The sequence below is a fragment of the Methylomonas stagni genome, assembly GCF_050154735.1.
In the GTDB taxonomy this organism is placed as follows: Bacteria; Pseudomonadota; Gammaproteobacteria; order Methylococcales; family Methylomonadaceae; genus Methylomonas; species Methylomonas koyamae_A.
In genome coordinates this window covers 2,575,916-2,631,844 of record NZ_CP189557.1, presented here as the reverse complement: position 1 = coordinate 2,631,844, position 55,929 = coordinate 2,575,916, and the positions used below count along the sequence as shown (strand labels likewise).

The following is a 55,929-nucleotide window of genomic DNA, read 5'->3' as shown; positions in this document are numbered from 1 at the left end:
ACAGCGCATAGGCGGTCGAACCGGTCGGTGTCGCGACGATCAGGCCGTCGGAACGCTGGGTGTTCAGGAACACGCCGTCGATGCTGGTGACGATTTCGATCATGCTCGGCGTGACCCAGCGATGTACGACGACCTCGTTGACCGCGGTCTGGCGATGGATGAGTTCGCCGTCGCGGATGATGGCGGCCTGTAACAAATGACGCTGTTCGGTCTGGTAGCGGCCGTCGAGGATTTGCGCCAGGCGGCTCAGCAACTGGTCCGGAGAAATGTCCACCAGAAATCCCAGTCGGCCGAGGTTGACGCCGAGCAGCGGAGTGTCGAAATCGGCGGCGGCGCGGGCGGCGGTTAGAAACGTGCCGTCGCCGCCGACCGCGATCAGCAGATCGCAGCATTCCGGCAGCCGGTTGATGTGCATGCCGACGACGCCTTCGGCTTCGATTAGCTCGGCGCTTCGGCTATCGGTGGCCACCGAGTGACCGCGCTGCAGCAAAAAGCGGTAAAGCTCCTTGAGCGTGGCGGCGATACCCGGATCGCCGAATTTACCGATGATGCCGATGCGTTGAAAGGGTGAAGGCATGTCTGAGCCGGGATTCAAAAATGCTTGGGATTATACAAACAATTCGAGCAGGCACTAGCGAAGCTTCGCGCTCGGCGTCGCTAGTACGTCGGCCGGCGCGGCCGGAATATCGGCGTCGGCCAAATTCCGTGCGGTTCGGTGTCGTTAACACCCTGAATTTGTTGCCAGGTAATGGCCGTGCCGCGACCGGGCATTCCCGTAGGCGTCGGGCCAATGTCTGAAATCGGACGCTATCCATCGGCATTGCGAATGCCCGAGATCCCCGACAGGCTTGGGTTCGCACGGATTTTAGGCGGATTGACAAGGCTCCGGGCACCTGTTAGCTTTCCCCTCTGGCACTCGTTACGTTGGAGTGCTAACGAATTTTCTAGGGTGTCAATGTGGCTAGCGGACCGGATTTAAACGAAAGATCGGCGTATTTGCTGAAGGCCTTGGTTGAGCGTTATATACAAGACGGTCAGCCGGTCGGCTCGCGGGTATTGTCCAAGGATCCGCTGCTTAAGCTCAGTCCGGCCAGCATTCGCAACGTCATGGCCGATCTCGAGGAAATGGGCTTGATCCATTCGCCGCATACCTCGGCGGGCCGGGTGCCGACCGTGGCCGGCTATCGCTTGTTTGTCGATAGTCTGTTGACGGTCAAGCCGCTGGCGTCCAGTGACCTGGATCAATTGCAAAGCGGCTTGCTGGCCGATGCGGACAAAACCGGCGACGTGCTGAGCAAGGCCTCCAGGTTGCTGTCGGATATGACCCATATGGCTGGTGTCGTCACCCTGCCGCGCCGTGAGATGGTCACGTTGCGACACATCGAATTCCTGCCGATGTCCAGCATGCGCGTACTGGTGATTTTTGTCACCGACGGCGAGGAAGTTCATAACAAAATCATCCATACCCAGCGTCAATTTAGCCCGGCCGAACTGCAACAGGCCGCCAATTACTTGAATTCGGTTTACGCCGGCCTCAGTCTGGCCAAGATCCGCGAGCAAGTGTTGCGGGAGATGGAGCAAGATCAGCAGCGCGTCAATCAAGGCATGATAGACGCGGTTAGCATGGCGCAACTGACCTTCGCCCAACAACCCAACGACGATTACGTGTTGAGCGGCGAAACCAATCTGATGGGCTTTTCCGAATTGTCCGACATGGACCGTCTAAAACAGCTGTTCGAGGCGTTCAGCCAAAAGCGCGGCGTGATCCATTTGCTGGATCAATGCCTGTTGGCCGACGGCGTGCAGATTTTTATCGGCGAAGAGTCCGGCTATAGTGCATTCGACCATTGCAGCTTGGTCACGGCGCCTTATTCGGTCAACGACGAGGTGGTCGGCGTGTTGGGCGTGATCGGCCCAACCCGGATGGCGTACGAAAAAGTGATTCCGTTCGTCGACGTGACGGCAAAAATATTGGGCGCGGCCTTGAATCCCAAATAATCGCCCTTATCGTAAGGCCGACCTAATATTTTAAGAACCACGGAGTCCCAAATGAGCCATCAGCAATCGAGTCACGAACAGCAATCCGACGCCGAATTGATCGCCGAGGTGCTGGAGCAGACCAAAGAAGCCGGCGAAGACGTTGTTGCCGAGGCAACCGAGGCCGGCGAAGTCAGCATCGAAAGCCTGCGGCAACAACTGGAGCAAGCCCAACAACAAGCCGCCGCGAATCTGGACAAGGCTTTGCGCGTGCAGGCCGACATGGAAAATCTGAAAAAACGCGTACAAAAGGATTTGGACGACGAGCGTAAATACGGCTTGGCCAAGTTCGCCAAGGAATTGCTTAGCGTGTTGGACAGTCTCGAGCTTGGCGTGCAGGCGGCGACCGGCGATAGTCCGGAAGTGGCTAAATTGCGGGAAGGCAGCGTGCTGACCATTAAGCAATTCGAATCGGTGTTCGCCAAATTCAATATCGAAGTCCTCGATCCGACCGGGCAAGCTTTTAATCCCGAGTTGCATCAAGCCATGGCGATGCAGCCTAGCGCCAGCGCCGAACCCAATACGGTTTTGAACGTGTTTCAAAAAGGCTACATCTTAAACGGCCGTTTGCTACGCCCCGCGATGGTGGTGGTGGCCAAGGCCGAGGACAAACCCGCCGACAGCGCGAAAGTTGACGAACAGGCTTGAAATTTCATCGATCAACCGCATATCGCAAATAACTTTTTAACTAATACCTAATTCAAGTCTGGAGAATCTCAATGGCTAAAATCATCGGAATCGACCTAGGAACCACCAACTCCTGCGTCGCGGTCCTGGAAAACGGCACCGCGCGGGTTATCGAAAATAGCGAAGGCGCCCGCACCACGCCGTCCATCATCGCCTTCACCGGCGACAACGAAGTGCTGGTCGGTCAATCCGCCAAACGTCAGGCGGTGACCAACCCCGAAAATACCTTGTTCGCGATCAAGCGCTTGATCGGCCGCCGTTTCAAAGAAGACGCGGTACAGAAAGACATCAAGATGGTGCCTTACAAAATCATGGAAGCCAACAACGGCGACGCTTGGGTGGAATGCCACGGTAAAAAAATGGCGCCGCCGGAAGTGTCTTCCCGCGTGTTGATGAAGTTGAAAAAAGACGCCGAAGCCTTCCTGGGCGAAGAAGTCACAGAAGCGGTCATCACCGTACCGGCTTACTTCAACGATTCGCAACGCCAAGCGACTAAAGATGCGGGCCGGATCGCCGGTCTGGACGTGAAACGCATCATCAACGAGCCGACTGCGGCGGCGTTGGCGTTTGGCATGGACAAACCGAAAGGCGATACCACCATCGCGGTCTACGACTTGGGTGGCGGTACCTTCGATATTTCCATCATCGAAATCGCCGAAATCGAAGGCGAGCACCAGTTCGAAGTATTGGCCACCAACGGCGACACCTTCCTGGGCGGTGAAGACTTCGACTTGCGCATCATCGATTTCCTGGCCGGGGAATTTAAAAAAGACACCGGCATCGATTTGCACAACGATCCATTGGCGCTGCAACGTCTAAAAGAATCTGCGGAGAAAGCGAAAATCGAGTTGTCTTCCGCCGAGCAAACCGACATCAACCTGCCGTATATCACCGCAGATGCGTCCGGTCCGAAGCACTTGAACGTCAAACTGACCCGCGCCAAACTGGAATCGCTGGTTGACGAACTGATCGAGCGCACCAAAGGTCCTTGCTTGCAAGCGATTAAAGATGCCGGCATTTCGACCTCGAAAATCAACGACGTGATTTTGGTGGGTGGTCAAACTCGGATGCCGAAAGTGCAGGCCTTCGTTAAAGAATTGTTCGGCAAAGAGCCGCGCAAAGACGTCAACCCTGACGAAGCGGTAGCGCTGGGTGCGGCGATTCAAGCCGGCGTATTGGGCGGCGACGTCAAGGACGTGTTGCTGCTGGACGTCACGCCATTGTCGTTGGGTATCGAAACCCTGGGCGGGGTGATGACCAAACTGATCGAGAAAAACACCACGATCCCAACCAATGCTTCGCAAGTATTCTCGACCGCCGAGGACAGTCAAACCGCGGTCACCGTGCATGTGTTGCAGGGCGAGCGGGAAATGGCGTCAGGCAACAAATCGCTGGGCCGTTTCGATTTGCAGGACATTCCGCCCGCGCCGCGCGGTATTCCGCAAATCGAAGTGTCGTTCGACATCGACGCCAACGGTATCCTGAACGTGTCGGCCAAGGATAAAGCCACTGGCAAGAAGCAATCCATTGTGATCAAGGCGTCCAGCGGCTTGTCGGATGCCGAAGTCGAGCGCATGATCAAGGATGCCGAAGCGCACGCCGACGAAGACCGCAAGCTGAAAGAACTGGTTTCGGCGCGTAACTCGGCGGAAGGCATGATCCACGCGACCGAAAAGTCGTTGAAGGAATTGGGCGACCAAGTTACCGGCGACGAAAAATCGGCGATCGAAGCGGCCATCAGCGACTTGCAGGGCGTGTTGAAAGGCGACGACAAGGACGCTATCGAAGCCAAAACCGCCGCGCTGACCGAGCTTTCGGGTAAACTGGCCGAACGGGTTTACGCCCAAAAAGGCGGAGCGGACGCCGCTGCCGGCGAAGCCCATGCGGCTAGCGGTCAGCAAGCCGAAGACCACAATGTGGTCGATGCCGAGTTCGAGGAAGTGAAGGACGACAAAAAATAATCCTCACCGGGGAGCCTCTCGCCGTTAACGGAGAGAGTCAGGGTGAAAGGTGTTAATCACCCTCATCGTTCCATTCATTCAACACACTAAATAACCGCTGGTAAACGCCGGCGGTTTTCTACGTTATGGCAAAAGAAGATTTTTACAAACTGTTGGAAGTCGATCGTAACGCCAGCGAAGCCGAGATCAAAAAGAGCTATCGCAAAATGGCGATGAAGTATCATCCCGACCGCAACAAGGACAATCCGGAAGACGCCGAGAAGAAATTCAAGCAAATCAAGGAGGCCTACGAGATATTGTCCGATTCGAAAAAACGGGCGGCCTACGATCAGTTTGGTCATGCCGGCGTCGATCCGTCGATGGGCGGCGGCCGCGGCGGTTTCAGCGGGGCGGAAAGCTTTAGCGATATTTTCGGCGATGTGTTCGGCGACATATTCGGCGGTGGTGGCGGACGGCAGCGCAGTAGCGTCCAGCGCGGCGCGGATCTGCGTTATAACCTGGAGTTGACGCTGGAAGAAGCCGTCGGCGGTACCGAAGCGACCGTCAAGGTGCCGGTGCTGGTCGCCTGCGGCGAATGTAACGGCAGCGGCGCCAAGAAGGGCAGCAGCCCGGTCACCTGTTCGACTTGCCACGGTCATGGCCAAGTGCGGATGCAACAAGGCTTTTTCTCGGTGCAGCAAACCTGTCCGACCTGTCACGGTACCGGCAAGCAAATCAAGGACCCTTGTCCGAAATGCTACGGGCAAGGCCGTATTCAGGAAACCAAAACGCTGTCGGTCAAGGTGCCGGCCGGCGTCGATACCGGCGACCGGATTCGCTTGGCCGGCGAGGGCGAGGCCGGTATCAACGGCGGTCCGTCCGGCGATTTGTACGTTCAGGTTCAGGTTAAGGAGCATCCGATCTTTACCCGCGACGGTGCGAATCTCTATTGCGAAGTGCCCATCAGCTTTCCGACCGCGTGCTTGGGCGGCGAGTTGGAAGTGCCGACCCTGGACGGCAAGGTGATGCTGAAAATCCCGCCGGAAACCCAGACCGGCAAAATGTTTCGATTGCGCGGCAAGGGTGTCAAGCCTGTACGTGGCGGAGCCATCGGCGACTTGCTGTGCCGGGTACAGATCGAAACGCCGGTGCGCTTGACCAAGGATCAGCAGGCTCTGATCGAGCAACTGCAAGTCTCCCTCAGCGGTGGCGGTAAACAACATAGTCCCCAGGAACATAGCTGGATGGACGGTGTGAAAAGCTTTTTCGACAAGTTGACGGGATGATGGCGATGCGTATCGGCGTGGTGGGTGCTTCCGGGCGCATGGGATTGTGTTTGTTGAAAGCGGCGTTAGCCGCGCCGCAAGCCGAATTGACTGTCGCGATTTCGCGGCCGGACAGTTTGGCGATAGGCAAGGATGCCGGCGATTTGGCCGGCGTTTCGCCGGCCGGCGTGCCGGTCGGCGACGATTTGGCGGCGGTCGTGGATTGTTTCGACGCGCTGATCGATTTTACCCGGCCGGATGCGACTATGGCCTATCTGGACGTCTGCCGGCAAGCCGGGAAAAAACTCGTCATCGGTACCACCGGGTTCAGCGAGAGCCAAAAAGCGGCAATCGCAGAGGCCGCGCGGGACATCGCAATCGTGATGGCGCCCAATTTCAGTGTCGGCGTCAATCTGTCGTTGAAGTTGCTGGAAACGACCGCGAAAGTGATGGGCGATTACACCGACATCGAAGTCATCGAAGCCCACCACCGGCACAAGATCGATGCACCGTCCGGCACCGCATTACGGATGGGCGAAGTCGTCGCGGCGGCGCTGGGCCGGGACTTAAAGGACTGCGCCGTTTACGGACGGGAAGGCGAGACCGGTGCCCGCGATCGTAAAACCATTGGATTTTCGACGATACGGGCCGGCGATATCGTCGGCGAGCACACCGTGATGTTTGCCGACGAAGGTGAACGCGTCGAAATCACCCACAAAGCCAGCAGCCGGATGACCTTCGCCAACGGCGCGGTGCGCGCCGCTATTTGGCTGGCCGACAAATCCAGCGGTCTTTACGATATGCAGGACGTACTGAGTTTGAAAAACTGAGTGTTCTCGAACGCGCCCTGCGGGCCACGCACTCGAATCAGCGTCCACTTATATTCTTAGCGGCGCTATTTCTCCGGTCAGTTTATAATGACGGTAGTCGGCTATGACCAATGCGTGATCGAAGGCCAAAACCGGCGGCAAATTGTCAAAGGTAAACAAACCGCAATTCTTGGCGTCGTCGGCCGCTGTTGGCGAGCCGTGAGCTTCCGCGATGTAAACCGCCGTCGCGGTGTGGTTGCGTGGATCGCGCTGCGGATTGGAATAAATGCCCAGCAAAGAAGTCAGACGAACGTCAAGACCGGTTTCCTCCGCTGCTTCCCTAACCGCGGCATGTTCAACCGTTTCACCGACATCGACAAAGCCACCCGGCACAGCCCAGCCGTAAGGCGGATATTTGCGTTCGATCAACACGAAGGGACGCTGCGGGTGGTCGATCAGTTCGATCAGAATATCGGCTGCAATCAAAGGCGTAATCGGTTTGGGCATCACAGTGTCCTGTTTTCGAGTGAGGGGAGCGTGTTGGGCGGATTTAACCATGTTTTCCCCATTTTTCGGAAGCCGACGGAGTCGTTGGATCGATACCGATACCGGACGTAAAGTGGAAAGACCAGAGGCGATGGTCGTACGGTCGGCATAACAGACAGACAACTAAATCAATGAACGAATTTATTCCCGGCCAACGCTGGATTAGCAACACCGAATCTGAGCTCGGCTTAGGCATGGTATTGGAAGCCGAATACAATCGCGTCACGGTGCTTTTCCTGGCGACCGGCGATCGGCGGGTTTACGCGCGCGACAACGCTCCGCTGACGCGGGTCAGGTTCGCGGAAGGCGATACCGTCGAATCGGTGGAATACGTCAAGATCAGCGTACAGCAAGTGGACGAGCACGCCGGGCTGTTGACCTATATCGGTGTCGACGAAGACGGCGGATTGCAGCAAATTGACGAGATGGAACTCAACCACCATATTCAATTCAACAAGCCGCAAGATCGATTGTTCACCGGCCAGTTCGACCCGACCGCCTGGTATTTGCTGCGCTACGAAACCTGGCGGCGCCAGCAACGCCATCAACAATCGGCGGTCAAGGGGTTGCAAGGCGCGCGCGCCGCGCTGATTCCCCATCAATTGTATATCGCGCATCAGGCCGCTAACCGCGCCGCGCCGCGCATTATGCTGGCGGATGAAGTCGGTTTAGGGAAAACCATAGAAGCCGGCTTGATCATTCAACACCGTCTGATTAACGGTTTGAGCGAACGAGTTTTGATTTTGGTACCCGAAAGCCTGATGTACCAATGGTTGGTTGAAATGTTGCGGCGCTTCAATCTGCGTTTCAGCCTGTTCGACGAAACCCGTTGCATGTCGTTCAACGACGACGGCAATCCGTTTCAAAACGAGCAATTGATACTGTGCAGCCAACAGTTTTTCGCTGACTTTCCCGATCGCCAGCCACAAGCGTTGGCGGCCGGCTGGGATATGGTCGTCGTCGACGAGGCACATCATTTGGAATGGAGCGAGATCGCCCCCAGCGTCGAGTACCGTTTCGTCGAGCAGTTGGCGCAAGCGGTGCCGGGCTTGGTGTTGTTGACCGCCACGCCGGAGCAATTGGGCAAGGAGAGCCATTTCGCCCGCTTGAGATTGCTCGATCCCGATCGCTTCTACAGCTTTGCGCAATATCTGCAAGACGAAAAGCAATTCGAGCCGGTGGCGCAGTTGGCGAATCGGCTGATTTCCGGTGAGCCGTTAAACGAGGCAGAGCAAGTCGAGTTAGGCGAGTTGTTGAAACACGACAATGCCGAAGCATGGCTGAAGCAAGTCAACAACAGTAATGTCGGCGCGCGCGAGGAATTGATCAAGTTGCTGTTGGATCACCACGGCACGGGTCGGATCTTGTTCAGAAACTCCCGACATACGGTCAAAGGTTTTCCGGACCGGGAACGCCATGGTTATCCACTTTTCGGCGAGGAAACCGCCGAACTCGCCGATAGTCCCTATCTGTTTTGGCTGATTGACACCCTGAAGACTCTCGGCGACGAGAAGGCGTTGCTGATTTGCCGGCGAGCCGACACCGTGATCCAGCTGGAGCAAATACTGCGACATCACGTGGGACATACCGCGGCGGTATTTCACGAGGGCATGAGTATCGTCGAGCGGGACCGAGCGGCGGCATTCTTTGCCGATGAAGACAGTCGGGCGCAGGTTCTGTTGTGTTCGGAGATCGGTAGCGAGGGGCGCAACTTTCAATTCGTGCGGCATCTGTTTCTGTTCGATTTGCCTGAAAACCCCGATTTGCTGCAACAGCGTATCGGCCGACTGGATAGGATCGGCCAAAAGCATGTGATACAGATTCACATTCCCTACGTGGTCGGCAGTCCGCGCGAGGTGTTGTTTCGCTGGTACGACGAAGGTCTGGACGCGTTTCGACATAACGTTTCGGCGGCGTCGCAGGTGGCCAAAGCCTTGAGCGAGCCGTTGTCGGCAGCGTTGGCCAGTCGCGAGCGAGCGGCGGTTGAAGTGTTGATAGAAGAAACTCGCCAGCTGAATGCGCGCCTCGAAGCGGAATTGCATAAGGGCCGCGATTTGTTGCTGGAACTGAACTCCTGCCGTCCGGAGCCTGCTCGGCAATTGGTCGAAGCCATTCAGGCCAGCGAATCCGATGGCAGTTTGTGGCCTTATCTGGAGGATATTTTCGATTGCTACGGCGTCGACGTCGAGTATCACTCCAAGGCTTGCCATATCCTGCGGCCCAGCGAAAACCTGCGCATTTCGCATTTTCCGATGTTGCAGGACGACGGCTTGACCGTAACGGTGGCTCGGGATATTGCGTTGGCGCGCGAGGACATGTTGTTTCTGACCGCCGAACATCCGATGGTTTTGGCGGCGATGGATTTGGTGTTGTCCAGCGAGACGGGCAATGCCGCGGTCAGCGTGGTCAGGCATGCGCAATTGAAGGCCGGCCAATTTTTGTTGGAATTGCTGTTCGTACTCGAGTGTAGTGCGCCGGCCGAACTGCAAATTGGCCGGTTTTTGCCGCATACGCCGATTCGGGTGTTGATAGACCAAAACAAGATGGATCTAACGGCGTCGGTCAGCCATGACAGTCTGATCGAAACCGGCGATAAGTTCGAGAAGGCCCAAATCAGTCAGTTTTTGAATAGCCAACGCCAGCATATTCAGGAGATGATCAAAGTAGCGGAACAAGCCTCTGGCGGCAAGGCCCAGCAATTGATTGGCGAAGCCACCAATCGAATGGTGGCGGCATTGACCGGTGAAATCAAGCGGATGGTCAGGCTGAAAAAAGTCAATCCGGCGATCAAGGATGCCGAGATCGAACAACTCAAGGAAATGACGATGTTATCGCACGAGAGCATACAGGACGCGCAATTGCGTCTGGATGCGGTTCGTTTCGTGATTACCGCTTGAGCCGGATCGCGCCGGACGGTGTTTTAATTGGTTTTGATCAACACGGTACTTTCGTCAAGTTCGACGCACTCGAACATCAGATCGTCTATCGACCCTTCGACGTGGTCGATGTAATGCAGGCCGCATTCGGATTCGCTGTGCTGATGCTTGATAACGCCGTGCACGCTGAACGGCGTGCCGGATTCCGGCAATATCATCGTGATCTTGATTTTGCCGACTATATCGTCCGCCAGCGGCTTGCGAAGCCGGACGCGAATGCCGCTGTAGCTAATATCGAGGATATCGGCCTCGAACGCCAGCTCCTTGGCTGTCGTGGGGTTGAAAACGATACCTGCCTGCAGGCCTCTAGGTCTTACTCTAAGGTGATTGCGCTTCTCGGGTTTCATCGTTTGGCTCCTGCGGAATGATGAAGGGCGTCCTTCCTCGGGTCATAAAATTTCAGAATAAATATAGCCGTATTTTGGACACGGTTGTCATGTCCCGAATTTTTTCCAAATTTTCCCGAATTATATGACGGAAACAACATAAGGTTAATCCATGCTATTTTCAGAACTCGGTCTTTCCGAGCAAATTCTTAGAGCCGTTGCCGAACAAGGTTACGAAACGCCTACTCCGATTCAGGAGCAAGCGATCCCGGTGATATTGCAGGGGCGGGACGTGCTGGCCGGTGCTCAGACCGGCACCGGCAAAACCGCGGGCTTTACACTGCCTTTGTTGCAATTGCTGCAACAAGCGCCTGTGAGGAAAAAGCCCCGACCTATTCGGGTGTTGATCCTAACGCCGACCCGCGAACTGGCGCTGCAGGTCTACGAGAGCGTTTGCTCTTACGGTAAGCATCTGCCGTTTTTTGCGGAAGCGATTTTCGGGGGCGTCAGCAGCAAGCCGCAAATCCAAAAATTGCAGCGCGGAACCGATATCGTGGTTGCGACTCCCGGCCGCTTGTTGGATTTGATCCAGCAAGGCTATGCGGACCTGTCGCAAATCGAGTATTTCGTGCTCGACGAAGCCGACCGGATGCTGGATATGGGGTTTATCCGCGACATCCGCAAAATTATCCAATTATTGCCGGCACGGCGCCAGAATCTGTTGTTTTCGGCAACGTATTCGCCGGAGATCAGCACGCTGGCCGAACAATTGTTGAGCGACCCGGTCGAGATTGCCGTTGCCAAACGCAATTCGGCGGCGGAAACCGTGTCGCAGTTGGTCTACGGTATCAAGCGCGAGTCCAAGCGCGAATTGCTGGCGCATCTGATCGGCGACGGCCGGTGGCAGCAGGTGCTGGTTTTCGTGCGTACCAAGCACGGCGCGGATCGCTTGTGCAAGCAGCTGATCAAGGATGGCATACGCTGCGCGGCCTTGCACGGCGACAAGAGCCAGGGAGCCAGGACCCGCGCGCTGGACGATTTTAAAAGCGGTGCGATCACGGCACTGGTGGCGACCGACATCGCCGCACGCGGGCTTGATATCGACCAGTTGCCGCATGTTGTCAATTACGATCTACCGCAAGTCGCCGAGGACTATGTGCATCGCATCGGACGCACTGGCCGGGCCGGCGCGGAAGGGCAGGCAATCTCGTTGGTCGATGCTGAAGAAGCGCAATTGTTGGCGGCAATCGAAAAACTCCTGAAAAAGTCGATTCCGCGGGTTGCCGATACAGGCTACGAAAAAGTGTCGCTGGAACCGGTTTCCGCCAAGTCTCAGTCCAAGGCCAAGCCTAAGGCAGCGGCTAAACCTCGGTCGCAAGCTCGGCCCGGCGACCGTCCGGGCGAACGTGCTCGGGGCGGCCGGCCGCCTCGAGCCGCTGCTGGTGGCGCGCGCGCGCGATGAGTGGGCCCGTCGCTTAGTGGATAGGCTACAACAGATGTATAGGATTTAGTTGTGCTTAGGCCTGAATGATTCGCTCGGTTACTTGCTTGATTTCGACGGCGCTATTTGCGATAGCGTGGTGGAAGCCGTGGGCTGTGGGCGCGGTTTCAAGCAAGTGATAGTGATCCGGACCTACGCTAATCACGCGTTGGTATGACTGAGTTTGAAGTTCGCGCAGATAAGCGATCGAATGGGTCTTGATCAAGCAATAAACCGTATCGCCTTCCTGTAGAGCCATATCGCGGGCCGCGCCGTGGGTAATTTCGGCCAGCAACGCGCCGCCGCAATCGATTTGCACAATTAAGCTCTCTCCGCTGGGAATAAGCGCGCAGATGCGGCCCTTGATCTGGTTCTGGATCGAAATGCCGCTTAAGTAGCCGCGCGACAGCGCGATGTCGTTGGCGCGGATCGATACCTGGGTCCCGCTGCCCGGAGCCAATTGCGGCCTCAGCGGCAGCGCCAACGGCAGCCCGAAACTGTCTGCCTGGGTGTGGCCGGCGGAATGGTCGTGATGACGTATGGTGACTGGCAGCAAATTGTCGATCTGACGCATGCCCAGATAGCGAAGCATGCCTTGTCCCTTGGCGATTTCCGGTAATGAGCCGCTACGCGTCACCTTCCCCTGATCCAGCACGATCAATTGGTCGGTCAAGTCGAGGATTTCCCCTAAGGATTGACTGGCGTAGAGTGCGGGCAGGTTGAGTTCGATTTGAGCGCGCTTGAGCAGTGCCAATAGCAGCGGCCGGTAGTCGTGGCCTATCGTCGCAAAGGTGTCGTCCAGCAGGAGCAAGCGCGGCGACTTCACCAGCGACCGGGCCAAGGCCACCCGTTGCCTTTCCCCGGCTGAAAGCAGCGGTAAGGGTTGGTCGAGCAGACTGCCCAATTCGAGTAACTCGATCAAGAACGGTAGCTTGAAGTTTCTCCGATGCCTCAGCGTGCGCTCGCGGGTGGCGTTCAAGTTTTCGCGGACGGTTTCGGACGGATCGGCGCAATCCAGTTGTAGTACGGCGCCTACCGGACGTTGTTCGCGCGGCATGACGATACCCTTGCGACTGTCGAACAGGATTTTGCCGTCGACCAGAATGTAGCCGCTATGCGGCTGAATGGCGCCTGCGATCAAGCCCAGCAAGGTGCTTTTGCCGGCGCCGGATTTCCCGAGCAGGCCCATGCTGTTGTCATTGATCGCCAGCGATGTGGTCAGGTCGAAATGGCCTCTGCGCAATTTGACGTTCATTTCTAACAACATGGTGGCCTCGCTAGTTTGGTGGGTGATCGTTGCTCTCGAAGAGCCAGGGTTAACCGGCGAACGCTATCGTCAACGCCCCGACTTAAAGATCGCGCTTGTCGGCAGGTTTTCTTTGACAGCTTGGCCGGAACAGGTGTTTCAGTAACAAACGAAGCGGATATTCGGTATATCATATTATATATATCGAAAGACGTGATTGTTCGTGAAACGGTTCGGGACTAACGCTGATCGAGTGCGATAGTGGCGATTTGACTGAAAGTTGTCGCACTTTGCTTGATGGGCATAATCCACGTATTTACAAGCAGTTTTTGGGCCATGGCTCTGGCCGTGGACGAGCGCGGTAGGGCATTAGCGAATTGGGGCAGTGTGTTTGGCGAGGTAGTTCGTTAATTATATTTGAGTATATCGATTCGGTAGGGGCGCTGCAAAATAGTGTTAAAGCCTACAACGGCGAACCGAAAAATCGCGTGGAATTTGTAGTGTTTGCGACATTGTTGGCGGTCGCTGTCGGCAAATCGGGGTTTTCCGATAAGCCGGAATGACCCCAATTCGTGAATAGCCCCAGTTGCGATAAGGGTATGCTTGGCTGGCAAGGCTCTTGCTTAATTAAATTGAACCGAATTTTTTATCTATTAGGAGATGTTTCCGATGTTACTCGACAGTTACAACAGCCAAGGCCTATTGACCATTTCTACGGTATTGGGCAAAACCAGCACTGCGGGTCTGACTGCTTGGCGCGGCGACTTAGTGCTGATCGAAGGTGCCATGCGCGAAGGCGCGACCAATCCCAACGACCGTAACCCGCCCAAATTATTGATCCAGCAAGCGGCGATGCTGGCCGATAGCGACAAGATCTTGTTTTTAAACGGTATGGTCTATCAGTTGGAGTCCCTTGCACTATTCGTCGAGAAATATAAAGCCGGTTTGACCGCCGATACCTTGGCTTTGATTTACGTCGAAAACATCGCCGCTCCAATGGTTGTCGAATTGGAAGGTTATACATTCAAATTGTTGCCGTACAGTGAGGGCATGGTCTGGAACGAAACGATGGAATTTCTGTACATCGAGAAAGCAGACTTGAAAGGCCAGTCCGCCGAAGACAAAGTCATCACCGTGTACGAAGCGGCAAAAGGCTTTAAATTTAAAGGCGAGACGTTGAGCTACGAAGCGGCGTTGACTAAAACCATCGAAGTTAAACGCGAAGCAAGCTACGGTCCGGTGTAACGGGTCGGCGAAGCGAAACGGGGGTGAGGACTTATGAAAAACTTTAAGACGCTTACGGTGGCCGAATCCGAAGCCTTGATCGCCGAACAGCAGCCGATGATCTTGGATTGCCGGGACCTTAAGGACTATAAGGCAGGGCATATCGACAATGCGATGCACGTACACGAACAGTTGCGCGACACCTTGATCAGAAAAGCCGATAAGTCCAAGCCCATGCTGATTTATTGCTATTACGGCCATGCCAGCGAGCATATGGCGGAAATGTTCGGAGATTTCGGTTTTCAGCAGGTATACAGCATGGCCGGCGGTTACGCCGACTGGAAAGAACAGCACAAACTTTAGGGGTAACGCTATGGAATTATCAAGAGATATCGCGCTCCGCATTGCGTTGGCGTCAAGAGTGTTGCCCGGCGTGGATGTGGCGTCGCTGATTGGAATTCTGCACGAAAAAGTCGGTTCGCCGTTGACCGACGAACGCCTGAAAACCATTACCGTCACCAATTTGAAAACCGGGATTGGCAGCCACGACGGCGAGGAAGATGGCGAGGATATCGACATTGGATTGGCCAACATCAAATTGGCAGTGCGTTATCTATGGGGCGAGGAAGACGGTGACGAGGGCTTGCCGGAAATCCTCCCCTACAAGGAAGGCGACATGCCGGAATCGATCCGGGTCGCGATCGCATCCAACAGCGGGCAGTCGTTGAACGGGCATTTCGGCTCGTGCATCCGGTTTTTGGTGTATCAATTGTCCAAGGACGCCATGCGATTGGTGGATATCCGCTCTACGGTGGAAGCCGATACCGCCGACGATAAAAACCTGTTCCGCGCTGAATTGATCAAGGACTGTCATGTGTTATTCGTGCAGTCTATCGGTGGACCGGCCGCCGCGAAAGTGATTCGAGCCGATATTTATCCGATCAAGATCCCGGACGTGATCGAAGCTGAAGCACAGTTGCGCGAGTTTCAGAAAGTGTTTGACGCGCCGCCGCCGTGGATGGCCAAGGCATTGGGTAAGAGTGCCGAGGAGCGCAAGCGCTTCGCTCACCAAGATTGAATGAGGGCCGGAGTACACAATTTCGGTGTGCTCCGGTTGTTCGGTCTAACCGGACTTAGTCCGGAGTCTTCAAGACTTTTCCATGGTCGCGATAAAGCTATCCGCTTCGTTGATCGATTTTTCCATTTCAAGGACTAGCGCGGAAACATCCGATTTCACGCTATCGAGCTGGCCTTTTAGCGAAGCGATGGCCTGAGCATTTAAATTGTGCTTTAGAAACAAGACTTGGTCTTTGAAGACATTCAGTACCGGCTCCAGTTTGGACTCCGCTTTGCGCATTGCTGTCAGCAATTGCCGGTACTGGGTTTTCGTTACGGTCAGTTTTTTGCTGCTGGTTTGTCTGAGCGAGGCGTTGGTGTATTCCCTAAGTTCGGCTTCCCATTCGGCAAACAACGCTTCCGAAACGTCCTCGATATCGGCGATGCGTTTGTGAATTTCATCCGCCTTCCGCACGCTGGCATCATACTCGTCGTTTAGTTTCCGGTAGGTTGATTCCAGGTCGCCACCCTGAAAATTGGTCAATACGGTGAACTGTTCCAGTGCCGATTTGAATTGTTGCTTGGTTTCCTCCTGGGTCTCGCGGGCTTTTTCGACCCGATGTACCATGACTTCCCGCTTAGGAATGCCCAGTTTTTCCAGGCCGCCGTAATAGGCTTTCGAGCAAGCGGTAGCGGTCAGTGCAATCAGTACAAGGGCGCAATGTAAGCGACTTTTCATTGGGTCACCAGGAGAGGTTAAGGGGAAAATTGCCGCAGTGTAAAGCCAGTTTCCGGCTAAGGCTAGCCCGGAAATCGGCTTCGACAATACTGGCGGATTGCCAACCAGTCGCGAATTTTTCGACAAAGAGTGCGATATTCCTCCAATAGTCAGTCACTGAGGTTGGCATTTGATCAAGAACTGGCTTTTACTTAGTCCCGACGCCGCCAAGTCGAATAGCGATGACTTTGGTGGGTGGATTTATTAAAGCTGTTTCTTATCAAATGTCGCGGAGGTTGTCATGAACGAATTTAAAAAAGATTTAATGATAGGGGTTATTTCATTTACCGGTATTGTCGGATTTATTTCCGGCGAGTTTATTCTTTCGACTTTAATGTTCGGTGTAGCGGCTTTAATGAGTAATATCGCGGCCGAACCCACTTATCCGGTTAAGCAGTCTGTCTGATTCTCCATTGGCGGAGATTCGCAAACGAAGCATCCATCGTTCGTTTGTTTCCACGGCCTCGCAATCCCCAGGGTTGCGAGGCTTTTTTTACGCCTTCGAAATTTGAGCGCATCAGGTTTTTTGGCCGGTAAGCCGCGCAGGAAGTTAAGCTTTTCTTTAATTTTACTTTCCAACCCGCGTTCGACCGGAAAGTAATAACGGCGGTTTTGTAAGGCGTCGGGGAAATAATTTTCGCCAGCGGCGAATGCTTGATCTTCGTCGTGTGCGTAGCGATATTCGGCGCCATAGCCTAAATCCCGCATCAGACCGGTCGGTGCGTTTCGTAGATGCATTGGAACTTCCAGCGAGCCGCTTTTTTTGGCATCGATCATTGCCGCCTTGTAGGCCGTGTAGACGGCGTTGCTTTTAGGTGCGCACGCAAGATAGGTTACCGCTTGCGCCAAAGCCAGCTCGCCTTCAGGGCTGCCCAGTCTTTCGTAGGCCTCGGTGGCGTTTAGCGCGAGTTGTAGGCCGCGCGGATCGGCGTTGCCGATGTCTTCGGCGGCCATTCGAATCACGCGCCGGGCAATGTAAAGCGGGTCGCAACCACCGTCCAGCATCCGGGCAAACCAATACAATGCCGCATCAGGATCGGTGCCGCGCACTGATTTGTGCAAAGCGGAGATTTGATCGTAAAAAATATCGCCGCGCTTGTCGAAGCGGTTTGCGTGGCCTTGCAGGACTTCGTCGATCATTCCAGGCTTAACGACTTCTCGTCCGTCCACCGTCTCGGCTAGGTCGGCGGCAATTTGCAGAATATTCAAACTTCGTCGGGCGTCACCATCGGCGGCCTTGGCGATCATCGTCAGAGTTTCGCGGTCTATCTCGATCGGCCGCAGGCCCAAGCCGCGCTGTTTATCTCTTAGCGCACACTCCAGCAGTTCGATCAGCGCGTCGGTATCGAGGCTGCGCAGTACGTAGACTCGCAAGCGCGACAGCAGCGCGTTGTTCAGCTCGAACGACGGATTCTCGGTGGTGGCGCCGAACAGCACGATTGCGCCACTTTCGATGGGCGCCAGCAACGAGTCCTGCTGACTCTTCGAAAAACGGTGAATTTCGTCGATGAATACGATGGTATTCAAGCCCTGTCGAGCCTTGATTTCTTCAGCCTCGCCCACGGCGGCGCGAATCTCCTTGACACCGGCCATCACCGCCGACAACTCGATGATATGGCTATGGGTCATGCCGGCGATAATCTTGGCCAGCGTGGTTTTGCCGACTCCCGGCGGTCCCCAAAATACCAGCGAATGCAATACGCCGTTGTCGATAGCTGCCCGCAGCGATTTGCCTTTTGCCAGGAGGTGTTGTTGGCCGATAAATTCATCAAGGCTGCTTGGTCGCATTTTGGCGGCTAGCGGCATATAGGCGTCGCGAGGACCGGAGTATTTGCTATTCATGAATGACATAAGCGTGACGGTGACCATAGGGGAGCGGTCGCACGCTAAGCGAAACCGCGGCCGAAATAGATAGGCAATATCGGCTTTTTTAATAGAATTGCCGGCCATTTTAGAGATTCCGCTCCCGAAAGCCATGGATTTAAAATTTCTTGATTTTGAACAGCCGATTGCCGAACTGCAAGCCAAGATTGAAGAGCTGCGCAAAGTCGAGCTAGACAACAACTTCGATATTTCCGAGACGCTGAAGCAGTTGGAGCAGAAATGCGAGAGCCTGACCGAGAGTATTTTCAGCGACTTGTCCGACTGGCAGATTTCCCAATTGTCGCGCCATCCGGGACGGCCTTACACGCTGGATTATATCTCGTTAATTTTCACCGAATTCCATGAGTTGCATGGCGATCGCGCATTCGCGGACGACCCGGCCATCGTTTGCGGCTTAGCGCGCTTGGAGGGTCGGCCGGTCGTCGTGATCGGTCATCAAAAAGGTCGAGACACTAAGGAAAAAATTTACAGAAACTTCGGAATGCCGCGGCCGGAAGGTTATCGGAAGGCCTTGCGCGTCATGAAAATGGCCGAGCGCTTTCAGTTGCCGGTCATTTGTCTGATCGATACTCCCGGCGCCTATCCTGGCATTGGCGCGGAAGAGCGCGGTCAGAGCGAAGCGATTGCCCGTAACTTGTTCGAAATGTCCAAATTGCGGACACCGATTATCTGTACCGTGATCGGTGAAGGCGGCTCCGGTGGCGCGTTGGCTATTGGGGTGGGCGACCGTTTGCTAATGTTGGAATACAGTACTTACGCGGTGATTTCGCCGGAAGGTTGTGCGTCTATTTTATGGAAAAGCGCCGACAAGGCCCAGTTGGCTGCCGAGGCCATGGGCATAACCTCCGACCGCGTGCGCGAACAAGGCTTTTTGGACGAAGTCATCCGCGAGCCGGTCGGTGGCGGTCACCGCAATTTCGCCAAGATCGCCGCCAATTTGCAGGAAGCCTTGCTCAGGCATTTGGGTGAATTGCAGGCAGAAGCTGGCGACATGGACAAACTGTTGGAGAAACGTTATCAACGTATCATGCGTTTCGGCTCGTTCATTGAAGAGCCGGCCAAATAATTCCTTTGTCCGGAACATCAGCGTAGAAAAGGCCGATTTCTCTCGGCCTTTTTTTGGAGCGTTGCCTTATGCTGAGCTTTCAGGCAGTGAGTTCCGCGCTGCCGGAGCGGGTTGGGCGTTTGTATGTCGCATACAGTGGTGGCGTGGACTCGCACGTACTATTGCACCTGTGCGCACGGCAACCGGATTGGCAAGCCAAGCTGTGCGGGGTCTACGTCGACCACCGCTTGCAAGCGGAGTCGACGGCCTGGGGCACCCATTGTCGTCGGCAATGCGAAGCGTTGGGTGTCGAGTTCTTGCTGCTGACTGTCGACGCCTCGGCTGCGCCGGGTGAAAGTCCGGAGGCGGCTGCTCGTCGCGCTCGATACGCCGCGCTAGCCGATTTGCTGGACCGCGACGACGTGGTGCTGGCGGCTCAGCACCGCGAGGATCAACTGGAAACGGTGTTGCTGCAACTATTTCGCGGAGCTGGCGTGGCTGGATTGGCGGCGATGCCTCGGATATCGCCGCTGGGCCGAGGGTCTTTGGTCAGGCCGCTGTTGAAAGTGGGCAAGGCCGAGGTATTGGTCTACGCGCGCCAGCAAGGCTTGGTTTGGATAGAGGATCCGAGCAATGCCACGAATGATTTCGACCGGAATTTTCTGCGAAACCAAGTTCTACCGCTACTGAAACAACGCTGGCCTGGGCTGGATAAAACGGTGGCGCGGTCGGCCGAGCTGTGTGGAGAGGCTGCGGAATGCCTGGACGAGTGGGCCGAAGCACAATTGGCCGCCGTATCCGGTTTGGCCAGGGGCGAGCTGGCGATCGACCAACTGCCGGTTGCGGCAAGTCGCCGTCGCTTGCTGATTCGACAATGGTTAGCTCGCAACGGCCTCCGGCCGCCGAGTCGAGCCATAACCGAAGCGATTCTGGCGCAGGTCGTCGATGCGCGTGGCGATGCGAACCCGCAATTATGTTATCAGGGCGCGCTGATTCGAAGATACCGCAAGCGCTTAGTTTGCGTGCCGGCCTATCCGGCTGTTCGCACGCACGGCGAAGTGGTTTGGCCTGATAATGCCCAGCAGATCGAATTGGGCGGCGGTTACCGCTTGAGCAAGGAAGTTTCCGTTGACGGCATCGCTCAAGCGCTTTGGGATCGGGCTAGTGTCACGGTGAGGTTCCGGTGCGGCGGCGAAAAGTTGAAGTTGCCGGGGAGGGGCGGCCGGCATAGTTTGAAAAAGCTCTATCAGGCAGCCGGCACCCCTCCGTGGGAACGGGAGTGGAGGCCGTTGATATATCTGGATGGCCGCTTGGCGGCGGTGGCTGGCCTTTGGGTGGACGAGTGGGTCGGCGGTTCGAAAAACGAACCTTGCTACCGAGTGTCTTGGCAGTTTCGACAAAGCGTGTGATGATGAATGGATAAACCCTAGTCGGAGAAATGAGATGTTTGCAGAAGTTTTGCAGTCGGCGATCGTCGGCATGATGATCGCCATTCCCACTATCGTAATCTATAAAAAAGTGGGCTTGAATCCGCTTTGGGCTGGACTGGTTTTTATTCCGGTGTTCGGTTTATTAATCGTATTCATCCAGTTGGCCTTCGCGGAATGGCCAAACGCGCGGCGGGGAGGTTGAGATGGCGTTGTTTTTCATTTTGTTGCCCGTCTATATCTTGTTTTGTTTGTGGTTGGGATTTCGAATACTGCGGAAAGCCGGCCTTGATGGACGTTGGGTCGTCGCATTATTGGTGCCGGTCTTGAATATCATCATGATTTGGGTGTTCGCATTCAGTCGATGGCCTGGTTTGCGGGAGGATGTCGATCAGGGGTTTTAGGCGGTATTTTGCTCTGATTTTCTTTTTATTCCCGAGATATTGGGTTCTCTAAAATTAGGTTGTGAAATGTTATGAATCTGAGGCATATTTGGTGGAGAATTGCTGCAATTAAAACGCCCGGCCAAGCTTTCGATGCGGTAGCTTCAGAGCTGACGCCATATTTTTATCGGCATTTTCAACGGTTAAATCGAGGCGTTTTTGCAATTGAGATCGTGAATTCCAATTTAGGGTTTTTCGCGGTTCTGAATTGGGCGCTGTTTGTTTTGCATTTCTGTAAGAAGCAGGGTTTAGTACCCTATTTAGAATTTACTACGAAGAATTATTCGGATCCGGTTTTGGGGCGCGATTGGTTTAAGTATTATTTTTCTAATCGAGCAATGTCAGCGGCCGGTTTCGCAGCCGAGTATAGGCCTTGGTTGGTTACCAAGGTTCGACGTATCAGAGATTTACGGATGCCGGGTTGGTGTTTTCACGATTTGAGCTTGGAACAAGCCGGCGAGATTTTCCGTGAATATATTGAGTTCAATCCGGTGATTTCCGCCGAGGTGGAAGCGTTCGTTGCCGAGCATTTTGCAGGTAAGTATGTTTTGGGGGTTCATTTTCGAGGTACCGATAAAGTAGTCGAGGCGCCACAAGTCGCTTGGGCGTATTGTGAACAAACGATTCGAAATTTTTTAGCGGATCACCCCAGCGTCGATGTTCTATTTGTCGCTAGTGATGAAAGTCGTTTTATTCAATATATGCTGGAAAAATTTCCAGATATTGCTGTGGTGAGCCATCAGGACCATTTTCGCAGCGATGGCATTAAGGCAATTCATAGTCTCGATGGGGGCGGCGATAATTATTCGAAAGGATTCGATGCGTTAGTTAATTCTTTGTTGTTGTCGAAATGCGACGCACTAATCCGGTCGTCGTCATTTTTATCAGCTTGGGCGTCGATTTTTAATCCAAAAGTGCCGGTGGTTTTGTTGAACAAGCCTTTGGAAGATGCGCTATGGTTTCCTGAGGTAGAGATAATGAAGCGTTCCTTGGATCATTACTTGCCTGATTTCACTGAATAGGAAGCTTGTATGAGAGTCCTGCTAAGCCTATTGAAGAGGCTGGGAAAAAAGTCAGTCTGGATGTTGCGTATAATTTCGTTCAGTTAAATTATCCAATTTGGGTTTTTTACTTTAAGAAACTGACGTTGCCGAATTTTGGCGGTCGCCACGAGATTAAAATTTCTGGTAAGCCCGCTATCTACGATGTATTCGTTTCCGGCGATAAAAATTACGTGGTAGCTATTGGTAGATATGACCGCGTTGCAGACTGGAGTAGATTAATATGCGTATTCGACTCAGGTTGCGAAGTTATTGGGCAGGTCGTTGAGGATTTTGCCGATGAAAAGGAGGCTTATCAGGTTTCAATCATTAAATATTTGATTCCCTCTGGTTTTCGGAGTAAGCCCGTGGTTTTGATTACGTTAAAGTTGGACGGTAGTCAAATCGTTAACTCTCTCCAGCTTTCGAATCATTCGGTCGAATTGCCGCGGCATAAGCTAAGTGTGACGACGTTAATGAAGGATGAAGATAGGTTCATCCCTGAGTGGATCGCATATTATCGTATGATAGGCGTAAGTCATTTCTATATATACGATAATCGTAGTTTAAAAAGAAGGCGGATACGTAACTTGTTGGCGCCTCTAATTGCCCAGGGAATTGTGACGTTGATAGATTGGGATTATCCTTACGTGTCCGGTGCTCCCGATAATAGCTGGCGTTTTTGTCAGCGAGGACAGATGCACCATTGTTTATACAAATACGGTAGTTTTTCCGATTGGATGTTGTTTATCGATGTTGATGAGTTTATCTATCCTGTTAATGCCGAGCAAGATTTTTTGAAGTTTTTAGAGAGTCGAGAGCATCCAAATATAGCCGCGTTGCAGTTCAAGATGATCTGGTTTGGAAATTCAGGATTTGAACAGGTTCCTAAGGGTTTAATTATTAATAATTATATTCGACGTTCTCCGGAGGTTTTGTCCTTAGGTCGAGAGAAATGTGCTGTCCGGCCTCAGTTAACGAAGCTAATGTTTATTCATGGGGTTAAGGCGTGTGAGGAAAATTCATGGATGGATGTGGTGTCTCCCGAACTGTTTCGGATTAATCATTATTATGCGACTAGTTCCAAGCGTCAATTTAAGGGGTATTCGGACCATAACGACGTGGAAGATACAGGAATGAGAAAATACGTTGACTCCGTGGAAGAGTATATTGGGAAAATATAGTTGTGCTATAAATTGATATTTATCTTGTATAAGTACAGTTGGAAAAGGTTTTGTTAGAGCCCTTTCGAAGATGTTATACGTCTAGTAGTGAGCTATGTGCCCTCCAGCTGACAGAGGGATTCCATGTCATAACGTTGGGCGAAACGACGCAACGCTGACGAATCGAAAAATCTTTAGCGACTTTCCGGCGCCGCTTCCAATAGCGTTGGACTTTACGCCTTGTTGCTCGGCAATGGCCGCGATTGTTTGACTGTGGGTAACATTAAAAATAATAAAGGTGTGCGCGATCTTGTTTTGCCAGTCGTTGCCCGTCTTTTTCTCGAGATCAGGCGCTTCGTGCGACATTTCGTCGCATTCTTGGCGTTTTAACGCTTGCTAACTTGATGTACGGCAGTTGTTGTCGTGAGCTTACTGTGAGGAATGTGCCTGAGCTTTTAGTGGTTGCTGTGGGGGCGCAAGGGCTAGATTTGCCCGGCAGGCATGGGACAAAGCTGTTAAAATTCCGGTTTAGTGTTGACCCCATTGCCAGACGCTAGACAAGGCGCAAATTTTTCATGACAAAATTCATCTTTATCACCGGCGGTGTGGTCTCCTCGCTGGGGAAAGGCATCGCTGCTTCTTCCTTGGCCGCAATTTTGGAAGACCGCGGCCTCAAGGTCACCATCACCAAACTCGATCCCTACATCAACGTCGATCCGGGCACCATGAGTCCGTTCCAGCATGGCGAAGTGTTCGTCACCGAGGACGGCGCGGAAACCGACCTGGACTTAGGCCATTACGAGCGGTTTTTGAAAACCACGATGGCCAAAAAAACAACTTCACGACGGGGCAGGTATACGAACAAGTGCTTCGCAACGAGCGTAAGGGCGAATATCTCGGCGCGACGGTGCAAGTGATTCCGCATATCACCGATGAAATCAAGCGCCGGGTTTACGCCAGCGCGGAAGGCAAGGACGTGGCGCTGATCGAGGTCGGAGGTACGGTCGGCGACATAGAGTCGTTGCCGTTTCTGGAAACCATCCGCCAAATGGGCGTCGAATTGGGCCGCGACCGCGCGGTGTTCATCCATTTGACCCTAGTGCCCTATATCAAGTCAGCCGGCGAACTGAAAACCAAGCCGACCCAGCACTCGGTTAAGGAACTGCGCACCATCGGTATTCAACCCGATATTCTGATCTGCCGTTCCGAACAAACCATCCCGGCCAGCGAACGCCGCAAAATCGCGCTGTTCACCAACGTCAGCGAGAAGGCGGTCATCACCGCGATCGATGCCGATACCATCTACCGCATTCCGCTGCTGTTGCGCGAGCAGGGGCTGGACGACATCGTCGTCAACCAATTGCGTCTGGACGTGCCGCCCGCCGATTTGAGCGCGTGGGAAAAAGTCGTCGACGGCCTGACCCACCCAACCGACGAGGTGCAAATCGCCATCGTCGGCAAATACGTCGACCATACCGATGCCTACAAATCCTTGAACGAAGCCTTGTTGCACGCCGGCATTCATACCCGCCACAAGGTCGAGATCAAATACATCGATTCCGAAACCATCGAGCAGGAAGGCACCGCTCGGTTGAAGGATGTCGACGCCATTCTGGTGCCGGGCGGTTTCGGCGAGCGCGGCGTCGAAGGCAAGATTTCGACGGTGCGCTTCGCCCGCGAGAACAGAATCCCTTTTCTGGGCATTTGCCTGGGCATGCAATCGGCTGTGATCGAATTCGCCCGCAATGTGGTCGGCTTGGAAGGCGCCCACAGTACCGAATTTCTGCCGAAGAGCCCCCATCCCGTGATCGGCTTGATTACCGAATGGATGGACGAGGCCGGTGAACTGGTCACCCGCGACGAAGACTCCGACATCGGTGGCACCATGCGCCTAGGCGCGCAAAAATGCCGCTTGAAGGACGAATCGCTGGCCTTCGAGGTGTATCGAAAAGACGTGATTACCGAGCGCCACCGCCACCGTTACGAGTTCAACAACCAGTATCTGAAACAACTGGAAGCCGCCGGCATGCGTTTTTCCGGCAAATCCTTGGACGGCCGGCTGGTCGAAATCGTTGAGCTGCCCGATCATCCGTGGTTCCTGGCATGCCAGTTTCATCCCGAATTCACCTCGACGCCGCGCAATGGCCATCCCTTGTTTTCGGGTTTCGTCGAAGCCGCCGCCAAACACAAAAAAGCACTTTAACGAGCATAAACAACAAGGTTAAGCATGCAACTCTGCCATTTCGAAGCTGGTCTGGATCAACCGTTTTTCTTGATCGCCGGCACCTGCGTGATCGAAAGCGAACAAATGACGTTGGATACCGCCGGTAAACTGAAGGAAATCACCAGCGCACTCGGCATCCCGTTCATTTACAAATCCTCTTTCGACAAGGCCAACCGCTCGTCGATGTCTAGTTTTCGCGGCTTGGGACTGGAAACTGGCCTGCAAATTCTGGAAAAGGTCAAGCAACAATTGGACGTGCCGGTTTTGACCGACGTCCACGAAGACACGCCGCTGGCGGAAGTCGCTTCCGTGGTGGACGTCATGCAGACACCGGCTTTTCTGTGTCGTCAGACCAATTTCATCCAAAGCGTCGCCGCTCAAGGCAAGCCGGTCAACATCAAGAAAGGCCAGTTCATGGCGCCTTGGGACATGGGCAATGTGGTCGCCAAGGCCAAGGCTACCGGCAACCAGCAAATCATGGTCTGCGAGCGCGGCGTATCCTTCGGCTACAACAACCTGGTATCCGACATGCGCTCCTTGGCCGTGATGCGCGACACCCAATGTCCTGTGGTGTTCGACGCTACCCATTCGGTGCAATTGCCGGGCGGGCAGGGCAGTTGCTCGGGCGGCCAGCGCGAACACGTGCCGGTACTGGCGCGGGCGGCTATTGCGGTCGGTATTGCCGGATTATTCATGGAAACTCATCCTAAGCCAGAAGACGCTTTGAGTGACGGGCCAAATTCCTGGCCGCTGCATCGAATGCAGGAACTGCTGGAAACTTTGATGACCCTCGATCGCGCGGTAAAAGCGGCGGCCTTGATCGAAAACACCTTGAACCAACAAAACAACTAAACCTATCCATCACTCCCACGGAGCAATTGAAGATCATGAGAATCGTTGATGTAAAAGCTAGAGAAATTCTGGACTCTCGCGGCAACCCCAGCGTCGAGGCCGAAGTTTATTTGGATTCAGGTGTCGTCGGCAGCGCCATGGTGCCTTCCGGGGCCTCCACCGGCGAACGCGAAGCTATCGAATTGCGCGACGGCGATAAATCTCGTTACTTGGGCAAGGGCGTGTTGACTGCGGTTAACAACGTTAACACCGTGCTGAAAGATGCCGTGGTTGGTATGCAAGCCGATAACCAAGCCGCGCTGGATCAAAAAATGATCGATCTCGACGGTACTAATGCAAAAAGCAAACTGGGCGCCAACGCCATTTTGGGCGTATCGATGGCCGCTGCCCGTGCCGCCGCGCAAGAAGCCGGTAAACCGCTGTATCAGTTCATGAACAAATCCGGCGAATTCATTCTGCCGGTACCGATGATGAATATCATCAACGGCGGTTCGCACGCCGACAATAGCGTCGATTTGCAAGAATTCATGATCCTGCCGGTTGGCGCACCAACCTTCCGCGAAGCGATCCGTTACGGTGCCGAAGTATTCCACAACCTGGCAAAAGTCTTGAAAGGCAAAGGCTTGGCGACCACCGTCGGCGACGAAGGCGGTTTCGCACCTAATCTGCGCTCTAACGAAGAAGCCATCGAAGTGATTCTGGAAGCGATCGAAAAAGCCGGTTACAAAGCCGGTCAAGACATCTACCTGGGCATGGACGCGGCGGCTTCCGAGTATTTCGACGACGGCAAGTACGTGTTGTCCGCCGAAAACCGCAGCTTCAACTCAGTGGAAATGGTCGACTTCCTGACGGCTTGGGTCGATAAATATCCGATTATCTCGATCGAAGACGGTCTGGACGAAAACGATTGGGACGGCTGGAAATACCAAACCGAAAAGTTGGGTAACCGCATCCAATTGGTCGGCGACGACTTGTTCGTTACCAACCCCGCAATTCTGAAAGAAGGTATCGAGAAAGGCATCGCGAACTCCATCCTGATCAAGGTCAACCAAATCGGCACTTTGACCGAGACCCTGGAAGCGATCACTATGGCTGGAGCGGCAGGTTACAGCGCGGTGGTTTCTCACCGCTCCGGCGAGACCGAAGATACCACTATTGCCGACTTGGTGGTTGCTACCGGCACAGGCCAAATCAAAACCGGGTCATTGAGCCGCTCCGACCGCGTCGCCAAATACAACCGTCTGATGAAAATCGAAGACGAGTTGGGCGCGAAAGCTCGCTATGCCGGCCGTGGCGCGTTCAAAATGCTGAAATAAAAAGCGTTGGTTAGGTTGATCCTTTGCGAAAGCGGAGGATTGCCGCAACTTTAAGAGTCGTCGTGTTGGGTTACGCTCCGCGTTGCTTCGCTAACCCAACCTACTCTTTTCTAAAGAGACAACCGCCATCAAAACCCTGATCCTTGTCATCATCGCGTTGACGCTGCACTTCCAATACCGGTTGTGGTTCGGCGACGCCAGTTTGTCGCAGATTCGCGAGTACCGCGCGCGGCTGGAGGAATTGACCAAGGATGCCCAAGAGAAAAAAGAGCGTAACGACTCGCTGTACGCCGAAGTGCTGGACCTGCGCAAAGGTCTGGAAACCATCGAAGAACGCGCCCGCTACGAGCTGGGCATGATCAAGGAAAACGAAACCTTCTTTCAAGTGCTTGAGTAGCGCATGAATCAAATTCTCAAATGCTGGGCAGTAGTCCCGGCAGCTGGCGTCGGCAAACGCATGCAAGCCGACCGCCCCAAACAATATCTGCCGCTGGCCGGCAAGACCGTCATCGAACACACGCTTTCTAGGCTTTTGGGCTCGGGAGCTTTCGTAAAAGTCGCCGTGGCGATTTCTGTCGAAGACCCGTACTGGCCCGAGCTGGACATTTCCAAACACCCCGACGTGATTACCGCGCCCGGCGGCAAGGAACGCGCCGACTCGGTGCTGTCGGCGCTGAAATCCCTACAAGGCTTGGCCGGCGAAGACGACTGGGTGCTGGTCCACGACGCCGCGCGGCCATGTCTGACCGCCGCCGACATTCATTTGCAAATCGACAGTCTGAAGGATGACGCCGTCGGCGGCATTCTGGCATTGAGTTCGCATGACACTCTGAAGCATGTCGACGGCGACACCATCACCGCGACCATCGACCGCAAACACGTCTGGCGGGCGCTGACCCCGCAGATGTTCAAATACGGCATGCTGCGCGACGCCTTGCAGCAAACCGAAGGCAATCCAGCGGTGACAGACGAAGCCAGCGCGCTGGAAATCCTTGGCTTCAAGCCCAGAATCGTCGAAGGCCGCCCAGACAACATCAAAATCACCCGGCCCGAAGATCTGGCGCTGGCGCAATTTTATATGGAGCAACAAACATGATTCGAGTCGGTCAAGGTTACGACGTCCACCGTTTCAACGACGGCGACCACATCATTTTGGGCGGTGTCACCATTCCTTACGAAAAAGGCCTGGAGGCCCATTCCGACGGCGACGTGGTGCTGCACGCCTTGGCCGACGCCATCTTGGGCGCGGCGGCGCTTGGCGACATCGGCAAGCACTTCCCGGATACCGATCCCAATTTCAAAGGCGCCGACAGCCGGGTATTGCTGCGCCACGTGTACAGCATCGTCCAGGAGAAAGGCTACAAACTGGTTAACGCCGACGTCACCATCATCGCCCAGGCGCCGAAAATGCTGCCGCACGTGTCGGCGATGCGCGCCAACATCGCGGCCGACTTGGCGGTCGATGTCGATTTCATCAACGTCAAAGCCACCACCACCGAAAAACTCGGCTTCGAAGGCCGTAAGGAAGGCATTGCGGTGCAGGCTGTGGTGCTGATCGAAAAGTGAGCGAATTTCCGTTACCGGACTGGCCTCGCGCTTTCGGCGGCCCATCCGGCACTGGTGACATTAAAGTCATCCCCGAGGATTTCTTTGTCGAAGAAATTCTCGGCTTCCAACCGGAAGGCAGTGGCGAGCACGTGTTTCTATTCGTCGAAAAAATCGGCGAAAACACCGAATATGTCGCCCGGCTGCTGGCCCGCCACGCCGGTGTTAGGCAGCGCGACATCGGTTACGCCGGCCTGAAAGACCGCCATGGCCGCACCCGGCAATGGTTCAGCGTTTGGTTGCCCGGCAAGGTGGAGCCTGATTGGAGAATGTTGCAGGGAGACCATCTGAAAATACTGGAAGCAGTTCGCCACCCACGCAAGTTAAAGCGAGGTGTGCTACAGGGCAATCGATTCGAGATTTTGATCCGTAACTGGCAAGGCGACCGCGAACGTTTGGATGCCCAGCTCGAGCAAGTCAAGCGCTTGGGATTTCCCAATTATTTCGGCGAACAACGTTTTGGTTTCCAAGGCCGCAATGTCGCGCGAGCGGCTGAAATGTTCGGCGGTGTCAGGGTGAAACCGGAACAGCGCTCGATTTACCTGTCGGCGGCGCGGTCTTATTTATTTAATCTGATTCTGGCCGAACGGGTGGCGACCGGTAGCTGGAGTACCGGCCTGACTGGCGAGGCTTTTATGCTGGCCGGCAGTCACAGCTATTTTGCCGCGGATGAAATCGATTCGGCGCTGGCGGCGCGACTGGCGGCCGGCGACATTCAGTGCAGCGGTGCGTTGTGGGGCAAGGGCGTTAGTGGGGCTCGCGCCGATGCGCTGGAACTAGAGCAACGAATTGTCGCGGCGCAGCCGATACTGGCGCAAGGTTTGATTTCGGCTGGCCTGACGCAGGATAGGCGAGCGCTCGTGGTTAGGCCGACCGATTTGGTGTGGGGCTTCGAGAGTGAAGCGGTTTTGCGCTTAGGTTTCGGTTTGCCGGCCGGCGCTTACGCGACGGCGCTGCTGCGGGAAATTGTCGCGCTTGACGAGTCGTTAGGCGCGGTCACGACCTAGATTTTCTTCAGGATTAGCTCCAACACCAGTTTGCTGCCGAAATAAGCCAGCAGCAGCGATGTAAAGCCGATCAATGTCCATTGTACGGCGCTTTGTCCGCGCCAGCCGTAGCGCAAGCGGCCGAATAGCAGTGCGGAAAATATCAGCCAGGCGAGAATCGACAACACGGTTTTGTGCGCCAGATGCTGTGCAAACAAGTCGTCGATAAACAGAAAGCCGGTCAACAACGAAATGGTTAAAAACCCCAGGCCGGTAGCGATCATTTGGAACAAAAGCGCTTCCATGGCCTGCAACGGCGGTAGCGCCAACATAAATTGCTTGGGGTGATGATGGCGCAGTTGCTGTTCTTGAATCGCCAGTAGAATGGCTTGTACCGCAGCGATATTCAGCAATCCAAAGGCTAAAATCGACGTCAAAATGTGGACGGTCAACTGCCAGTCGTGATGGGTGAGCGGATGGGGTCTACTTGGATAGGCTACGTCGCTAGCCAAAAGTAATGCCGCCACTGGGAATACCAATACGCCGAGTTTTGCCACCGGCTTATCGAGGGCGGCAAACAGTAGTAACCAGACAACGACCAACGCGGTTAGCGACGCGGTGTTGAAAAAACCGAACGAAAAGCCGTTCTGCTCGTGGATGTTTAGGAAGGTATAAGCGCTGTGCAGGCCGGCCGCGCCCAAGCCAATTTGAGTGGAAGCGAGGACTGTCTTTGCGCGGCAAGGATTTCTCTAGCGATTCCCGCCCCCGCGAGCGCGTAGGTCAGAATCGATAAAATGCCGATGGCTGTGCTGAGGTACATGGCCGGAAGAATCGAAAGGCGTTGCGAAGCGCTTATGTTAAACTAAGCGGCCTGATTGTCGTAATTCGATTGTTACGGCGGATCATCACCAGGACTTCAGAACTATAAAGACGTAGCTATGTTTGACAATTTATCCGATCGCCTGAGCGGTGCGCTCAAAAAAATCAAGGGTCAGGGCCGCTTGACCGAGGCCAATATCCAGGACACCATGCGGGAAGTGCGAATGGCGTTGCTGGAGGCCGATGTCGCTCTGCCGGTCGTCAACGATTTTATCGAGCAGGTGACGGAACGCGCGCTGGGTCAAGAAGTTCAGACCAGTTTGACGCCGGGGCAAGCTCTGATCAAAGTGGTGCAGGGCGAATTGGTGCGAGTGATGGGCTCGGCCAACGAAGAGCTGAATCTGCGCACCAATCCCCCCGCGTTGATTTTGATGGCGGGCTTGCAAGGTGCGGGTAAGACGACGACGGTCGCCAAGCTTGGCCGGCATTTAAAGGAAAAGAAAAAGAAGCGGGTCGGGGTGGTCAGCGTGGACGTCTATCGTCCTGCGGCAATCAAGCAGTTGCAAACCCTGGCCGACGATCTTGGTCTGAAGTTCTTCGACAGCGAATCCACCGAGCAGCCTGTCGATATTGTTAATCGGGCTATCGATGCCGCCAAGCGCCAGTTTTTGGATGTGTTGATCGTCGACACTGCGGGGCGTCTTCACGTCGACGACGAGATGATGGCTGAAATCAAGGCTCTGCATGCCGCGATCAAGCCGATAGAGACACTGTTCGTCGTCGATAGCATGACCGGTCAGGATGCGGCCAATACCGCTAAGGCTTTTCATGATGCGTTACCGTTGACCGGCGTGATTTTGACCAAGGCCGACGGCGATGCCAGAGGCGGGGCGGCGCTGTCGATTCGGCATATTACCGGTAAGCCGATCAAGTTTATCGGTGTTGGCGAAAAATCCGATGCGTTGGAGCCGTTCTATCCGGATCGATTGGCCTCGCGTATCTTGGGTATGGGTGACGTGTTGTCGCTGATCGAGGACATCGAGCAGAACGTCGACAAGAAAAAAGCCGAGCAGCTCGCCAAGAAGTTGCAGAAGGGCAAAAGTTTTGATCTGGAAGATTTGCGCGAGCAGTTGACGCAAATGCAAAACATGGGCGGTATCGGCGCCATGATGGATAAGTTGCCCGGCATGGGCGCGGTGCCGAAAGAAGTTAAGGAAAAGGTCAACGACAAGGATTTGGTGCATCAAATCGCCGTGATCAATTCGATGACCAAGCAAGAGCGGCGCTTTCCCGATCTGATCAAGGGCAGTCGCAAGCAGCGCATCGCTGACGGTTGCGGTCTGGATTTGAATGCTGTCAATCGTGTGTTGAAGCAGCACAAGATGATGGAGAAAATGATGAAAAAGTTTAGCAAAGGCAACATTGTCAACATGATGCGGGGTCTGAAAAGCAATATGCGCGGCATGAAGATGTGATTTTTCAATTTTTTCTTTTCTTGCGCGGCAAATCGCGTAGAATAGGTAGATTAAATTTTTGACTCATTGTTATCTAGGGTGTGCAGATGGTAAGTATTCGTTTGTCCAGAGGCGGCGCAAAAAACCGTCCTTTCTATCATGTCGTCGTAACCGACAGCAGAAGTAGCCGCGACGGGCGCTACATCGAAAGGGTAGGTTTTTTAATCCTCTGGCGAGAGGCGGCGAGCAGCGCTTGGTTTTGGATACCGAACGCGTTCAATATTGGACCGCTAACGGCGCTCAGCCTTCGGATCGAGTCGCCAAACTGATCAAGGACGCTAGCAAGGCTGTTGCCTAATCCCGCTTGTCTGCCGAAGAGTATTTGAGCGTCGGTCAAATTTCCGGCGTGTTTGGCATCAAAGGATGGGTAAAAGTTTTTTCTTATACCGATCCGCGAGAAAATATCTTGGCTTACTCGCCTTGGTGTCTTAGGAAGAACGATCAAATTCGCGAGTTTAAGGTCCTAGCCGGAAGACGCCAAGGCGCTGCCGTTGTGGCCGAACTCGAAGATTTGGATGATCGCGACGCGGCGATGGCGTTGATGGGGTCGGATATCCTGATACGTAGACAACAGTTGCCCGAGCCGGCGGATGGCGAGTATTACTGGACCGACTTAATCGGTCTGAGGGTCGTTAATCAGGCCGCGATGGAGTTGGGGGTGGTCGATCATTTGTTGGAGACCGGCGCTAATGACGTTGTGGTGGTTTCGGATGGGCAACAAGAACGCTTGATCCCGTTTCTGATGGGGCAAACAATCCTCAAGGTCGATACCGAAAAAGGCTGCATTTTGGTCGATTGGGACGCCGATTTTTGACGGCTGTTGCGGTATGCGCTTCGATGTGATCAGCATTTTTCCGCGGATGGTCGCCGACGCTGCCGCATTTGGGGTTACCGGTCGGGCGATAGAGCGCGGATTGGTTGATCTTGCTGTTTGGAATCCTCGAGATTTTACTCAAGACCGACACAAAACGGTCGACGACAGGCCTTACGGTGGCGGTCCGGGCATGGTAATGAAATACCAGCCTCTACGCGACGCGGTTGCCTCGGCAAAGCTAGCCGGTCGCGCCGGAGGTGACACTAAAGTCGTGTATTTGAGCCCGCAGGGGCGAGTGATTTCGCAAAATTTGTTGCATGAGGCCAGTCGATTCGAACAGTTGATATTGGTGGCAGGACGCTATGAAGGTGTCGATGAGCGATTTGTCGTTCAAGAGTGCGACGAGGAGTGGTCTATCGGCGATTACGTTATCAGTGGTGGAGAGCTTGCCGCGCTGATTGTTGTTGATGCGGTGACCCGCTTGCTTCCCGGCGTGTTGGGGGATGATGAGTCGGCAAAGCAAGATTCTCATGTGGATGGCTTGTTGGATTGCCCCCACTATACGAGGCCGGAGCATGGCGAGTTCGGTGATGTGCCGGATGTGTTGCTTGGCGGAAATCATGCGGCGATCAAGCGCTGGCGTTTGAAACAAGCGCTGGGCCGCACGTGGATGCGGCGTCCGGAGCTACTCCGGAGTTTGAACTTGACGGCAGAGCAGGAGGCTTTGTTGAGTGAATTTAGAAATGAAATTGTTTAATAGGGTGTGGTTATGAGTAAAATTATCGAAGAGTTGGAAGCGGCTCAGCTTAAACAAAACGTGCCAGAATTCGGCCCAGGCGACACTGTCGTGGTTCAGGTTCGGGTTGTGGACGGCGAGCGGGAAAGATTGCAGGCTTTCGAAGGTATAGTTATCGCCAAACGAAATCGCGGCATGAATTCAGCGTTCACCGTTAGAAAAATTTCCCACGGTGTCGGCGTCGAGCGAGTGTTCCAAACTCATAGCCCCGCCGTCAGCAGTATCGAAGTCAAACGCCGTGGCGATGTGCGTCGAGCCAAGCTGTATTATCTGCGCGACCTGACCGGTAAAGCCGCTCGTATTAAAGAACGACTGTCTTAATGGTGAGGCGGCGACTCGGCGTTAAGCAGAGTCATCAAAAAAGGCAGCCAATTCGCTGCCTTTTTTTTGCCGGACATTGGGAGTCAACGATGACGTTACACATTCGTTGGGAGGCTGTCGCGGAGGGCGAAACCTGTGTCATCGCCGTGCCATTTTGCGAAGCTAATTTAATCGTCACGATGACTGGCGATGTCGTCGTCGATGCGTCTTGGCGGACTGAGTCGGTACGCGAGGCGGTTTCTTCGTTGGCAAAGCCTTTCGTAGCGTTTCTAACGGAGCCGGAGTTTGTCGAATTGAATGTGACCATGCTGGCGCGCGGTAGCGCACACCGTAACCGGGTTTGGCGAGCCTTGTTGGATATTCCGCCAGGTAAGACCAAAACGTACGCCGAACTTGCCGCGGAATTGGGTTCCGGGCCGAGAGCGGTTGCCGGCGCCTGCCGAGACAATCCGTATGCCGGTTTGATCCCCTGCCATCGTGTCGTTGCCAAATCCGGTTTGGGTGGATTCATGGGAGAGACTTCCGGTGATTATCTGGCGTTGAAAAGCCGCTTGCTAAACTACGAAGCATCCAGGATGCAGAAGTAACCGAGGCCATGAATTCCGCTCAAGTGGTCGAGGCGTTTTTGAACGCCCTGTGGTTGGAATTAGGTCTTAGCGACAATACGTTGGCGGCTTACGCTAGCGATCTAAAACAGTTTTCAAGGTGGCTCAAGGATAAACATTTGCTTGAGGTCGATCAGACCGACATTAAGGGGTTTTTGGCGGCGCGCCATGCACAAGGTACCGGCAATCGTTCGGCGGCCCGGTTGTTATCATGTTTGCGGCGTTTTTATGGTTATTGGCTGCGCGAGCAACGGATCGAGCGCGATCCTACCCAACTGATCGATGCGCCGAAACTGGGGCGGCCATTGCCTGATACGCTGAGCGAGCGGGATGTCGAACGATTGATCGAGGCGCCGGAGATAGGCGAATTGTTGGGGTTTCGCGATCGGGCGATGTTGGAAGTTCTTTACGCGACCGGATTGCGCGTATCCGAGCTGGTCGAATTGACGTTCGCCCAGCTCAATTTGAGGCAGGGATGGGTGCGAGTGATGGGCAAGGGCGGCAAGGAACGGCTAGTGCCGGTCGGTGAAGACGCGCTGGACTGGCTAGAGCGCTATTTCGCTGGTCCGCGATTGGCCTTGTTGGCAGGTAGGCAAAGTGATTTTCTGTTCGTCACCAAGCGCGGCGATGGCATGACTCGTCAGGCATTTTGGTATTTGATCAAGCGTTACGCTGCGGTAGCCGGCATCGATAAACCCCTGTCGCCGCATACGTTACGCCATGCGTTTGCTACCCATCTTCTTAATCACGGCGCCGATTTGCGGGCGGTACAAATGCTGCTTGGACACTCCGACTTATCGACTACTCAGATATACACTCACGTCGCTCAGCAAAGGCTGAAAGAATTACACACTCAACACCATCCGCGAGGCTAACCATGACCGCTCTGATTCATCCCACGGCTTTTGTTTCACCCGATGCCAGCTTATCCAAGGACGTTCGGGTTGGGCCGTTCGCGGTGATCGAAGCGGGGGCGGAGATCGGTGCCGGTTGCGAAGTCGGTGCGCACGCCGTGGTGCATGGTTGGGTCAAAATGGGTGCCAGGAATATCGTGCATCCTCACGCGGTGCTGGGTGGTTTGCCTCAGGATCTCGGGTTTGATCCGGCGACGGCATCGTGGCTGGAAATCGGCGACGACAATGCGTTTCGCGAGGGATTTACCGCGCACAGAGCCACCAAACCGGGCGGAAGTACCAAGATCGGCTCCGGCTGCTATTTCATGAACAACAGTCATGTCGCGCACGATTGTTCGGTAGGCGACAAAACCATTTTCGCCAATAACGTGGCGATCGGCGGGCATGTCGATATCGGCAAGAATGTATTCATGGGTGGCGCCGTCGTGGTGCATCAGTTCTGCCGGGTCGGTGCTTACGCGATTGTTCAAGGTACAACGGGCATTAATATGGACGTGCTGCCTTTTATGCTAATCGGTGGCCGGCCGGCCAAACACTATCGCTTGAATTTGGTAGGCTTGCGCCGGGCGGGCATCGTTGGCGATCGGCTGAAATTATTGTCCGCGGCTTTCCGCTTGCTTCGGCATAAAAAATGCCTTGATGAATTGCAATCCAGCGAAGAGCTGCAATACTTAAAAGACTGGCTGGCTGCGGACTCCAAGCGCGGATTGCATGGATTTGTCGAGTTGGCTGACTGAGTTTTTTCCGTGACGGACACGCAATTTCGTATGGTGGGGGGCCGGCTAGCGGTAATCGAGCGGGCGTGTTCGCAATTTTAAGCATCCTTAGGTTATGAAAATCCACGTAGTCGATAATACCGGACAGATCCCGCCATTGTTGCTGATGTCCGAGGAAGACGTTTCGTTTTATAACGACGAAATACAGGCTTTGAATGCCGCCGAGGCCCAGCAGCCCAGCTTGATTTTACTGAGCTTCTCGTTGCGGGGCGATGAAACTCCGGACTATATCGGCTTGTTGTTGAATGCGAGTCCGGCCAGCAAGATCGTGGTGATCGGCGACGAGATCGGCGAGGACCGCATCTTGAATTGTCTGCTTGCCGGCAGTCGAGGCTACCAAAACAGCGGTCCGTTGAGTGGCTATCTGGCGAAAATGATTCAGGTTGTTGCCGACGGTGAGGCCTGGGTGAGCCGAAGAATGGTCGGTCGTTTGCTGGACGTCATCAGTCAGAATAATCTGGTGCTTAGCGTTTAATTGGTCGAATATTGGCTAGTGGCTGCAATCGGCGTGGCGGCTAGCGGTTTAAAAATGCAGGGCGGCTTCGAAGTAGAAGGTTTGAGCCGAAATCGGTAAGTTGTAGGGATAACTAGCGATGGCCGGTTCCTTGCCCTGACTGTCGAACAGGTTGCGTACCGACGCGGTCAAATCGAGCGATCCCATCAGTTTTTTGGCGTTTAACGTCAAGTCCACGGTTTGGTAGTCTTTTAACACCCGGTTATCTCCGATATCGCTAAGCCGATGCCCGACCCAATTGACTTGGGTCTGAATTTGCCATTTGGGATGAAAGTTCCAGGACAATGCGGTGTAAACATGGTGTTCTGGGACGTTGCTGACTCGCCGTTGGGTAGCTCGGTCGACCGCGTATTGCCAAGCGTAATTGCCACGCAAATTCCAGTCGTCGTAGAATTTCCAATCCCATTCGAATTCGCTGCCCAACCCATCTTGACCGGGATTGTTGACCTCGGACAGCGTGGCGCCCTGATTGGTTAATTTGCCGCCGATTAAGTCGTTGATTTCGTAGTAATAGACATTCAATGTGGTTCGCAGGCTCTTCCAGGGGCGGTAATCGAAAGCCAACTCGGTGGTTTCTATCGTCTCCGGACTCAACGAGGCATTGCCGACGAACAGCGGATTATTTTTCTGATATTGCTCGACGAAGCTAGGTGCGCGGTAGGCCTGACCGTACAACAATTTGCCGGTTAGATCGTCGTTAATATCCCAAACCAACGCGGCTCTTGGGTTCAAAGTACCGCCGAAATCCGAATATTCGTCGTAACGCAAGCCGGCCGTCAATTGCCAATTCTTGGAGATCTGCCATTCGTCCTGCAACGCGACCGACCAGATCGATCGATGGGTGTCGTTCATGAAGGCGTAGGGCGTGCCGGTGACGTCGGTCAGGTCGCCGTTGACGACTAATTGCTGGCCGTCGATGACGCCGATGCCGTAATTGCGCAGTTCGCTGACATTCAATTCCTCGTAACGGAAGCCGGTGATCAATCGGATCAGGTGGTTTTCGAACCCTTTGTAAATACTGGTCAGTTCGGTGCTCGGGACGGTATTTTTGATACCGGGGACGAAACGCATGCCATTTGGAAACGACACAAAGTTGACTAAGGTGGCGGGGTTGAGATTGCCGTTGGCATCCACGGCTAGGTTACCGTTCCCATCGATAGGTAAAACCGTGCCTACTGGAAAGTTACGGCTATTTCCGTTCAAATCGGTGTGCAGAAAACTGGTGTGAAATTGCAGTTCCCAATTTTCCAGGTCGTCCTCGGTCGAGTAACGGACGTCACCCAAATAATGGGCGCCGTCCAGCGTGCCGCTATTATCCAACGCGCCGCTGGCGCCGGCCGGGAAGCCAACGGATTGGTTGTAAGCCCAAAAGTTCAAATCCCAGTGTTGGCGCTGTAAATTCAGATGAGCGTTCCAGCGCTCGCCGGCAGTCTGCATAGCGCCGGGTGCCTGAGACGCGTGCGTATTCAGCGCGTTATCCAATGCGGTTTGAGCATCGGCCGCCACGATGCGATCCGGATTGATCCCGCTGTGGCTATATTGCAGGCTACCGGCAACATCCCATTCGCCGTAATGGCCGCCGTGCTGCGCCCAGGTGCTGGTGCGGTCGGCGTTACCGCCGCGCGCGCCTAGCGTGGTACCGTTGAGGTCGCCGGCTTTTTTCGTGACGATATTGATGACGCCGGCGAAGGCGTCGGCGCCGTACAAGGCCGAGCCCGGCCCGCGAATGACTTCGACACGCTGAATGTTTTCGACCGGTACGATCATCCCCGCCATGTGCGAGCCCTGATAAGGAATCGAAAACCGGGTGCCGTTCAACATCAGCAAGACTTCCGAGTTGGTTTGATTACGCATGCCGCGCATCGTATAGGTGTAATCGTTGGTGACCGGTTGAATACTGACGTGCATGCCGGGCACGGTTTCCAGCACTTCGTGCAGCTCGGTGGCGCCCATCGCGCTGATTTGGTCGGCGGTAATCACAGTCGTGACCGCGGCGGATTGCGATACCGATTTGGCGGTCCCCGAGGCAATGCTGACCGAAATATTGGCCAGCTCGGCTGGTGACAGTTCGAGCAAGTCGGTCATGCTCTGGTCTTGACCCTGGGCTGGTTGACCGAGGCCGCATAGCAACACGGCCGGCACTACGCACCGTTTGCCGAAGACGTTGGGTTTGGGCTGACTCATAGTTCTTCCAAGGGTACCGGTTTAGCAATGCCGTAACCCTGGGCGTAATTGACGCCTAAGGTTTTCAACAACTCGAAAATATCGCGGTTTTCGACGAATTCGGCGATGGTTTTCTTGCTCATCACATGAGCGACTTCATTGATCGATTTGACCATGGTCAAATCGACCCGGTCTTCCAAAATATCCTTGACGAATAGGCCGTCGATTTTCAAAAAGTCCACAGGAAGGTTTTTTAGATATGCAAATGAAGACAGGCCGCTGCCGAAGTCGTCCAGCGAAAACAGGCAACCCTTGGTACGCAAGGAATTAATGAACTGGCGGGCGTAGGACAAATTGCTGATGGCGGCGGTTTCAGTAATTTCAAAGCATATCTTATGCGTCGGAATATGCCATTTTTGAAACTGCTCGTCGATAAAGGTCAGCATCGTTTCGTCGGACATCGACAGGCCGGACAGGTTGACCGAGCACATTTCCAGGCGTTCCAGCAGGTTCGGAGTGGTTGCCAAATGCTCGAACAAACGGGAAATGACCCATCGGTCCAGCGGTGGAGCAATGTTGTAGCGCTCGGCGGCCGGCAGGAACGCGCCGGGGGGAATGACTTTGCCCTGTTCGTCGATATAGCGGATCAGCGTTTCGAAATGCAGCCCTTCGTCGTTCGAGGCAATCGGCACGATTAACTGACCGTAAAGTTGGAAACGGTTTTGTTCTATCCCCATCCGGATTTTTTCGACCCATTGCATTTCGCCTTGTCGCAACGTCAATTCTTCGTCGTCGGGGCTGAAGACGTGGACGCGGTTCCGTCCTTTTTCCTTGGCGGCGTAGCAGGCGGCGTCGGCTTCCTTGAGTATGTCGACCGCATTGCCGCTGGTCAGATTGATCGGAGCGATACCGACGCTGACGCCGATATTAAAGCTACGATTTTCCCAGGCAAACTGAAAGTCGCAAATGATGTTGCGCAGTTTCTCGCAGGTCGAGAAGGCTTGCTCGACCGAACAATGCGACATCAAAATGCCGAACTCGTCGCCGCCCAGTCGCGCCAAAATGTCGGTCTTACGGACCTGGTGGCGCAGGACCTCGCCCAATTGGCGCAGCAGTTCGTCGCCCGCCAAATGACCGCAGGTATCGTTGACGATCTTGAATTGGTCCAAATCCAGGTAGCAGAGTACGTGCTCGCTCTCGTCGATTTCGGCTTGAGACACCAAACTCTGGATGTGAATATCGAATTGGCGCCGGTTGACCAGACCGGTCAGTTCGTCGTGGCTGGCCTGATAGGCGATTTTTTCCGACAGCCGGCGGGTTTCGGTGATGTCCTCGCAGACCAGTAACAAGCGCTGGAAGTTGGACTCGTCGGTGACCAGACGCGCGGTTTCCCTGACCCAAATCACGTTGCCGTTGCGGCAAATTTTGCGGCTTTCCTGGCGATGAATCAGTTCCGGGTGGTGGCGGCAAGTCTCGAAAAACTGTTCGAAACCGGCGGCATCGTCCGGATGCGAGAAGTTGCTGATCGCGCAGCCTTGTAATTCTTCGACGCCCAAGCCCAATTGCTTCGCGCCGAAGCGGTTGACCGATACGATGCGGCCTTGCATGTCCAGATTGAAGACCATGGTCGGATTGTTGTCGTAGAGCGCCTGGTAGTTGTTTTTGACCGCGATTAAGGCTTTGTTTTGGGTTTCTACGGTGTCGAGCATGTCGTTGAAGGCATCGACCAGAATGCCCATTTCGTCGCTGCTGTGCTTTTCGGCTCGTAGCGAATAATCGTGATCTTGGCTGACTCTCTGCGCGGTTTTGGCGAGCTGGGCGACCGGCAGCGCGACTCGATTCAACAGTGGGACAGTCAGCAAAAAGGTGATGAACAACGCGACGAAGAGAACCGCAATAATCAAGCTGACGAATTTCAGTTCTCGCCAAATCGCCGCACTCAAGTCCGAGGCCAGATACACTGCCCCGATTTCTTCGCTGTCAACCACCATCGCCTGGTATACATACAGCATCAAATTGTCGTAATGGGTATGCAGACCGTAGGCAACGTCCGGGCAGGGTAGGGCCTGATTGTCCAGTGAGGTAAACAGATGACCTTTCTTGACGTAAACGCAAGCGCTACGCAAGTCTGGAAAACTGTTCAACGAAATCAGGTTTTCCTTGGCGACGCCGGCGTCGTCGAACATCACCGCGGCCACGCTGCGGTTGGCGATCAGACTGGCGACGGCCTGCAGATCGTCTTGAGCCTTGCGCTTGACGTCGGCGGCATTGATCGTGACGAGAATGACCAGTGCCAGCAACATCGAAAATAGGGCGGAGGTCACCGCGATTGTCAGCAGCTTCGTTTTAATGGAGAGGGCGGTAAACCATTTATTCACGGCCGCCTCCTTCCACCAATGTGGCGACTTCGATCAGTTTAGCGCTGATCGATAGTCCGCTTTGCTTCAAAGCCTTTAAGTTGATATGCAGGCGCACTTTTTCATCGTCGAGCACGAAACCTATCATGCCGCCGGATTCGGCGAAGAAGGGCTGGCTACTGACTGTCAGCGTTTTACCGAGGTTGCCGACCAGCAAGACGCCGGTCAGATTTACGTCGATGCGTTGTTCGGTCTTTTCGGCGTACAGAATCTGGCAATCCTGCGCCTGTTTTAGGGAATCGAGGTGGCGCAAACGGATAGGTTTGTCGGCGACCGTTTTGGTCTCCAGCGTGTCGAGCAGATTGCCGAACGGGTTGTCGCCAATCAAGCAAATGTTGAACGACGGCCCAGGGTTGTTTGGCCAAGTGATGAATTTGGTGAAATTGTAAAGGTAAGCGGCCTTGATTTTGTATTCCAGATTCGGTTCGTCGGCATGCGCTGTACTTAACACCCAGCCACAGACGAGCGCTGATTTGGCGTAAAACGCTGCACGCTGCAATGCAACATTGCAGTGGGACGAAAAGATCGGAAACAAAATTATTCTCTACCGGGCAAGAGTACACGGCAAGAATAGTAGAAATACTAAGGGTTGCTGAAAAAAACCTCCAGTGCGCCGACCATGTAAGCGTGGTCGGCGACGCCGGCACTTTCCCTGGCGCTGTGCATCGCCCACATCGGCGAGCCGACATCGACGCTACGTATACCCAGCTTGGCGGAGGTGATCGGACCTATCGTGCTGCCGCAGGGCAGATCGCCGCGATGCGCGTACTTTTGAAAGGGCACGCCGGCCTGTTGGCAGAACTGGGCGAAAATCGCTTCGGATACGCATTCGCTGGCGTAGCGGTGATTGACGTTGATCTTAATCACCGGTCCGTGATTGACCAGGATTTTATGGCCCGGCTCGTAGGCGGCCGGAAAATTGGGCTGGTAGGCGTGCGCCATGTCGGCGCTGACCAGAAAACTTTGCGCCAGCGCGCGCGGATAATTGTCCGACCGATCGCCGCATGCCCCGGCAATTCGAGACAGAACGTCGGCCAGGAAGCTGCCGGCCGCGCCCTTGTTGCTTTCGCTGCCGACTTCTTCGTGGTCGAAAAAGGCGCATACCCGAGTGGCTGCCACGATTTGCTCCCGGCAATTCAGCAAGGCGGTCAGGCCAGCGTGGCAGGACGCCAAATTGTCGAGTTGGCTGTCGGCGATGAATTGTCGATCCGCGCCCCAGAACGCACCTTTTTGGCTGTCGTGGACGTTGAGCTCCCAGCTTAAAATTTGGTCCGCCGTCAAGCCGGAAGCCGATTCCAGTAGGCCGTAAAACACGTCGTTTGCCGGGCTATCGCCCGGTAGATTGGCTAGCAGCAGCGGCAGCTCCGTTTGTTTATTCAGTTTGAGGCCATCCTCGTTGACGGCGCGGTTCATATGGATGGCCAAGTTCGGCAGGCGCAGCAGCGGCTCGGCAAATCGGACCAGCGTCGTGGCCACGCTACCATCGCCGTCGCGGTAAGCGATGCGCCCGGCCAGACTTAAATCGCGGTCGGCGAAAGTGGCTAAGATCGGTCCGCCGTAAACTTCGACGGCAATGCGTACGAATCGATCGCTGTCGACGACCGGTCGTGGCTTTACCCGCAAACCCGGAGAATCGGTATGGGCGCCAAGGATCTTGAATCCGGCTTCGGCCGGCGCGGCGGCGCCGACGATGAATGCAACGATGGACGAAGCGTCTCGAATCACATAATATCGGCCGCCAAGGCTTAACGGCCAAACTGCGCTTTCCTCCAGTTTTTGGAAACCGTGCGACAGCAGGCGCTGTTCCATGGTGGCAGCCGCGTGCCAGGGGCTGGGGCTGGCGTCGATGAAATCCAGTAAATCTTGAGCGAGTTGCGGAGAGGTCATGATTTTTCCAGATCCAACGCAACCGAGTTGATGCAATAACGCTGACCGGTCGGTTGCGGACCGTCCGGGAAAACATGGCCGAGGTGGGCACCGCATGAGCGACAGGTGACTTCGATGCGACGCATGCCGTGACTGGTATCGAGCGACTGCTCCAGACTTTCGCCGGCGATGGGGGCCCAGAAGCTGGGCCAGCCGCAGCCGGAGTGGAATTTTTGATCGGACGAAAACAAGGGTTCGCCGCAACACACGCAACGATAGACGCCAGCTTCCTCGCAATCGGTATACTTGCCGGTGAACGGCGGTTCGGTACCTTTTTCTCGGCAGACGTGGTATTGCTCGGGGCTGAGTTTTTCGCGCCAGATTTGTTCGCTATCGTCTTGGTCGGCCATGTTGCTATTCCGGAAATTTGCTGGGATGTCGCATTGTACCCAGACTTGATCCAAGGCCAAAGTGTGTCGCGCCCACGAATACTCACCGCGAGTGCGCGAATGTAACAATCTTCTATAGTTACGGACAGTTCGGGTGAGGTCCGGATTCGAGGACGGGTAGATTTTGGTTGCGTATGTTAGAAAATTCTAATATTCTAGGTTTCGCACGGTCGGTGGCTTTTATAACACGATAAAGAATAACGATAGACTCGGCCGCGTATTCGTTTAGACATCAGCGAGAGGAGCATGTCATGGCAAGAATCGTAGTATTAGGCGCAGGCATCGGTGGCGTGCCGATGGCGTATGAAATGAAGGAAATCGTCGGCAAGGCTCACGAAGTGGTCGTGATATCCGACACCCCGACGTTCCACTTCGTCCCTTCGAACCCGTGGATACCGCCGAAATGGCGCAAGCCGGAAGATTTGAAAATCGAATTGGCGCCGGTGATGGCCAAGAAAGGCATCAACTTCGTACAGAAGTCCGCCAGCAAAGTCGATCCGGCCAATAATAAAGTCGATCTGGCGGACGGCACGTCGGTGGAATACGACTTTTTGGTGATCGCCACCGGACCTCGCTTGGCCTTCGACGAAGTGCCCGGTTTGGGGCCGCACGGCGGGCATACCTCGTCGGTTTGCCACGTCGATCACGCCGCATTGGCCTCCGATGATTGGGACCGCTTCATGGACGATCCCGGCCCGATCGTCATCGGCGCGGTGCAAGGGGCGTCGTGTTTCGGCCCGGCTTACGAATATCTGATGATCATCGAAACCGAATTGCGCAAACGCAAGATTCGCGACAAAGTACCGATGACCTTCGTGACTTCCGAACCCTACATCGGCCATTTGGGCTTGGGTGGCGTCGGCGATACCAAAGGGTTATTGGAAAGCGCTTTGCGCGATAAGACCATCAAATGGATCACCAACGCCAAGGTCGACAAAATCGAACAGGGCATGATGTATGTCACCGAAGTTGACGACGACGGCAACGAAAAGAAAAAGCACGAGGTGCCGTTCAAGCATTCGATGATGCTGCCGGCTTTCACCGGTGTCAACGCGGTACGCCACTGCGGCGCCGAAGGCCTGACCAACCCGCGCGGCTTTGTCATCGTCGATGAGTATCAACGTAACCCGACCTATAAAAATGTTTACTCGGTCGGCGTTTGCGTGGCCCTGCCGCCGGTTGAAAAAACCCCGGTGCCGACCGGGACCCCGAAAACCGGTTACATGATCGAATCGATGGTTACCGCGACCGCGCACAATATCCGTGACGAATTGGCCGGCAAACAGCCGACCGACAAACCGAGTTTGAGCGCGTTGTGTCTGGCGGACCTGGGCGATAGCGGCGTTGCCTTCTTGGCCGTACCGCAGATTCCACCGCGTAACACCACTTGGTCGGCTCATGGCAAGTGGGTGCATCTGGCGAAGATTGCGTTCGAAAAATACTTTATGCGCAAGGTTAGAAAAGGCATTAGCGAACCCTTCTACGAACGAATGATGTTGAAATTCATGGGTGTGGTGCGTTTGAAATAGGAGGTCCTTATGTCCATCGATCGCTGGGTGATGGCGTTTGCCGGTTCGTTCATCTTGTCGAGCCTGGCCTTGGCGCATTGGCATTCGCCGAATTGGTTATGGTTTACCGCCTTTGTCGGTGCGAACCTGCTGCAAGCCGCATTCACTGGTTTTTGTCCTCTGGCGATTATTTTGAGAAAGCTCGGCGTCAAGCCTGGCCGCGCATTTTAGTCGTTCCCTCTCGGTCGGGCCGCGCCGTCAAGGCGGCCTGGCCTTTTTTTGCTTGGCTGATAGTCAATCGCCTATTTTAGGACTTGAAATTTTGCAAAGCGCTCCTAAATCCAAGTCGGACGAACCGTTAGCCGGTTCGGTAACCGTGATCTTGAAATTTAGGAGGATGGAATGATGCGAGTCGAATACACCCCAATATATCGTCCTAACCTGGCTTCCGGCCAATGGGCCGCTATGCTGGACGGGATTTTGCAAACCGATCGGGCCAACTACGATTACCCACCTTACGACATTGAACTCGTCGAGGATAAACAGTACGCGATCAGTTTAGCGGTAGCTGGTTTCTCCCCGGAACAACTCACTATCGAAACCGAAAACAAGGTGTTGACCGTTAAGGGCGAAAAACCACGGGCGGGCGATAAACGGCATTTTTTGCACCAAGGCATTGTCAGTCGCAATTTTGAGCGACGCTTCAATTTGGCCGAACACATCGAAGTGGCGGGCGCCCATTACCGCGACGGCATCCTGACCGTGCGCTTGACTAAGCGAGTGCCGGAAGCGATGAAGCCGCGCCGCATCGAAATCGATACCGCCGGTCAAGTTTTAAGCCACGACGCGGCTGAAGTTAGCGTGGTTTGAGTTCCGCGGATCGAAGCGGTTTTCCTGAATGAAGGTCGCCGGGTCTTACCGGCGGCCTTTGCACGGATAAAACGGCGAGCGGGTTGCACTAGCCGTCGTCTTGGCAGCCGAAATGGTATTGGTAGTCGGCCATCGACCGTTTAATCACTTCGTGCGCTTCCTGTCTACCGTAGACGTGAGTAATTTCGCAAACGCTTTTCTCGCTGGGTAGGTGTTTGTAAGTCAAAAAGTAGTGTTTCAGACGGTTGATGTAGGATTCCGGACAATCGGAAACGTCGCGCCATTGCCGGTAAAACTCGTCGCCCTTCATCACCGCGATGATCTTGTCGTCGGCCTCGCCACCGTCCAACAGTCGGAAACCTCCGATCGGTATCGCTTGCAGCAAGATGTCGCCGTGCGTCACGCTACGTTCGCTGAGTACGCAAATATCCAACGGGTCGCCGTCGCCCTTGCTGACCGGCCGGCCGGATTGCGCGGCTGCATATTCGGCGATTTTTTCAGCGCAATAGGTGCGCGGGATAAAGCCGTACAGGGTCGGAATCATATTGGAAAATTTCTGAGGCCGGTCGATTTTCAGATAGCCGCTGTGTTTGTCGATCTCATATTTGACGGTATCGGACGGCACGATTTCGATAAATGCGGTGACGATGTCCGGAGCGCTATCGCCGGGAGCGATGCCGTGCCAGGGATGAGCTTTGTGTAGGATATTCATGGAATCGGAGGAGTTGGATTCAAAGGGGTTATTTTAGCCGGGTTATCGGCGGCGGCGCTTGTCGGGTTGCCACGAATGCCGACTGCGTCAGGTTCGAGATTTTCTACGGAGACGGAGACTGTCAATTCGTGATTCTGGCCGCCGAAAATCACGCCCTTCAGCGGTGCGACGTCGCCGTAGTCGCGGCCCCAGGCCACGGTAATATGGCGGTCGCCGGGCAGTTGATTGTTGGTGGGGTCGAAATCCAGCCAGCCCAGTTCCGGCAGAAACACCGAAAACCACGCGTGCGAGGCGTCGGCGCCGATCAATTTTTCGACGCCCGGCGGCGGTAGGGTTTCGATATAGCCGCTGACATACCGGGCCGCCAAGCCTTGCGAGCGGATGCAACCAATCGCCAGGTGGGCGAAATCTTGACAGACTCCGCGCCGATGCTCCAGCACTTCGCTCAGTGGGGTCGCCAGATTGCTGAAATGCGGATCGAAAGTAAAGTCGCGGAAGATACGCTGCATCAAATCGTGAACCGCTTCGATCAACGGTCGGCCGGGCGTGAAAGACGCGCCGGCATACTCGGCCAGGTCCGCCGAGGGCGGGATATAGGGCGACGTCAGCGAGAATTGGCGGGCCTCCTGCATCGCTTCGCCGGTATCGGCGGACAGTGCCGCCTTGACGCTTTCCCAATCGGCCGATTCGCACCAGTCCAACTGGGCCGGCACCGGGGCGACGACAATATCGCTAATGGCGGTGACCGCGAATTCCCGATGGGGTTCTCGGATTGAAAACCAGGTGACCCGGTTGCCGAAAAAATCGCTGCGCAGTCGGTAATCGCTGGGCTTGGGGCTGATTTCCAGCGTCGAGGCCAGCAGTTGTTGGTGCGGGCACGCGCGAGGCTGCATCCTGACTTCGTTGTAAGACAGGGCTACCATGTCGCGATAACGGTAACGGGTGGTATGGGTAACGCGGTAGCGCATGCGGCCTCCTGCCTCAAGACAGCGATTGCGGCGTGTCGCCGTGACGGAAATAGCCGGCGGTCAGCGTATCCGATAACGCCGCCAGCAACGCATAAATCCGGCTGAGTTGTTGATCCAGGGTCTCCCGCACGCCGGATTTCTCGACGACCAGCCAAGTGTCGATGTCGGTCAGATTCAGTATGCAGTTGGCTTCCAGCATCAAGCGCTGCGCTGGGCCGAGCCGGCCGGTTTCGGTTTCCCTAGGCAACTTGTCGGCATGCTCCTGCAAGCGGGCGATTTGATACGCCAGCGAACGCGGATTGTTGGGGTCCAGCACCAGCAGCTCCAAAAACGACGCCAATTCCGGGTTGCTGCGGTAGTGTTGCCGATAACAGATCAAGTTGTCGCTACACTCCAGCAAGGTCTCGATCAGTCTGGTTTCCGCGCCTTCCGGCAGCGGCTCGGCAAATCCGGTCCGCAACACCGAAATCAATTGCAGACCCCGCTCCAGGCGACGGCCGATGTCCAAAAACAACCAACCGTTGCCTCGCGTCATGCTTTCCATCACCAAACCGCTGAATGCGGACAGCGACGTGACCAGTTGATCCAGGTGCTCTTGCATCGTCCACAAACCGGTTTTACCGGCGCGTTTGGTGTCGGCGATTTGCTCGCCAATTTCGTCGATAACCCGCCAAGTATCGGACGACCATAAATCCCGCACCGCGTAGCCGGCTTGTTGCAAGCCCCGCACCGAATTGGGCAGGCTGCCGGGTCGGGTATCGTCCTGCATCAAGGCCAGCAGTTCCGGCTCAGGCGCGCGCAGGAGCTTGTCGTCCGCTTTCTTGCCGAAGAAGCCGGGATAACTACCGGTCAGACTCGTGACGCAGTGCAGCAGGCGATGCAGGCTGGGCGGATAGTCGGGATGGTCGCTGTCCGGGTTAATCACCAACCGCTTCAACGTCGCCCGCAACAGACGCACGCAGCCTTCGGCGCGTTCCGCATTGCGGCCCACCCAAAAAATATTGTCGGCGGCTCGGCTCGGCAAGGCATTGCGCAATCCGGGAGGTCCGCCGGCGCTGGCCGGGCCGGCGCTGGCCGGCGGGGATTGCGGTTCGGTGGCTATGACCCAAGTATCCTTGCTGATGCTGCCGAGTTGATTGGTAATGTAAACGTCGCCATAGTTGGGCGCGCTACGGGTCAGGCCTCCGGGCATCAGTGCGTAGCCGCCGGCCCTGGCCACCGCGAAACAACGCAGCAAGGCCTGGCGCGGTTCGAAGCCGTCGCCGACCATCGACGGCACGGTCGAGAAACTTTCGTATTCCTGGGCGACGTAAAAGGCGGGGCGGGCTCGGATACGCTCGCGCCAGACCTCCAGCTGCGATTTGCTGAGCTGGTGGCCGAACACCGCGTGTTCGCCGGGTTGCCGGTAAATCGGTTTGATGACCAGACGTTTCAGATTGGCGAGGACATAGGACAATTCGCCGGCTTGACCGCACCACCAGGTGGCGATCGAATTCAGCTTTAACGGTTGGCCGAGAAAGTGTTGTGCGATACCGGGCAGGAAGGCCAACAGACCGGGGTTTTCCAGAATCCCGCTGCCGAGCGGATTGGCGATCGCGACATTGCCGCGTCTGGCCGCTTCCAAAAGGCCGGGCACGCCCAGGCGCGAATCTTCGCGCAGTTCCAGCGGGTCGCAATAATTGTCGTCTACCCGGCGCAGAATCACGTCGACCCGTTGCAAACCGGTCAGCGATTTTAGCCAGACATAACCGTCGCGGACGGTCAGGTCGTCGCCTTGCACCAGTGGGTAGCCCAGGTAGGACGCCAGGTAGGCGTGTTCGAAAAAAGTTTCGTTGAGCGGGCCGGGGGTCAGTACCACCACCATCGGCGTGTGGGCGGTTTGCGGAGCGATCGCGTTCAGACCGGCCCGTAGCGCCTGAAAGAATCGGGCCAGTCGGTGGACCTGAGCATCTCGAAACAGGCTCGGCAATACCCGCGACATCGCCAAACGGTTTTCCAATGCGTAACCGGCGCCGGACGGCGCTTGGGTGCGGTCGCCCAGTACCCACATCTTGTTGTCGGGGCCGCGCGCCAAATCGGCGGCATACAATACCAATTGTTGCTCGCCCGGCAAGCGCACTTGATCGCAAGCGCGCAGGAAGCCGCCGTGGTTGTATATCAGCTCCAGCGGGAGCAGGTTCTTTTTGATCAGCGTGCGCGGGCCGTACAAGTCGGCCAATACCAGATTCAGCAATTCGGCGCGTTGCAACAGGCCGGCTTCGATATCGAACCACTCGTTGCCGGAAACGACGAAGGGTACCGGGTCGAGCTGCCAAGGTCGGTTCAGGCCGTCCGGATCGCCGTAGACGTTATAGGTGACACCGTTTTCGCGCAACAGCCGTAGCGCTTCGCGATACCGGTGAGCCAGTTCCTCGGGTCCCAACTGTTGCAGAGCCTCCATCAAATGCCGCCAATGCGGCCGGACGCGACCGGATTTGTCGAGCATCTCATCGTAGACGCTGGGGTTCAGACGATAGCCGGGGGATAACGCTTCTTCTAGCAATAACTGGCTCATGGGCTTAGTTTGCCGGTTTAAGTCGTTTGGCGCAATTTGCGGTGGGAAGCCGAGCGATTTTTGCTGGGTCGGGGTGAGCGCGGAGTCAATGGCGGTCCTGAGTTGACGAACGATAAGCTAAGCGACAGCAAATTTCGCGCCTAAGTGTATATCGGGAGACCCGCGGGCGGGCGGGCAACGATGTGGCAGCGAGGGGCGGCATTTTCGTGTGTTTCCGACCGCCAGTATCCGTACCGGTGGTTCGATTGTCCGATTTTTGGGCAGCTGTTGGCAATATGCACAGCTTTGGTGAATACCGCGCTTTTTCCGGGCTTTTTGGCATCAGGCTTGCATTGACGAAATGAAACCCGCGCAAACGGCGCGGGGTGAGTCCGGAATCGGCTTTTGTGCGCCAACTTAGTGCGGTCCGGCACCATAATAGCGATAACCAGGGATGCCCGCATGAAGTCCGAGCAATCGATATGGGCGCAATACCGCGCCAACCAAGCCTACGACGAAATGATGGATGGTGGCGGCCAGCCGCGCCAAACGTGCGCCACTTTGAGTCAGTACTTGCAATCCTTGGGCATGGAAGCCATCAAGGGGCGCCTGTCGGCCGCCGAGGCGGCGATATTGGAGATGGGTATTACCTTCACCGTCTATAGCGACGAAGGCAACATCGACCGGGCTTGGCCGTTCGACATCATTCCGCGCTTAATCGATTTTCAGGAGTGGCGGGGTATCGACGCCGGCTTGCGGCAGCGTTTGCGGGCATTGAACCACTTCATCGACGATGTTTATAACGAGCGGCAGATCATTAAGGACGGCGTGGTGCCGACCGAATTGATCGCCAGTTCCAGCAATTTTCGGCCGGAATGTGTTGGGTTCAAGCCTAAGTTCGGGGTTTGGGCCAATATCTGCGGTAGCGATTTGGTACGCGACGGCGACGGCGTGGTTTACGTACTGGAAGACAATTTGCGGGTGCCGTCCGGCGTGTCTTACATGATCGAGAACCGGGTCATCACCAAGCGAGTGTTTCCCGAGTTACTCGAGAACTTGAACATACTGCCGGTGGACGACTACCCGACCCAATTGTTCGAAATGCTGACGTCGATTGCGCCCAGACCGGAGGATCAGCCGCAAATCGCGGTATTGACGCCCGGAATTTATAACTCGGCATACTTCGAACATGCATTTTTGGCTCAACAAATGGGCGCCGAGTTGGTCGAAGGCGGCGACCTGGTGGTCAAGGACGACGATTGCGTGTACATGCGCACCGTCAAGGGTTTGGAAAAAGTCGACGTGATCTATCGGCGGATCGACGATATGTTCCTCGACCCGGAGGTGTTTCGGAAGGATTCGGTGCTGGGCGTCAAAGGCTTGCTGAGGGCTTGGAAGGCCGGCAACGTGGCGTTGGCGAACGCGCCCGGCGCCGGCGTCGCCGACGACAAGGTGGTGTATGCCTACGTGCCGGCGATGATCCGCTACTATCTTAACGAAGAGCCGCTGTTGCCCAACGTACCCACCTATCTTTGTAGCGATCCCGAGCAATGCGCCTACGTGCTGGAGCATCTGGCCGAATTGGTGGTCAAGCCGGCCAACGAGTCCGGCGGTTACGGCATGTTGGTCGGGCCGCATGCCACCCAGAAAGACATCAAGCAATTTCATAAACTGGTCCAGGCCAATCCGCGCAACTACATCGCGCAGCCCACGCTGGCGCTTTCGACCTGTCCGACCTTGTGCGGCGATCGGTTGGAGCCTCGCCACATCGATTTGCGGCCGTTCATCCTGCAAGGCGAGCGCGGTTTCGTGACCGCCGGCGGTCTGACCCGCGTCGCGTTGAAAGCCGGTTCGCTGGTGGTTAACTCGTCGCAGGGCGGCGGCAGCAAGGACACTTGGATCATCAACCGGGAGAAATGACATGCTATCTCGCTCCGCCGAACGTCTCTATTGGCTGGCCCGCTATCTGGAACGCACCGAGAACACCGCCCGCTTGATCAGCGCGACGATGCACTTGATCTACGATTTGCCCTACGGCGTTGAAATGGGCTGGCACAACCTGCTGAATATTTGCGGCGTGGAGGCCGGGTTTTACCAACGCTTCAAAAACCCCAGCGAGCACAATACCACCCGTTTCCTGTTGGCCGATACCGGTAATCCCGGTTCGCTGTTATCGTCGTTGTCGGCGGCGCGGGAAAATATCCGCACCAGTCGCGAACTGATGCCGGACGAAGCTTGGGAATTGGTCAACGAAATGTATCTGTACGCCAACAACCATCTGGACAGTTTGTCGAATCGGCGTGGCCGGGCTCAGTATTTGCAGGAAATCATGGCCGGTTGCCAACGCTTCACCGGCTTTATTTACGGCGCGATGAGCCGAAACGACGCTTACCGTTTTTTATGCATCGGCCGCAATATCGAGCGCGCCGACATGACCAGCCGGATCATGGATTTCGGTTCGGTGCTGTTGGCGGAAAACCGTAGCCACAAGATGCGCGAGTACGAAACCATTCTATGGATCAACGTCTTGAAATCGCTGAGCGCGGTGTTGATGTATCGCAAGCAGGTGCGTCAGCGCATCAAGGGCGAGGATGTGTTGGACTACTTGCTGAAGAATCCGGATTTTCCGCGAGCGGTGCTGCATTGTCTGGACGAGATCGCCCATTGCATCAAGCGTTTGCCCAATGCCACGGCCTTATTCCCGCATTTGGAAGCGCTGGAGAATCGCATCCTGGCTGTCGATCTGCGCCAGACGCCGCCCGGCGAACTGCACGCATTGCTGGACGATCTGCAAACCCGTTTCGACGACTTGCACCGGCGCATCGCGGCCGCTTGGTTTTTCGACGCCGACAACGGCGAAGCGAGCATGGAGTTGGAAAAGGCGGCTTAACTGTTGCCGATTCGGCGAAGGAACGGGCGGGCGGTTCGGCAGGGCCGGCGAAACAAGTCCTCCTTCGCGCCACCTAGATCGGACGCGAAGGGTGGGCGCTTGGGTTCAGACTTTGCGCCGTGACTATGCAGATACGACGCTTTTCATCTGTCCGGCCGCTGCGTTCCCCGGTTAAAAGCAGCCCGGTAGCGGTTTAGCGTCATCCTTGCTGAATTGCGGCAAGGTCGCGAAGGCCTCCTTTAGCTTTTCGTGCCACATCCGCCGCAATTGAATCAGGTATTCGTTGTCTTCCTGAAAGCAGTAATACTCGTCCAGCTTCATCGCATCCTTCGTGTAAATCAACAGTTCCACCGGCGCGCCGACGCTGGCGTTGCTGCGCATCGTCGAATCCATCGAAATCAGGCAACAGCGGCCGGCTTCGTGCAGGTCGGTATCGATTTTCAAAAATCGATCCAGCACCGGTTTGCCGTATTTGTTCTCGCCGATTTGCAAATAAGGCGTTTGCCGCGAGGTGGTGATGCAATTGCCCTCCGGGTAAACCAGATAGGCGCCGTGCGGCTCTTGGGCAATCTGACCCGCGAGGATGAAGGTTGCCGACGGATTGAAGCTGCTTTGACCATCGTCGGTGTGGCGGCGCTGTTTTTCCACGCTGATCCTTCCCAAATACTCGGCGGCTTCGGACAAGTAATGCACGGTGTTCAAATTGATTTCCGCGTGTTCCTTGACGTCGCGCTTGATTTGGTCGATGACCGACTGCGTGGTGGCCAGATTGCCGGCGCTGAGCATGACGATCTTGCGGTCGGGGTTGGTGTTGAACGCGTGCATCTTGCCGTAAATGCTGACATTGTCGATGCCGGCATTGGTTCTGGAATCCGAAGTTAACACCAGTCCGTCCTTCAACGAGACTGCAATACAGTAAGTCATGCGCGCTGCCTGAAATGAAGTAATCGGTTCAGTGTACTAAAGTCGGCGAGTCAGGCCAAGCCGACCGGCGCAATTGCCGACACGTGGGCGGCGGATAGGGAATTTATCAACAATATTAACCAGATAGCTTGCATGGAATCTGGCGGAGTTGGTGCGGCAGACCGCACCGTGCTGGTGCGACAGCTACCGTCGCCGCGCCGGTCGGCCGGCGCCGGCCGGCGAAATTCGTGGTTTCGGTCGCTTGGTACGGTTTTTGTTTCCCGTTTGGCGGCCGCACGGAGATCGGCGGCGTGTAGTGCGGGAAGCGTCGATCCGCGTCGGCGCTTCCCGCAATGCATCGACGATGTCATGCAATCCTTACCGGAAGTCGGCGATTTCGCCGGTGCCGGTCGGGAACGCTGTTTCAACCTACCACAAACAAGGAGTTTTATGCAGGCACTTTTGGAAAACAGTTCGGATAAATTGTTGTCGGCGATGCCCGACGTCAAGACGTTCGAACGGCAGCTGGCGTCGTTAAACGATTGGTGGGGCAAAATCGCGCTGATCGGCAAAATCAACAGCCACAATGTCGCCGCGACGATATTGGACGACATGAATCAAATCCAGGGCAAATTCGGCGAGCTGCAAAAAAAGCTCACCTACAATCTGCTGCTGGAGAACGTCCAGAAGCTGGTATTGGATAATGCTTCCAAGGCCCAGGTGGCGATCGATTTACTGGTGCGGAATTTGTTCGAACGGACCGCCGACGTCGGATTTTTGGCGACCGACGACGATATTCGCGCCTTTCTAAGTCTGGCCGCGCCAACCGCCGAACAAACCGCGTTCATTGAAGACCGGCTGCGCGAATACGTTAAAAAATACAGCGTTTACGACGAAATTCTGGTGTTGGATACCCTGGGTCGGGTCAGGGCGCATCTCGATAAGCACAATCCGGTGACGGTGTCGTCGGATCCGCTGATATCGGAAACCTTGACCGGCGGCGCAGCCTATGTCGAAACCTTCCGATATTCGGATTTACAGCCGGATCGCCGCCACTCGTTGATCTATTCCTGTCAAATTACCGAAACCAACCAGCGCGATTCCAAACTGCTGGGGGTGTTGTGCCTGTGCTTTAAGTTCGACGACGAAATGCGCGGGATTTTCGCCGACCTGCTCGGCGCCGGCGACGACGGTATTCTAGCGGTGCTGGGCGACGACGGCCGCGTGATCGCTAGCAGCGACGAATTGTTGTTGCCGGTCAA

General features: G+C 55.1%; 54 protein-coding genes and 2 pseudogenes (2 of these 56 only partly in view). 39 read left to right on the top strand and 17 right to left on the bottom strand.

Annotated features, from left to right (window positions below; all coding sequences use genetic code 11):
• Nucleotides 1-577: the 5' portion of an NAD(+) kinase gene (locus tag ACP4CD_RS12180; RefSeq protein WP_426991110.1), read on the bottom strand. It extends 311 nt beyond the left edge of the window; 577 of the gene's 888 nt are visible here — the first part of the coding sequence; it begins with the start codon at nucleotides 575-577; its stop codon lies off the left edge, out of view.
• 380 nt (nucleotides 578-957) lie between these two features.
• Here ACP4CD_RS12180 and hrcA point away from each other — a divergent pair, with 380 nt between their 5' ends.
• From hrcA to dapB, 5 genes are all read left to right on the top strand, one after another.
• Nucleotides 958-1,998, top strand: a complete 1,041-nt coding sequence (hrcA, locus tag ACP4CD_RS12175; protein WP_064024382.1) for a heat-inducible transcriptional repressor HrcA — start codon at nucleotides 958-960, stop codon at nucleotides 1,996-1,998.
• A gap of 51 nt (nucleotides 1,999-2,049) precedes the next feature.
• Nucleotides 2,050-2,685 (top strand): nucleotide exchange factor GrpE, encoded by a 636-nt coding sequence (gene grpE, locus ACP4CD_RS12170; RefSeq protein ID WP_281022421.1) that lies wholly within the window; start codon nucleotides 2,050-2,052, stop codon nucleotides 2,683-2,685.
• Nucleotides 2,686-2,756: 71 nt separating this feature from the next.
• Nucleotides 2,757-4,685, top strand: a complete 1,929-nt coding sequence (gene dnaK / locus ACP4CD_RS12165) for a molecular chaperone DnaK (protein ID WP_071155154.1) — start codon at nucleotides 2,757-2,759, stop codon at nucleotides 4,683-4,685.
• Between the two features lie 125 nt (nucleotides 4,686-4,810).
• A complete protein-coding gene (gene dnaJ / locus ACP4CD_RS12160) occupies nucleotides 4,811-5,950 on the top strand; it encodes a molecular chaperone DnaJ (protein ID WP_071155152.1) in 1,140 nt (379 codons plus the stop codon).
• Nucleotides 5,950-6,759: a 4-hydroxy-tetrahydrodipicolinate reductase gene (gene dapB / locus ACP4CD_RS12155; RefSeq protein ID WP_426994677.1), complete on the top strand. Its 810-nt coding sequence runs from the start codon at nucleotides 5,950-5,952 to the stop codon at nucleotides 6,757-6,759. Before dnaJ ends, dapB begins: the two co-directional genes overlap by 1 nt.
• 48 nt (nucleotides 6,760-6,807) lie before the next feature.
• Here dapB and ACP4CD_RS12150 read toward each other — a convergent pair whose 3' ends face one another.
• A complete protein-coding gene (locus tag ACP4CD_RS12150) occupies nucleotides 6,808-7,245 on the bottom strand; it encodes an NUDIX domain-containing protein (protein ID WP_426991109.1) in 438 nt (145 codons plus the stop codon).
• Nucleotides 7,246-7,415: 170 nt separating this feature from the next.
• Between ACP4CD_RS12150 and rapA the strand changes: the two genes are divergently transcribed.
• Nucleotides 7,416-10,181: an RNA polymerase-associated protein RapA gene (rapA, locus tag ACP4CD_RS12145; RefSeq protein ID WP_426991108.1), complete on the top strand. Its 2,766-nt coding sequence runs from the start codon at nucleotides 7,416-7,418 to the stop codon at nucleotides 10,179-10,181.
• Between the two features lie 23 nt (nucleotides 10,182-10,204).
• On the opposite strand, the gene ACP4CD_RS12140 is transcribed toward rapA, so the two are convergent.
• The gene (locus ACP4CD_RS12140; protein ID WP_071155148.1) at nucleotides 10,205-10,567 is read right to left on the bottom strand and encodes a PilZ domain-containing protein; all 363 of its coding nucleotides are present in this window, start codon (nucleotides 10,565-10,567) and stop codon (nucleotides 10,205-10,207) included.
• 151 nt (nucleotides 10,568-10,718) lie between these two features.
• On the opposite strand from ACP4CD_RS12140, the gene ACP4CD_RS12135 reads away from it, so the two are divergent.
• Nucleotides 10,719-12,008 carry a DEAD/DEAH box helicase gene (locus ACP4CD_RS12135; protein WP_426991107.1) on the top strand — a complete coding sequence of 430 codons (1,290 nt, stop codon included), beginning with the start codon at nucleotides 10,719-10,721 and terminating at the stop codon, nucleotides 12,006-12,008.
• A gap of 55 nt (nucleotides 12,009-12,063) precedes the next feature.
• Here the strand turns inward: ACP4CD_RS12135 and ACP4CD_RS12130 are convergent, their stop codons facing one another.
• Nucleotides 12,064-13,293, bottom strand: a complete 1,230-nt coding sequence (locus ACP4CD_RS12130) for a molybdenum ABC transporter ATP-binding protein (protein WP_313728853.1) — start codon at nucleotides 13,291-13,293, stop codon at nucleotides 12,064-12,066.
• Nucleotides 13,294-13,941: 648 nt separating this feature from the next.
• On the opposite strand from ACP4CD_RS12130, the gene ACP4CD_RS12125 reads away from it, so the two are divergent.
• From ACP4CD_RS12125 to ACP4CD_RS12115, 3 genes are read left to right on the top strand one after another with little or no spacing between them, the layout of a single operon-like run.
• Nucleotides 13,942-14,517: a hypothetical protein gene (locus tag ACP4CD_RS12125; protein ID WP_064031077.1), complete on the top strand. Its 576-nt coding sequence runs from the start codon at nucleotides 13,942-13,944 to the stop codon at nucleotides 14,515-14,517.
• Between the two features lie 33 nt (nucleotides 14,518-14,550).
• Nucleotides 14,551-14,859, top strand: coding sequence for a rhodanese-like domain-containing protein (locus ACP4CD_RS12120; protein WP_064031031.1), 309 nt, complete (start codon nucleotides 14,551-14,553; stop codon nucleotides 14,857-14,859).
• 10 nt (nucleotides 14,860-14,869) lie between these two features.
• The gene (locus tag ACP4CD_RS12115) at nucleotides 14,870-15,574 is read left to right on the top strand and encodes a dinitrogenase iron-molybdenum cofactor biosynthesis protein (protein ID WP_064031032.1); all 705 of its coding nucleotides are present in this window, start codon (nucleotides 14,870-14,872) and stop codon (nucleotides 15,572-15,574) included.
• 69 nt (nucleotides 15,575-15,643) lie between these two features.
• Here ACP4CD_RS12115 and ACP4CD_RS12110 read toward each other — a convergent pair whose 3' ends face one another.
• The gene (locus ACP4CD_RS12110) at nucleotides 15,644-16,291 is read right to left on the bottom strand and encodes a DUF2959 domain-containing protein (protein WP_426991106.1); all 648 of its coding nucleotides are present in this window, start codon (nucleotides 16,289-16,291) and stop codon (nucleotides 15,644-15,646) included.
• A 280-nt stretch (nucleotides 16,292-16,571) separates the two neighbouring features.
• On the opposite strand from ACP4CD_RS12110, the gene ACP4CD_RS12105 reads away from it, so the two are divergent.
• Nucleotides 16,572-16,736, top strand: coding sequence for a hypothetical protein (locus ACP4CD_RS12105; protein ID WP_168031883.1), 165 nt, complete (start codon nucleotides 16,572-16,574; stop codon nucleotides 16,734-16,736).
• On the opposite strand, the gene ACP4CD_RS12100 is transcribed toward ACP4CD_RS12105, so the two are convergent.
• Nucleotides 16,712-18,172, bottom strand: coding sequence for a replication-associated recombination protein A (locus tag ACP4CD_RS12100; protein WP_426991104.1), 1,461 nt, complete (start codon nucleotides 18,170-18,172; stop codon nucleotides 16,712-16,714). The genes ACP4CD_RS12105 and ACP4CD_RS12100 overlap by 25 nt on opposite strands.
• Before the next feature lie 133 nt (nucleotides 18,173-18,305).
• Between ACP4CD_RS12100 and accA the strand changes: the two genes are divergently transcribed.
• The 6 genes from accA (at nucleotide 18,306) to ACP4CD_RS12070 (ending at nucleotide 23,353) form a co-directional block, all read left to right on the top strand.
• On the top strand, nucleotides 18,306-19,280 hold the full coding sequence (accA, locus tag ACP4CD_RS12095) for an acetyl-CoA carboxylase carboxyl transferase subunit alpha (RefSeq protein ID WP_064031034.1): 975 nt from the start codon (nucleotides 18,306-18,308) through the stop codon (nucleotides 19,278-19,280).
• Nucleotides 19,281-19,348: 68 nt separating this feature from the next.
• Entirely contained in the window at nucleotides 19,349-20,668 is a 1,320-nt protein-coding gene (gene tilS, locus ACP4CD_RS12090; protein ID WP_426991103.1) for a tRNA lysidine(34) synthetase TilS, read from the top strand.
• Nucleotides 20,669-20,702: 34 nt separating this feature from the next.
• Nucleotides 20,703-20,891 carry a hypothetical protein gene (locus ACP4CD_RS12085; protein WP_064031036.1) on the top strand — a complete coding sequence of 63 codons (189 nt, stop codon included), beginning with the start codon at nucleotides 20,703-20,705 and terminating at the stop codon, nucleotides 20,889-20,891.
• A 1-nt stretch (nucleotide 20,892) separates the two neighbouring features.
• Complete coding sequence (locus tag ACP4CD_RS12080) at nucleotides 20,893-21,090, top strand: hypothetical protein (RefSeq protein WP_426991102.1); 198 nt, start codon at nucleotides 20,893-20,895, stop codon at nucleotides 21,088-21,090.
• A gap of 71 nt (nucleotides 21,091-21,161) precedes the next feature.
• Complete coding sequence (locus ACP4CD_RS12075; RefSeq protein ID WP_082885668.1) at nucleotides 21,162-22,151, top strand: nodulation protein NodZ; 990 nt, start codon at nucleotides 21,162-21,164, stop codon at nucleotides 22,149-22,151.
• A 5-nt stretch (nucleotides 22,152-22,156) separates the two neighbouring features.
• Nucleotides 22,157-23,353 (top strand): glycosyltransferase family 92 protein, encoded by a 1,197-nt coding sequence (locus tag ACP4CD_RS12070; protein WP_426991100.1) that lies wholly within the window; start codon nucleotides 22,157-22,159, stop codon nucleotides 23,351-23,353.
• Between the two features lie 126 nt (nucleotides 23,354-23,479).
• Here the strand turns inward: ACP4CD_RS12070 and ACP4CD_RS12065 are convergent, their stop codons facing one another.
• On the bottom strand, nucleotides 23,480-23,698 hold the full coding sequence (locus ACP4CD_RS12065; RefSeq protein ID WP_426991098.1) for a hypothetical protein: 219 nt from the start codon (nucleotides 23,696-23,698) through the stop codon (nucleotides 23,480-23,482).
• A gap of 209 nt (nucleotides 23,699-23,907) precedes the next feature.
• Between ACP4CD_RS12065 and ACP4CD_RS12060 the strand changes: the two are divergent.
• From ACP4CD_RS12060 to truD, 7 genes and pseudogenes are all read left to right on the top strand, one after another.
• A pseudogene (locus tag ACP4CD_RS12060) lies at nucleotides 23,908-25,535 on the top strand (CTP synthase).
• Between the two features lie 24 nt (nucleotides 25,536-25,559).
• Nucleotides 25,560-26,408, top strand: a complete 849-nt coding sequence (kdsA, locus tag ACP4CD_RS12055; protein WP_168031873.1) for a 3-deoxy-8-phosphooctulonate synthase — start codon at nucleotides 25,560-25,562, stop codon at nucleotides 26,406-26,408.
• A gap of 32 nt (nucleotides 26,409-26,440) precedes the next feature.
• Nucleotides 26,441-27,724: a phosphopyruvate hydratase gene (gene eno, locus ACP4CD_RS12050; RefSeq protein ID WP_139306071.1), complete on the top strand. Its 1,284-nt coding sequence runs from the start codon at nucleotides 26,441-26,443 to the stop codon at nucleotides 27,722-27,724.
• A gap of 127 nt (nucleotides 27,725-27,851) precedes the next feature.
• Nucleotides 27,852-28,121 carry a septum formation initiator family protein gene (locus ACP4CD_RS12045; protein ID WP_064031043.1) on the top strand — a complete coding sequence of 90 codons (270 nt, stop codon included), beginning with the start codon at nucleotides 27,852-27,854 and terminating at the stop codon, nucleotides 28,119-28,121.
• A gap of 3 nt (nucleotides 28,122-28,124) precedes the next feature.
• Nucleotides 28,125-28,820 (top strand): 2-C-methyl-D-erythritol 4-phosphate cytidylyltransferase, encoded by a 696-nt coding sequence (ispD, locus tag ACP4CD_RS12040; protein WP_426991097.1) that lies wholly within the window; start codon nucleotides 28,125-28,127, stop codon nucleotides 28,818-28,820.
• On the top strand, nucleotides 28,817-29,290 hold the full coding sequence (gene ispF, locus ACP4CD_RS12035; protein ID WP_064031045.1) for a 2-C-methyl-D-erythritol 2,4-cyclodiphosphate synthase: 474 nt from the start codon (nucleotides 28,817-28,819) through the stop codon (nucleotides 29,288-29,290). Before ispD ends, ispF begins: the two co-directional genes overlap by 4 nt.
• Nucleotides 29,287-30,336 (top strand): tRNA pseudouridine(13) synthase TruD, encoded by a 1,050-nt coding sequence (gene truD, locus ACP4CD_RS12030; RefSeq protein WP_426991095.1) that lies wholly within the window; start codon nucleotides 29,287-29,289, stop codon nucleotides 30,334-30,336. Before ispF ends, truD begins: the two co-directional genes overlap by 4 nt.
• On the opposite strand, the gene ACP4CD_RS12025 is transcribed toward truD, so the two are convergent.
• Nucleotides 30,333-31,016, bottom strand: a complete 684-nt coding sequence (locus ACP4CD_RS12025) for a cytochrome C assembly family protein (RefSeq protein ID WP_426991093.1) — start codon at nucleotides 31,014-31,016, stop codon at nucleotides 30,333-30,335. The genes truD and ACP4CD_RS12025 overlap by 4 nt on opposite strands.
• A gap of 237 nt (nucleotides 31,017-31,253) precedes the next feature.
• Here ACP4CD_RS12025 and ffh point away from each other — a divergent pair, with 237 nt between their 5' ends.
• From ffh to ACP4CD_RS11980, 9 genes and pseudogenes are all read left to right on the top strand, one after another.
• Entirely contained in the window at nucleotides 31,254-32,609 is a 1,356-nt protein-coding gene (gene ffh / locus ACP4CD_RS12020) for a signal recognition particle protein (RefSeq protein ID WP_064031048.1), read from the top strand.
• An 86-nt stretch (nucleotides 32,610-32,695) separates the two neighbouring features.
• Nucleotides 32,696-32,946: pseudogene (gene rpsP, locus ACP4CD_RS12015) on the top strand (30S ribosomal protein S16).
• 6 nt (nucleotides 32,947-32,952) lie between these two features.
• Nucleotides 32,953-33,462 carry a ribosome maturation factor RimM gene (rimM, locus tag ACP4CD_RS12010; protein ID WP_168031867.1) on the top strand — a complete coding sequence of 170 codons (510 nt, stop codon included), beginning with the start codon at nucleotides 32,953-32,955 and terminating at the stop codon, nucleotides 33,460-33,462.
• Nucleotides 33,463-33,475: 13 nt separating this feature from the next.
• Nucleotides 33,476-34,219, top strand: a complete 744-nt coding sequence (gene trmD / locus ACP4CD_RS12005; RefSeq protein WP_426991092.1) for a tRNA (guanosine(37)-N1)-methyltransferase TrmD — start codon at nucleotides 33,476-33,478, stop codon at nucleotides 34,217-34,219.
• Between the two features lie 12 nt (nucleotides 34,220-34,231).
• Nucleotides 34,232-34,579 (top strand): 50S ribosomal protein L19, encoded by a 348-nt coding sequence (gene rplS / locus ACP4CD_RS12000; protein ID WP_064031052.1) that lies wholly within the window; start codon nucleotides 34,232-34,234, stop codon nucleotides 34,577-34,579.
• Nucleotides 34,580-34,668: 89 nt separating this feature from the next.
• The gene (locus ACP4CD_RS11995; RefSeq protein WP_064031053.1) at nucleotides 34,669-35,166 is read left to right on the top strand and encodes a methylated-DNA--[protein]-cysteine S-methyltransferase; all 498 of its coding nucleotides are present in this window, start codon (nucleotides 34,669-34,671) and stop codon (nucleotides 35,164-35,166) included.
• Between the two features lie 8 nt (nucleotides 35,167-35,174).
• A complete protein-coding gene (gene xerD / locus ACP4CD_RS11990) occupies nucleotides 35,175-36,059 on the top strand; it encodes a site-specific tyrosine recombinase XerD (RefSeq protein WP_168031863.1) in 885 nt (294 codons plus the stop codon).
• Between the two features lie 2 nt (nucleotides 36,060-36,061).
• Complete coding sequence (lpxA, locus tag ACP4CD_RS11985) at nucleotides 36,062-36,835, top strand: acyl-ACP--UDP-N-acetylglucosamine O-acyltransferase (protein ID WP_426991091.1); 774 nt, start codon at nucleotides 36,062-36,064, stop codon at nucleotides 36,833-36,835.
• Nucleotides 36,836-36,929: 94 nt separating this feature from the next.
• On the top strand, nucleotides 36,930-37,349 hold the full coding sequence (locus ACP4CD_RS11980) for a response regulator transcription factor (RefSeq protein ID WP_064031056.1): 420 nt from the start codon (nucleotides 36,930-36,932) through the stop codon (nucleotides 37,347-37,349).
• Nucleotides 37,350-37,397: 48 nt separating this feature from the next.
• On the opposite strand, the gene ACP4CD_RS11975 is transcribed toward ACP4CD_RS11980, so the two are convergent.
• The 5 genes from ACP4CD_RS11975 to msrB all read right to left on the bottom strand — a co-directional run bounded on the left by ACP4CD_RS11975 (nucleotide 37,398) and on the right by msrB (nucleotide 44,244).
• Entirely contained in the window at nucleotides 37,398-39,572 is a 2,175-nt protein-coding gene (locus ACP4CD_RS11975) for a TonB-dependent receptor plug domain-containing protein (RefSeq protein WP_426991090.1), read from the bottom strand.
• Nucleotides 39,569-41,929, bottom strand: coding sequence for an EAL domain-containing protein (locus tag ACP4CD_RS11970; protein ID WP_064031058.1), 2,361 nt, complete (start codon nucleotides 41,927-41,929; stop codon nucleotides 39,569-39,571). The genes ACP4CD_RS11975 and ACP4CD_RS11970 overlap by 4 nt, the downstream gene beginning before the upstream one ends.
• A complete protein-coding gene (locus tag ACP4CD_RS11965; RefSeq protein WP_254786647.1) occupies nucleotides 41,922-42,419 on the bottom strand; it encodes a YfiR family protein in 498 nt (165 codons plus the stop codon). Before ACP4CD_RS11965 ends, ACP4CD_RS11970 begins: the two co-directional genes overlap by 8 nt.
• Before the next feature lie 131 nt (nucleotides 42,420-42,550).
• Nucleotides 42,551-43,855, bottom strand: coding sequence for a M18 family aminopeptidase (locus tag ACP4CD_RS11960; protein ID WP_426991089.1), 1,305 nt, complete (start codon nucleotides 43,853-43,855; stop codon nucleotides 42,551-42,553).
• Nucleotides 43,852-44,244, bottom strand: coding sequence for a peptide-methionine (R)-S-oxide reductase MsrB (msrB, locus tag ACP4CD_RS11955; RefSeq protein WP_064031061.1), 393 nt, complete (start codon nucleotides 44,242-44,244; stop codon nucleotides 43,852-43,854). The genes ACP4CD_RS11960 and msrB overlap by 4 nt, the downstream gene beginning before the upstream one ends.
• A gap of 290 nt (nucleotides 44,245-44,534) precedes the next feature.
• Between msrB and ACP4CD_RS11950 the strand changes: the two genes are divergently transcribed.
• From ACP4CD_RS11950 to ACP4CD_RS11940, 3 genes are all read left to right on the top strand, one after another.
• Complete coding sequence (locus ACP4CD_RS11950; RefSeq protein ID WP_281022441.1) at nucleotides 44,535-45,812, top strand: NAD(P)/FAD-dependent oxidoreductase; 1,278 nt, start codon at nucleotides 44,535-44,537, stop codon at nucleotides 45,810-45,812.
• Between the two features lie 9 nt (nucleotides 45,813-45,821).
• Nucleotides 45,822-46,022 (top strand): YgaP family membrane protein, encoded by a 201-nt coding sequence (locus ACP4CD_RS11945; protein WP_064031063.1) that lies wholly within the window; start codon nucleotides 45,822-45,824, stop codon nucleotides 46,020-46,022.
• A gap of 171 nt (nucleotides 46,023-46,193) precedes the next feature.
• Entirely contained in the window at nucleotides 46,194-46,661 is a 468-nt protein-coding gene (locus ACP4CD_RS11940; protein WP_426991087.1) for an Hsp20 family protein, read from the top strand.
• Between the two features lie 88 nt (nucleotides 46,662-46,749).
• Here the strand turns inward: ACP4CD_RS11940 and ACP4CD_RS11935 are convergent, their stop codons facing one another.
• The 3 genes from ACP4CD_RS11935 to ACP4CD_RS11925 are packed head-to-tail and all read right to left on the bottom strand — an operon-like array spanning nucleotide 46,750 to nucleotide 50,895.
• Complete coding sequence (locus ACP4CD_RS11935) at nucleotides 46,750-47,373, bottom strand: inorganic pyrophosphatase (RefSeq protein ID WP_064031065.1); 624 nt, start codon at nucleotides 47,371-47,373, stop codon at nucleotides 46,750-46,752.
• Nucleotides 47,370-48,341 (bottom strand): transglutaminase family protein, encoded by a 972-nt coding sequence (locus ACP4CD_RS11930; RefSeq protein WP_083385529.1) that lies wholly within the window; start codon nucleotides 48,339-48,341, stop codon nucleotides 47,370-47,372. Before ACP4CD_RS11930 ends, ACP4CD_RS11935 begins: the two co-directional genes overlap by 4 nt.
• A gap of 13 nt (nucleotides 48,342-48,354) precedes the next feature.
• Nucleotides 48,355-50,895 carry a circularly permuted type 2 ATP-grasp protein gene (locus ACP4CD_RS11925; RefSeq protein ID WP_064031066.1) on the bottom strand — a complete coding sequence of 847 codons (2,541 nt, stop codon included), beginning with the start codon at nucleotides 50,893-50,895 and terminating at the stop codon, nucleotides 48,355-48,357.
• 441 nt (nucleotides 50,896-51,336) lie between these two features.
• Here ACP4CD_RS11925 and ACP4CD_RS11920 point away from each other — a divergent pair, with 441 nt between their 5' ends.
• Both ACP4CD_RS11920 and ACP4CD_RS11915 read left to right on the top strand, forming a co-directional pair.
• Nucleotides 51,337-52,794, top strand: a complete 1,458-nt coding sequence (locus ACP4CD_RS11920) for a circularly permuted type 2 ATP-grasp protein (protein ID WP_168031851.1) — start codon at nucleotides 51,337-51,339, stop codon at nucleotides 52,792-52,794.
• Nucleotide 52,795: 1 nt separating this feature from the next.
• Entirely contained in the window at nucleotides 52,796-53,764 is a 969-nt protein-coding gene (locus ACP4CD_RS11915) for an alpha-E domain-containing protein (RefSeq protein ID WP_064031068.1), read from the top strand.
• A gap of 171 nt (nucleotides 53,765-53,935) precedes the next feature.
• Here the strand turns inward: ACP4CD_RS11915 and ACP4CD_RS11910 are convergent, their stop codons facing one another.
• Complete coding sequence (locus ACP4CD_RS11910; protein WP_071154809.1) at nucleotides 53,936-54,688, bottom strand: peptidase; 753 nt, start codon at nucleotides 54,686-54,688, stop codon at nucleotides 53,936-53,938.
• Nucleotides 54,689-55,117: 429 nt separating this feature from the next.
• On the opposite strand from ACP4CD_RS11910, the gene ACP4CD_RS11905 reads away from it, so the two are divergent.
• Nucleotides 55,118-55,929, top strand: partial view of a cache domain-containing protein gene (locus ACP4CD_RS11905; protein WP_426991086.1) — the 5' portion only. It continues 1,207 nt past the right edge of the window; only the first 812 of its 2,019 coding nucleotides appear in the window; it begins with the start codon at nucleotides 55,118-55,120; its stop codon lies beyond the right edge, outside the window.

Excerpts from the sequence above, each read along its gene's own strand:
- grpE (WP_281022421.1), top strand. The coding sequence starts at position 2,050 with ATGAGCCATCAGCAATCGAGTCACGAACAGCAATCCGACGCCGAATTG.
- dnaK (WP_071155154.1), top strand. The coding sequence starts at position 2,757 with ATGGCTAAAATCATCGGAATCGACCTAGGAACCACCAACTCCTGCGTC.
- dnaJ (WP_071155152.1), top strand. The coding sequence starts at position 4,811 with ATGGCAAAAGAAGATTTTTACAAACTGTTGGAAGTCGATCGTAACGCC.
- dapB (WP_426994677.1), top strand. The coding sequence starts at position 5,950 with ATGGCGATGCGTATCGGCGTGGTGGGTGCTTCCGGGCGCATGGGATTG.
- ACP4CD_RS12150 (WP_426991109.1), bottom strand. The coding sequence starts at position 7,245 with ATGCCCAAACCGATTACGCCTTTGATTGCAGCCGATATTCTGATCGAA.
- rapA (WP_426991108.1), top strand. The coding sequence starts at position 7,416 with ATGAACGAATTTATTCCCGGCCAACGCTGGATTAGCAACACCGAATCT.
- ACP4CD_RS12140 (WP_071155148.1), bottom strand. The coding sequence starts at position 10,567 with ATGAAACCCGAGAAGCGCAATCACCTTAGAGTAAGACCTAGAGGCCTG.
- ACP4CD_RS12135 (WP_426991107.1), top strand. The coding sequence starts at position 10,719 with ATGCTATTTTCAGAACTCGGTCTTTCCGAGCAAATTCTTAGAGCCGTT.
- ACP4CD_RS12130 (WP_313728853.1), bottom strand. The coding sequence starts at position 13,293 with ATGTTGTTAGAAATGAACGTCAAATTGCGCAGAGGCCATTTCGACCTG.
- ACP4CD_RS12125 (WP_064031077.1), top strand. The coding sequence starts at position 13,942 with ATGTTACTCGACAGTTACAACAGCCAAGGCCTATTGACCATTTCTACG.
- ACP4CD_RS12120 (WP_064031031.1), top strand. The coding sequence starts at position 14,551 with ATGAAAAACTTTAAGACGCTTACGGTGGCCGAATCCGAAGCCTTGATC.
- ACP4CD_RS12115 (WP_064031032.1), top strand. The coding sequence starts at position 14,870 with ATGGAATTATCAAGAGATATCGCGCTCCGCATTGCGTTGGCGTCAAGA.
- ACP4CD_RS12110 (WP_426991106.1), bottom strand. The coding sequence starts at position 16,291 with ATGAAAAGTCGCTTACATTGCGCCCTTGTACTGATTGCACTGACCGCT.
- ACP4CD_RS12105 (WP_168031883.1), top strand. The coding sequence starts at position 16,572 with ATGAACGAATTTAAAAAAGATTTAATGATAGGGGTTATTTCATTTACC.
- ACP4CD_RS12100 (WP_426991104.1), bottom strand. The coding sequence starts at position 18,172 with ATGAATAGCAAATACTCCGGTCCTCGCGACGCCTATATGCCGCTAGCC.
- accA (WP_064031034.1), top strand. The coding sequence starts at position 18,306 with ATGGATTTAAAATTTCTTGATTTTGAACAGCCGATTGCCGAACTGCAA.
- tilS (WP_426991103.1), top strand. The coding sequence starts at position 19,349 with ATGCTGAGCTTTCAGGCAGTGAGTTCCGCGCTGCCGGAGCGGGTTGGG.
- ACP4CD_RS12085 (WP_064031036.1), top strand. The coding sequence starts at position 20,703 with ATGTTTGCAGAAGTTTTGCAGTCGGCGATCGTCGGCATGATGATCGCC.
- ACP4CD_RS12080 (WP_426991102.1), top strand. The coding sequence starts at position 20,893 with ATGGCGTTGTTTTTCATTTTGTTGCCCGTCTATATCTTGTTTTGTTTG.
- ACP4CD_RS12075 (WP_082885668.1), top strand. The coding sequence starts at position 21,162 with ATGAATCTGAGGCATATTTGGTGGAGAATTGCTGCAATTAAAACGCCC.
- ACP4CD_RS12065 (WP_426991098.1), bottom strand. The coding sequence starts at position 23,698 with ATGTCGCACGAAGCGCCTGATCTCGAGAAAAAGACGGGCAACGACTGG.
- kdsA (WP_168031873.1), top strand. The coding sequence starts at position 25,560 with ATGCAACTCTGCCATTTCGAAGCTGGTCTGGATCAACCGTTTTTCTTG.
- ispD (WP_426991097.1), top strand. The coding sequence starts at position 28,125 with ATGAATCAAATTCTCAAATGCTGGGCAGTAGTCCCGGCAGCTGGCGTC.
- ispF (WP_064031045.1), top strand. The coding sequence starts at position 28,817 with ATGATTCGAGTCGGTCAAGGTTACGACGTCCACCGTTTCAACGACGGC.
- ffh (WP_064031048.1), top strand. The coding sequence starts at position 31,254 with ATGTTTGACAATTTATCCGATCGCCTGAGCGGTGCGCTCAAAAAAATC.
- trmD (WP_426991092.1), top strand. The coding sequence starts at position 33,476 with ATGCGCTTCGATGTGATCAGCATTTTTCCGCGGATGGTCGCCGACGCT.
- rplS (WP_064031052.1), top strand. The coding sequence starts at position 34,232 with ATGAGTAAAATTATCGAAGAGTTGGAAGCGGCTCAGCTTAAACAAAAC.
- ACP4CD_RS11995 (WP_064031053.1), top strand. The coding sequence starts at position 34,669 with ATGACGTTACACATTCGTTGGGAGGCTGTCGCGGAGGGCGAAACCTGT.
- xerD (WP_168031863.1), top strand. The coding sequence starts at position 35,175 with ATGAATTCCGCTCAAGTGGTCGAGGCGTTTTTGAACGCCCTGTGGTTG.
- lpxA (WP_426991091.1), top strand. The coding sequence starts at position 36,062 with ATGACCGCTCTGATTCATCCCACGGCTTTTGTTTCACCCGATGCCAGC.
- ACP4CD_RS11980 (WP_064031056.1), top strand. The coding sequence starts at position 36,930 with ATGAAAATCCACGTAGTCGATAATACCGGACAGATCCCGCCATTGTTG.
- ACP4CD_RS11975 (WP_426991090.1), bottom strand. The coding sequence starts at position 39,572 with ATGAGTCAGCCCAAACCCAACGTCTTCGGCAAACGGTGCGTAGTGCCG.
- ACP4CD_RS11960 (WP_426991089.1), bottom strand. The coding sequence starts at position 43,855 with ATGACCTCTCCGCAACTCGCTCAAGATTTACTGGATTTCATCGACGCC.
- msrB (WP_064031061.1), bottom strand. The coding sequence starts at position 44,244 with ATGGCCGACCAAGACGATAGCGAACAAATCTGGCGCGAAAAACTCAGC.
- ACP4CD_RS11950 (WP_281022441.1), top strand. The coding sequence starts at position 44,535 with ATGGCAAGAATCGTAGTATTAGGCGCAGGCATCGGTGGCGTGCCGATG.
- ACP4CD_RS11945 (WP_064031063.1), top strand. The coding sequence starts at position 45,822 with ATGTCCATCGATCGCTGGGTGATGGCGTTTGCCGGTTCGTTCATCTTG.
- ACP4CD_RS11940 (WP_426991087.1), top strand. The coding sequence starts at position 46,194 with ATGATGCGAGTCGAATACACCCCAATATATCGTCCTAACCTGGCTTCC.
- ACP4CD_RS11935 (WP_064031065.1), bottom strand. The coding sequence starts at position 47,373 with ATGAATATCCTACACAAAGCTCATCCCTGGCACGGCATCGCTCCCGGC.
- ACP4CD_RS11930 (WP_083385529.1), bottom strand. The coding sequence starts at position 48,341 with ATGCGCTACCGCGTTACCCATACCACCCGTTACCGTTATCGCGACATG.
- ACP4CD_RS11925 (WP_064031066.1), bottom strand. The coding sequence starts at position 50,895 with ATGAGCCAGTTATTGCTAGAAGAAGCGTTATCCCCCGGCTATCGTCTG.
- ACP4CD_RS11920 (WP_168031851.1), top strand. The coding sequence starts at position 51,337 with ATGAAGTCCGAGCAATCGATATGGGCGCAATACCGCGCCAACCAAGCC.
- ACP4CD_RS11915 (WP_064031068.1), top strand. The coding sequence starts at position 52,796 with ATGCTATCTCGCTCCGCCGAACGTCTCTATTGGCTGGCCCGCTATCTG.
- ACP4CD_RS11910 (WP_071154809.1), bottom strand. The coding sequence starts at position 54,688 with ATGACTTACTGTATTGCAGTCTCGTTGAAGGACGGACTGGTGTTAACT.